We start from the raw sequence: 56179 nt of genomic DNA on the forward strand, positions 1-56179 counted from the left end.
CCAACCTCAACAGGCCGGCCAACTCCTCCGAAAACGACACGGTCCCCGCAACTCCTCAAATCGAGGTGTTGCGAGGACCGCATGAACCCGCCGATCCCGGGGGCTTCTGGTGTGACGGGGGTGGAGGCTCAGGCCTCGACCGAGTCCTCGGAGAGGTTGCGAGTCACGTTGGGGTCAACCTGGACGCCAGGGCCCATCGTGGTCGAGAAGACCGTCTTCTTGATGTAGCGGCCCTTGGAGCTGGCCGGCTTCAGCCGAAGGATCTCCTCGAGCGCGGCGCCGTAGTTCTCCACCAGCTGGGCCTCGTCGAACGACGCCTTGCCGATGATGAAGTGCAGGTTCGAGTGCCGGTCGACCCGGAACTCGATCTTGCCGCCCTTGATGTCGGACACGGCCTTGGTCACGTCCGGGGTGACCGTACCCGTCTTCGGGTTCGGCATCAGACCACGCGGGCCGAGGACGCGACCGAGGCGGCCGACCTTGCCCATCAGGTCAGGGGTGGCGACGACGGCGTCGAAGTCCAGCCAGCCGTCGGTGACCTTCTTGATCATGTCGTCGTCGCCGACGAAGTCGGCGCCGGCGGCCTTCGCGGCCTCGGCCTTCTCGCCGGTGGCGAAGACGAGGACCCGTGCCGTCTTGCCAGTGCCGTGCGGAAGGTTGACGGTGCCGCGCACCATCTGGTCGGCCTTGCGGGGGTCGACCCCGAGACGCATCGCGACGTCCACGGTGGAGTTGAACTTCTTGCTGCCGGCGGCCTCCTTGGCCAACCGGATCGCCTCGAGCGGCGTGTACAGGTGATCGAAGTCGATCTTGTCCGCGATCGCGCGGTACGCCTTACTGCGCTGTGCCATTACTACGGTTCCTCTCTGGGGTGTGGTCTCCGGGCGGCGCTTCGCCCTGCCACAACTACGTGAAGTGCTGAGTGGTACGTCGTACCGAGGGCTGTGATCAGCCGTCGACCGTGACGCCCATGGAGCGCGCGGTGCCCTCGATGATCTTCATCGCGGCGTCGATGTCGCGGGCGTTGAGGTCCGGCATCTTGGTGGTGGCGATCTCGCGGACCTGGTCCTTGGTGATCTTGCCGACCTTGTCGCGCTGCGGGACGGCCGAGCCCTTCTGCAGACCGGCGGCCTTCTTGATCATCTCCGGCGCCGGCGGCGTCTTGGTGATGAAGGTGAAGGAACGGTCTTCGTAGATCGTGATCTCGACCGGTACGACGTTGCCGCGCATGGACTCCGTCTGGGCGTTGTACGCCTTGCAGAACTCCATGATGTTGACGCCGTGCGGACCGAGCGCGGTACCGACCGGCGGTGCCGGCGTCGCGGCACCGGCCTGGAGCTGCACCTTGACCAGTGCAGCGATCTTCTTCTTGGGAGGCATTCGTCGGGTCCTTAGACTTTCTGGATCTGGTTGAAGCTGAGTTCCACCGGGGTCTCCCGGCCGAAGATCTCCACCAGGGCCTTGATCCGCTGGGCCTCGGCGTTGATCTCCGTGACTGTGGCGTGCAGGGTCGCGAACGGCCCGTCGACCACCATGACCGAGTCCCCGACACCGAAGTCGGCGACCTCGACCTTCTTCTTGGCCGCGGTCTTGGCGGGTGCGGCACCAGCTTCGGCTGCCGCCGCCTCGGCCGCCGCCACGACGGCCGGAGCGAGCATCTTCTCGACCTCTTCGAGGCTGAGCGGGACCGGCTTCTGGCTGTTCCCGACGAAGCCGGTCACCGACGGCGTGTGCCGCACGGTCGACCAGGACTCGTCGGTCAGATCCATCCGGACCAGGACGTAGCCGGGGAGCACCGTGCGCTTCACCATCCGGCGCTGCCCGTTCTTGATCTCGGCGACCTCTTCGGTCGGCACGATGATCTCGAAGATGTAGTCCTCCATGTTCAGGGAGTTGATCCGGTTCTCCAGGTTGCCCTTGACCCGGTTCTCCATCCCTGAGTACGTGTGCACCACGTACCAGTCACCGATCTGCGAACGTAGCCGGCTGCGCAGCTCCTCGAGCGGGTCACCCGGCTCCTCGGGCTCCGCCTCTTCGGCCTCGTCGTCGGCCTGCGCCGCGGCGGCGGCCGCAGCCAGCGCGTCCACGTCGGCATCGTCCTCGTCGTCGCTGTCCTCGTCGCCGTCGTCAGCGCTCGAGAAGACCACCTCGTCGGCCGCGGCCGGCGGCTCGGTGGTGGTCAGCGGCGCGGTCTCGGCGGTTTCCTCGGCCAGCTCCTCGGCGGCGTCCTCGACGTCGTCCTCGGTCACGACCTCGGTGACCTCGGACTCGTCGGCGGGTGCGACCACGACGACCGGCTCGTCGTCCGACGTGTCGGCGTCAGCGCTCGGCACCTCGGACTCGTCGTCGGCGGAGTACTCGTTCTCGTCCGCGTCGGCATCCTCGTCGTCGTCATCGTCATCGTCGTCGAGATCCGCGAACGGGTCGTCGTCATCGTCGTCGTCACCGAAGAGGTCGTCACCGGTGGCGTTCTCGTCGAAATCGAGGTCGTCGTCGGAGTCGGATACGTCGAACTCGCCCTCGTAGTCGAGGACCTCGTCGTCGCGCTCGGACACGTCGTACTCCGTCATCTGTGCATCGGGGTCTTGTCTGCTTCGGGTCGGGTCAGGAGCCCGGGACCTGCGTGCGGTCGTCGGCCGTGGCGAAACCTCAGCCGAAGATCTTGAACATCGCCCAGCCGAAGGCGAGGTCGAGGACCGAGACGATCGCGATCACGAACACCACGAACGTCAGGACCACCACGAAGTAGGTGGACAGCTGCTTGCGGGTCGGCCAGACGACCTTGCGGAGCTCCGCGACCACCTGGCGGTAGAAACGCAGCAGGCCCCTGCCCTGCTTGCCTTCCGCCGGCTTGCCGGCGCCGGACGGTGCCGGGGTGCGCGTCTCCGTCACGACCTACCTCTTTCGCTAGCGGCGGCCTGACCGGCCCTGCGCCGGTCAGGATTTGCAGGGCACGAGGGACTTGAACCCCCAACCTTCGGTTTTGGAGACCGATGCTCTGCCAGTTGAGCTAGTGCCCTCTGCAATCCATCCGGACGCCGCGTCGGACCTGATCTCGGGCATGCCGGATCAGGGCCATCAACGCCCGGACTAGATGAGTGTACGGGGTCCGAGCCACCTGGTCGAACTCAGCCTCTCGGCCTCCTTCGTCCTGACCCTGCCCGCACGACCCGTCACCAGGCGCCGCACCGCGGTCAGAACCATACAGCCTCCAGTGATCCCCAACGCACCACACCCCCGGCGCGTTCCCCGGACCACCCCGTGAAACCGCCGAACACCGCCGTACGGCGTGGTGCCAGGATGGTCGTCATGGGTTCCAGGATCTCGGCGCGGATCGGCGCCATCAGTGAATCGGCGACGCTGGCGGTGGACAGCAAGGCGAAGGCCCTCAAGGCGGCCGGGCGCCCGGTGATCGGGTTCGGCGCGGGTGAGCCGGACTTCCCGACGCCGGACTACATCGTCGAGGCCGCGGTCGCGGCAGCGCGGGATCCGAAGAACCACAGGTACACCCCGGCCGGCGGCCTGCCGGAGCTGAAGCAGGCGATCGCCGACAAGACCAAGCGCGACTCCGGGTACGAGATCGAGGCCGCGCAGGTCCTGGTCACGAACGGCGGGAAGCACGCGGTCTACAACGCGTTCGCGACCCTGCTCGACCCGGGCGACGAGGTGCTGCTTCCGGCGCCGTACTGGACGACGTACCCGGAGACGATCCGGCTGGCGGGCGGCGTACCGGTCGAGGTGCTCGCCGACGAGTCGCAGAACTACTGCGTCACCGTCGAGCAACTCGAGGCGGCGCGGACCGAGAAGACCAAGGCGCTGCTGTTCTGTTCGCCGAGCAACCCGACCGGCGCGGTCGACAGCCCGGAGGCGGTCGAGGCGATCGGCCGTTGGGCGCTCGAGCACGACCTCTGGGTGATCACCGACGAGATCTACGAGCACCTGACGTACGGCGACGCGACGCCGACGTCGATCCCGGTCGCGGTACCGGAGCTGGCGGACAAGACCGTCGTACTCAACGGGGTCGCCAAGACGTACGCGATGACCGGTTGGCGGGTCGGTTGGATGATCGGCCCGAAGGACGTGATCAAGGCCGCGACGAACCTGCAGTCGCACCAGACCTCGAACGTCTGCAACATCGCCCAGCGGGCCGCTCTGGCCGCGGTGTCCGGCGATCTGAGCGCAGTCGACGAGATGAAGCAGGCGTTCGATCGGCGCCGTCGGACCATGGTCCGGATACTCAACGAGATCCCCGGCGTCGAGTGCCCGGAGCCGACCGGCGCGTTCTACGCGTACCCGTCGGTCAAGGGCGTCCTCGGCAAGGAGGTTGCCGGGCGGACTCCGACCACGTCCGCCGAGCTGGCCGACCTGATCCTCGACGAGGTCGAGGTGGCGGTCGTGCCGGGCGAGGCGTTCGGCGCTCCTGGGTACCTGCGGCTGTCCTACGCGCTCGGCGACGACGACCTGGCCGAGGGCCTCGGGCGGATCGCGAAGCTGCTGGGGTGATCCCGGATTTCGCCGGTCGGGTACGGGCTCGGTAACCTTCGGTAATGACGCAGCGGGATCTGCGGGTGTTGCCGAAGACGCACCTGCATCTGCACTTCTCCGGGTCGATGCGGCACCTGACCCTGGTAGAGCTCGCGGACAAGCACGGCGTCCGGCTGCCCGATGCGCTGCGCACCGACTGGCCGCCGGAGCTGTCGGCGGCTGACGAGCGTGGCTGGTTCCGGTTCCAGCGGCTCTACGACATCGCGCGTTCGGTGCTGCGGACCGAGGACGACGTACGGCGTCTGGTGCGCGAGGCGGCCGAGGACGACCGGGCCGACGGTTCGCGCTGGCTGGAGATCCAGGTCGACCCGTCCGGGTACGCGAACCGGTTCCACGGGATCACCGAGTTCACCGATCTCGTACTGGACGCCGCGCGCGATGCGTCCGCGTCGACCGGGATCGACGTCCAGGTGATCATCGCCGCGAACCGGACCCGGCACCCGCTCGATGCCCGGACGTTGGCGCGGCTGGCCTCGCAGTACGTCGGACGCGGCGTGGTCGGTTTCGGACTGTCGAACGACGAGCGCCGGGGTACGACGTCTGAATTCGAGCCGGCGTTCCGGATCGCACGGCACGCCGGCCTGCTGGCGGCGCCGCACGGTGGTGAGCTCTGCGGGCCCGCCACCGTCCGCACCTGCCTGGACGAGCTCGGTGCCGGCCGCATCGGTCACGGCGTCCGCTCTGTCGAGGATCCAGACCTGTTGAAGCGGATCGTCGACGCGCAGATCGCTTTGGAGGTCTGCCCCGCGTCCAACGTCTCACTCGGCGTCTACCGCCGTCCCGAGGACGTCCCGCTCCGCGAGCTCTACGAAGCCGGCGCCCGCATCGCCCTCGGAGCCGACGACCCGTTGCTCTTCGGCTCCCGCCTCGCCGAACAGTACGAAACCGCCCGCACCGTCCACGGCTTCACGGACTCCGAGCTCGCCGACCTGGCCCGCTCGTCGGTCCTCGCCTCCACCGCCCCACCAGAAACCCAGAAATCCCTCCTCACCGAAATAGACCAATGGCTCGGCACCCCAGCCACCCTGCCGGTCTGACGATCTACCTGGCCCGCCACGGCCAGACCGAGTGGAACACCACCGGCCGCCACCAAGGCCGCCTCGACTCACCACTCACCCCCGTCGGCCTCCAACAAGCCACCCGAAACGCCGAACTGCTGTAGGCAGAGGAGCTCGACGATGGTGGGGCGGAGTGGTGCTTGGCGGCCGTTGCTGGTGTCGCACGAGATGATCGGGCGCGTGCTCCTGCGACGACTCGGTGTGGCCGATGCGCTGGGAACGCGGCAGCCTTCCGACGTGGTTTATCGCGTGAAGGCAGGAGGAACGGTCGACCGGCTGGCGTGGGCAGAATAAGTGCCGGTTGAGTTCCGGTTCGGGTCATTGTTCAGGGGTCGGAGCGCGCCTAGCTTTGCGGTATGACGCCAACGAAGATCCTGCTTCCCGAGGACGAACTGCCAACGCGTTGGTACAACGTGCTTCACGACCTGCCGACGCCTCCGCCACCGGTGCTGCACCCAGGCACGGGCCAACCGATCGGCCCGGACGATCTCGCACCGCTCTTCCCGATGGATCTGATCCTGCAGGAGGTCTCGCAGGAGCAGTACGTCGACATTCCGGGCGAAGTGCTCGACGTCTACCGGCTGTGGAGACCCAGCCCGCTCTACCGGGCGCATCGTCTCGAGAAGGCGCTCGATACACCGGCGCGGATCTATTACAAGTACGAAGGCGTCTCGCCGGCGGGCTCACACAAGCCCAACACCGCAGTCCCCCAGGCGTACTACAACGCGAAATCCGGCGTCCGAAAGCTCACCACCGAAACCGGCGCAGGACAGTGGGGTACGGCGCTGGCGTTCGCCTGCGCGCAGTTCGGGCTGGACTGTGAGGTCTGGCAGGTGCGGGCGTCGTACGACCAGAAGCCGTACCGGCGGACGATGATGCAGATCTTCGGCGCGACCGTGCACCCGAGCCCGTCGGAGCTCACCGAAGCCGGGCGGAAGATCCTCGCCGAGCACCCGGATTCCACCGGTTCACTGGGGATCGCGATCAGCGAGGCAGTCGAGGCCGCAGTACAGGATCCCGAGGTGCACTACGCCCTCGGATCGGTGCTCAACCACGTGCTGATGCACCAGACCATCATCGGCGAGGAAGCGCTGATGCAGTTGGCAATGGTCGGCGAGACCCCCGACCTTCTCGTCGGCTGCACCGGCGGCGGGTCGAACTTCGGCGGCCTCGCCTTCCCGTTCCTGCGCGAGAGGTGGGCCGGGCGGATGTCACCGGTCGTGCGCGCGGTGGAGCCGGCGGCGTGCCCCTCGCTAACTCAGGGCACGTACGCGTACGACTTCGGCGACACGATCGGCATGACCCCGCTGATGAAGATGCACACCCTCGGTCACGACTTCGTCCCGGATCCGATCCACGCCGGCGGCCTGCGGTACCACGGGATGAGCCCGTTGATCAGCCACCTCTACGAAACGGGTGAGCTCGAAGCGGTCGCGAAGCCGCAGTCCGAATGCTTCGCCGCCGGACTCCAGTTCGCCCGGACCGAAGGCATCGTCCCCGCCCCCGAGCCCACGCACGCCCTGGCCGCCGCCATCGAAGAAGCTCAACGCTGCAAGGAATCCGGCGAGGAGAAGGTCATCCTGACGGCCCTCTGCGGCCACGGTCATCTCGACCTGGCCGCCTACGACGCGTACCTGTCCAACACCATGACCGACCGCTCCTGGGAGGACGCCGAGATCCAGTCAGCCGTTGCCGAGGCCCTCTCACATCTCCCAGCCCTCACCTGACGACCGCTCAACCCATCCGTCCGCAGTAGGTCAGCGGCCCCCGCGCTTCCACCAAGGCTTGGGCCGCTTGGCCACCGCGACCAGCCAATCCTCCGGAATCGCCCACCCACGGGAGGTCAACGCCTCGAAGTACTCAGCCTTCAGACTGTCCGGCAGCCAGTACGTCGCCTTGGCCCCACTGGACGCCTCGAAGTACGTCGTCCGTTGCCGACGGCTCCAAACCGTCGCCTGACTCGAGCTGTACGCAAGCCGCACGTAGTCCCACCGCGCCTGCTCGTCGTCCATGTCGAACTCGCGCTCGACGACCCGACCCTTCCCTCGCTGCGCCTGATCGATGTCATCGATCAGGCCCTGCACCACCGCCCGATGCTCGGTCATCTCGTCCGGCAGCCGCATCTCCACCGGATCCAGCACGACCGCGCCCAGCCGGGGCCGGGCAACCTCCAGGAACACCTCGAGCAGAGCGAACCCTTCCTCCACCCGTCCGAAGCGCGGCAGATCGGCACGCAACGTCGTCACGGCTTCCTCAGGCACCCGACAACCTTAACCACCCACCCCGCACCCAGAGCCCAACTCGCGAGGGGCTGCCCCTATCTGCCCCTGAATGCCCCACGCCGCTCACGCTCAGCGAGCGGTGTCGAGCCCGCACGATCCCCCGAGACGGAGGTCCCACCACGCGATAACGCTGGTCACGACGGCCGAAACCTCCTTTTCCACAACGAATTCGGGGCATCCTGGGGCAGCCAGGGGCAGATCATCCACAGGGCCCGATTTCCTGGTCGCGGAGGGTGTTCGGCGTCTTATAGTTACCGCCATGCCAGAGCCCAACGACTTGTTGCGGGCGGCGCGAGAGCGCACTCCGTCACGCCGCGCGCCGGGCGAATCCCTGTCCCGCGGCGAGCTCGCCGACACCATCTGTTCCTGGCTGTGGGAAACCACCGAGATCAAGTACGAACTCGACGGCCACTACATCGCCAAGCTGGAACGCGGCGCGGTTCGCTGGCCCGGCGCGGCTTATCGCTCCGGTCTACGCCACGTCCTGCAAGTTGCCGCCGACAACGAACTCGGATTCTTCCCGCCGTCCGGAACCTCCGCGACCGACCAGGACCAGCCACCACCCTCGATGGTCGGCCACGACGACGACCTGATCAACGCCGGTGACGAGTCCGTCGCGCTGCTCTCCTTCGCCGAGGAGTCCAACGTCGGCGAGCTCACCGTGGAGCAGCTTCGGGCCGACATCGAGCGGATCGCCCAGTCCTACCTCCGCACTCCGACCAGGCAGCTGTTCACCAAGAGCCGGGCCATCCGGAATCGCGCCTTCAACCTGCTGGCCGGCAACCAAGCACCCCGCCAGTCCCGCGACCTGTACTCGGCCGCCGGCTGGGCGATCACGCTGCTCGCCTGGATGTCGGTCGACCTCGGCCGGCCGGACGTCGCCGAGGCGCACACCCGGACGGCCTGGGCCTGCGCGGAGGCCGCGGACCACGACGTCCTGCGGGGCTGGATCCGCGCGACCCAGCACACCGCCGCGTTCTGGCAGGACGACTTCGCCCGAGCCGCGACGTACGCCGAGGACGGCCTGCGGTACGCCGCCGGTACGGCGCGACTGTTCCTCGCCAGCGCGGCCTCGGTCGACCTAGCTCGCGCGGGCCGACCGGACAAGGCCCGCGAACTCCTCGACGTCGCCCGAACGCTCAACGTCCGCCCAGCCGAGTCCGAACCAGGCGGCGTCCTGCTCTGTACGCCGGAGCGCGCCGAAGGCTTCTGGGCGGACACCTACCTGGCGTTCGGCGAGGCCCAGCGCACCGCGGACCACGCCGATCACAGCGTCGCCCTGTTCGAGGCAGCGCCGTACCCCCTCCGGAACCTCGGATCCGAACGGATGGCGCGGCTTCAGCAGGCGAAGGCCCGTCTGCTCCTCGGCGAGCTCGACGGTGCGCTCGAGGCCGTCGAACCGGTCCTGGACATCCCGATGGAGTACCGCGTCCGCCCACTGATCCAGCGAGTCGCCGAGGTAGCGGCCCTGACCTCGCCGTACGCGCGGAGCTCGACGGGCCGGATGCTGCGGGACCGGATCGCCGAGTTCACCCAGCGCCCCGCTCTCCCCACTCGCCAGCCCCGGCCGACGCCCAACGGACTGGCCGATGCCCACCGAGCCCATCCGGCACGACGCGCGAGAGAGGACCGGAGATGATCAAGGACGTCCGCAATCACTGGTATTGGCGCCCGAACTGGCGTCCCGGGCGATCGTTCTACACCTGGCACATCGTCTTCCCCGAGAACACGGCACTCCTCGAGCTGCACACGGCGTACCAGCAGCTGGTCGACTCACTCCCCGGCATCACCCCGGTCCCAGCACGCTGGCTACACCTGACGTTGCAAGGCGTCGGGTTTGTCGACAAGGTGCCGTCGGCGGATCTGCGTCCGATCGTCGAGGCCGCTCGGCAGCGGCTCGAACACTTCAAGCCGTTCGAGATCCGGATCGGTCCCGCGGTCGTCGACGTCGAGAGTCTGCAGCTCCCGGTGGCCCCGGTTGACCGGATGCGCCGGCTCCGCGCCCAACTGCGCGCCGCGATCACCGATGTCTGGGGCCCCGACTCCGTCCCCGCACTGCCCGAGTTGGACCCCCACATCTCTCTGGGCTACTGGAACCAGATCGCCCCGGCCGAGCCGCTCATCCAACGCACGCGGGCACTCGGCGGCGGGTACGGCACCACGCAGCTGACCGACGTCAGCCTGATCGTGCTCAACAGCGACCAAGAGCAGTACGAGTGGTCGACGTACGCCACCGTCCCGCTCGGGCTTCCGTTCCGCCGATCCGACGACACCGGAGCGGGCTGATGAGTGCGACCGCAGCCGACCTGCTGTCCGACGACGCGGCAGCGCTGGTCATCCGCGCGCTGCTGGACTTCCGCAGTCTCTGGACCACGCACGACCTGGTCACGACCACCGGCGTCCCGGCGCCGACGATCCGCCGCGTGGTCGAGCAGCTCGACCGGGAAGACCTGGTCGAGCGCACAGCGCCCGGCGTCGTCGCTGTACCGAGCTGGCTGGCCCTTCTACGTCGCTGGAACCGGGCGGCGCGCTTCGGCCGTAACGCTCGGCTGACGTACTGGCGCAGCAAACAACCCACTGGGAAGCTCCTGGACGACCTACCGGGCAGCTCGCTCCGGCACGCGGTCAGCGGGACCCAGGCTGCCCAGCACTGGGCTCCTGGTACGCCTAACGGCCCGACGGTGATCTACACACCCGATGCGGTGGCGGCAGCCACTGTCTGGGAGCTGATCCCCGCAACGAGCAGGTCGATCGTGTTGGCCGAGACAACCGAGGACATCGTCTACACCCGCACCCGAAAGACCGACACCGGCCTCCGCCTGGCTGCACCCGCCCAGGTCCTCTCGGACCTCCTGACAGGTGCAGCCACGTCAGCTCGCGTCGCAGACCCGCTGACCCGCTGGATGCAGGATCACGAGCTCGAGTGGCGCTACTAGTAGGCGCGGATCGACACCACGTGAGCCCTCGGAGCGCCGTTCGTCTTGTGCGCGGTCAGCCGGAGCTGGGTGACCGGCGTGGCAGTCTCCAGACGGTGGCGTTGGGTGCGGTGGTGGTTGGACGTGACCTCTGCGATCACCTGCCAGCCAGAGCCCTCGGTGCGGGCTTCGAGGGTGTAGTCGGCCAGGAGGGTCGGCAGGGTCTCGAACGGCGTGCGGTGGTGGTGCAGGTTGATGAGGTCCTCCTGGACATCCGCGTCCAGGACGACCACAACCTCGGACAGCTCGACCGGCTCCGGCCAGGTGAGCTGTAGCCACGGGGCCGCGTCCCACGCGAGGTCCTCGGAGGACCAGAGGTTCGGGCCGCCGTACGGGCGCGCGTACCCGCCGATGACCTTCGAGGCGTCGTACGCCGTGGTCTCGCCGAGGCGGAGGCAGAGACCCTCGCGGGGCAGGATGTGCTTCCAAGCACGGAACTGCTCGGTCCACTGCTCGTCGGCCGCCGGTTCGCGATGCGCGAAGTGCACGGTGCTGGGGAGCGGCGTGGTCGTGGTGTGAACTGAGATGCCGGGCGTCTTCTTCAGTACGACGAACGCGTTGGCAGGACCGGACGGGTTCCAGGTCAGCGGGACGTGGACCCAGCGCTTCTCGCCGGCCGGGATCTCAAGGGTGCAGGAGTCGATGAGTGCCGCGGGGAGATAGTTCTGCGGCTTGACCGGGTCATGGAGTTCGACGGTCAAGGAACCGCCGGTGGAGTCGACGAGGAGCTCGAAGCCGTCGAGGGCCGGATCGACGGGGAGGACCATGCCGACGTCGGTCGTCAGGGGCAGCGTTCCGGACGACACCTCCGCCGCGGGCCGGGTGAGCGTGGACGATGCGGTGGCGGTCGCGGACAGCGCGAGGTTCGCCGGGTCGTCGTCCAGGACGCCGAAGACCGAGGAGTCGGCGCGGGTCATGGCGTGCTTCACCAGGTCGAAGTGGTCCTGCGCCAGTTCCCGCGGCGTCAGTCCGTTGCGTAGGGCAACAGACGCGCCGATACCGGCAGCCTCACCGAGCAGCGCGCACGTCGCCATCACCCGCGTCGTACCGAACGCGACGTGACTGGCGCTGATGTTCCGGCCGGCCAGCCACAGATTCCGCACGTTCTTCGAATACAAGGAACGCAGCGGAATGTGGTAGATCCCGTCCGGGTGCCAGTGCTTCGACCCGCGCTCCGACGCGTAGACGCCGCCGGGCGGGTGCAGATCGATCGACCAACCGCCGAAGGCGACAGGATCCTCGAATTCCGTCTGCTCGAGTACGTCGTGCTGGGTCAGCACGTGATCGCCGAGAAAACGCCGGTACTCGCGTTTCCCCGGCACCGACCCGATCCATTCAAGGGTCAGGTTCTCCGCATCGAACCGGCCGGAATTCTTGATGTAGTCCCAGATTCCGTAGACCACTGCCTGCAGCTCGTCGCGGATCGCCTCGTTGTCGTCGACGACGTCCAGCGAGCCACCCCACTCGATCCACCAGAACGCGCAGCCGTTCATGTCCGTCCGGATCACCCGGCGTTCCGGAATCGCGGTTTTCGTGACGTCCCGCGCGAACGACGGCGGCACGAACCGCACCGGCTCGCCGGCGTCCTTCGTGTAGAAGAGGATCGTGCTGCCGAGCGTGTTCGAGTCCGGCACCTCGGGCGCCCACGACTCGTCGTACAACGATTGCGGCTCCCGACCGGTCCGGTACTCCGCTCCCGCGAGCACTGCGACCAGCCCGTCACCGGAACAGTCCACGAACACCGGACTGACGAATCGGATTTCCTTTTCCGACCCCATCTGCCAGCCGGTGACGGACCGGATCTCGGAATCGGCCGCCTCCACGGACCGGACGTCGGTGTTCAGGTACAGCGTGATCAGCGGCTCGGCGCGTACTGCCTCGAGCAGCACGAGGTCCCAGTAGTACGGGTTCCCCAATGGGTTCTGGTACTGGTTCTCGACGAACAGCTCGCCCATGATGCCGGTCTCGCGGGCGAAGCTCTGGGTGCCGTGGGCGGTCGCCCCGCACACCCACACCCGCACCTCGCTGGACGAGTTTCCGCCGAGCATCGGCCGGTTCTGCACCAGGGCCACGGTGTTCCCCTGCCGCGCGGCGCCGATCGCCGCGCAGATTCCGGCGAGCCCGCCACCGACGACGGTCAGATCGGACTGGACCTCGAGCTGCTGCATGCACGAACCTCTCAGGTGTCGGGTTGGCCGAAGATCTCCGGCCGGAAAACGGAGTCCGGATGGACGACGGGTTGCCCCGTCCCGTCCGGATGGTTGGCAGTGAGGTGATCCGGCACGCGCTGTGCCACCATCACGAACAGCAGCCCGGCGGTCAGGACGTCGCTCGCCCGGCCGGCGAAAAACTCGGTCCACACCGGGCCGTTCGGCGTCCCGGTGTCGAGCACGACATCCGCGACCCGGCCGATCGGTGAGTCGGCAACGCCGGTGATCGCGACGGTCAGCGCGCCCTCCGACTGCGAGCGCTGGACGAAGGCCAGCGTGGTCGGGTCCAGCCCGGACCGGGTCACGGTCAGCGCGACATCGCCCTCGCCGAGCAGGCCGGCGCCGATCTGCGAGGAGCTCGGACCATCGAAGAACCACACCGGAATCCCGATCCGCAACAGCCGGATGTACAGCTCCCGGGCCGGGATCGCGTCCCCCCACTCGCCGTAGATGTGGGTACGCCGGGCGCCCGCGATCGCGTCCGCGACCTGGGTGGCCGCGGTCAGGTCGATCGCGGACAACGCGTTCCGCAACGCGTTCGCCTGCGTGGACGCGAGCACGTTCAGCACCTGCTCGGGCGGATCCGCCGGGCCGATCGCCAGCCCGATGTCACTCGCCCAGCCCGCCTCGAGACCGCGCCCGACCTCCATCGCCAGCGCGGCCCGCAGCGCGGGATAGCCCTCGAACCCGAGGTGCGTGGACAGCCGCGTCACTGTCGCCGCCGAGGTCTGTGCGGCCCCGGCGAGCTTGGTGATCGACCCACGCGCGACCTCGTCCGGGCTCGCCAGGATCTGTTCGGCGACCCGCTGCATCGCGCCGTTCAGCTCGGGCAGGGCCTGCTTGACCAGCTGTAACGGACTCGGACTGCCGGCTCGTTCCATCGATGAATCCATTCCGTGATCATCACGTATAGACGAACTGGGCACTCGCCACACCGTCGGTGTCACTGACCACGCGCACCCAGTGCGCGCTGAACCCGTCGGGGAAAACGTGTGTCCGTACTTGTCCCGGTTCGACCGTCAGCGTCTCGACCGCGCCGAACCGGCCGTGCCCGTGGAAGTCGATCTCGAGCGTGATCGTGAGTGCGGTGTCGGAGAAGTTCTCCAGGTGCACGCACTTTCCGCGGAAACCCGTCATCAGGTACGGATCGGACGGAACGCCCGCGGAAACCGGTGTCTCCCACCACGGTCCGCCCCATCCGGCCGGCGGCCCGAAACTCCACAGGTCGTCGGTCTTGCCGAACCACAGTCCGGACTGCGGCTCGGCCGTCGTCGGGTTCATCCCGTGGCTCGGCGACGCGTTGTCCGCCCCGGCGACGAGCATTCCGCGCCAGGAGCAGAAGTCGCCGAGCACCCACAGGTGCGTGGAGATCGGCCGCACGCCCCAGATCCGCCCGCCGTACGCCCACGGCGACAGCTCGTAGAACATGCCGTGGTGGTCCATCAGCAGCCGCTCGTGCTCGACCTCGCGGATCCGCGGCCACTCGGTCTGCCACTTGTGGTCGAAGCAGTGCGACGCCTTCGGCAGCCGGTACCGCGTCCACTTCTGGTCGGACTCGGTGAACACCTCGAGGATCGCCGACGCGCGGTCCCAGCCGGTCGCGAAGATCGTGCCGCCGAACTCGTGCCGGCCGCCGATCGCGGTGAACGGGTCCTCGCGGAGGATCGTCCAGGACGTGCCGTCGTACTCCGCCAGGCGCCCGCGCGACCGTTCGCCGGCCCACTCCGGCTCGGCGTACTCGTTCGAGCACACCACCAGCCGGCCGAAGCTCGTGTAGCAGTCCTTGTAGTGGACCTTCATCTCGCCGTCAGTCCCGAGCTCGTCGTTCAGGTCGAACAGCTGCGTGCACTCGTACGTCGTGAGGTCGAGCTCGAACAGCTCGCCTTCCATCGCGAGCACATACACATGCGTGTCGGGCTTGGTCAGGTGCCGCGACGTACCGCAGACCCGGAGCGGCTGCAGCTCGGGGATCGTGACGATCTTGTGGTCGGTACCGATCACGTGCGGTCCGAGGACCAGTTGCGAGGTCGGAAAATGCACGAACCGGTTCGTGTACGTTCCGTCCACGCCGAGTGTTTCCGGAACGATTTCCATCGACAGATCGGCGTCGACCCGGCGGAGGCTCACCCCGCCACCGGACGCAGCCTTGTGGGAGTTGTAGTTCTGGACGTAGAGCTTTCCGTTCCACGGCATCAGCGACCCGACGCCGATCTCGCTGCGCGGCGGACCGAAGTCGCCGATCTGGGCGAGATGCGGAAAAACACCGGAAACGTTCGTGGTCATTTGATTCCCGTATGAGTCATGGCGGCGATGAACCGTCGTTGCAGGACGACGAAGACGATCAGTACCGGCACGATCGAGATCACCGAGGCGGCCATCGTCAGGCCCGGTGCGATCTGCCCCTGTTCGTCGACGAAGTTCGTGAGGCTGAGCGGCAGCGTGTAGCGGTCGGGGTTGCTGATCAGCACCAGCGGGGTCTCGTAGTCGTTCCACGACCAGACGAACGCGAGAATGCCGAGCGCGCTCATCACCGGTGTTGCCAGCGGCAAGTAGATCCGGGTGAAGACCCGCCACTCGTTGGCGCCGTCCATCCGGGCCGCTTCGGCGAACTCGGCCGGCTGGCTGATGAAGAACTGCCGCATCAGGAACGTTCCGAGCACGGTGAACATCCCGGGCAGGATCAGCGCCCACAAGGTGTCGTAGAGCCCGAGTTTCTGGAAGTAGATGAACCGCGGAACGAGGAGCAACTGCGCCGGAATGATCGCCGTCGCCAGGTACAGCAGGAACAACTTGTCCCGCCCCTTGAACGACATCCGCGCGAATGCGTACCCGGCCATCGTCGCGGTGATCAGCTCACCCGCGACCCGCAGTACGGCGACGAACACCGAGCGACCGAACGCGGGCAGGACCGAGGTCGCCCCGCTCAGTACCGTGGTGAAGTTGTCCCACTGGAACGGGTTGGGGATCCACTGCATCGGGATCTTGTAGGCGTCCACGTCCGGCTTCAGCGCGGTCGAGATCATCCACGCGAACGGTGCGAGGAACGCGATCGCGAGGATCCACAACGGGATCCCCCAGATCCACTTGCTGTATTTACTGGTCATTGAGGGCCTTCCCTCGCTGCGCCCGCCAGGTGAGCAGGGTCAGGACGAGTACGCCGGCGAAGGTCACCAGGCCGATCGCCGAGGCGTATCCGAAGCGGTAGAACTGGAAGCCGGTCTGGTACATGTAGTACGAGATCGTCGTGGTCGCGTCGCCCGGACCACCCGCGGTGATCAGTGCGATCAGACCGAAGCCCTGGGACGCGCCGATGATCAGCGTGACCAGCAGGAAGATCGTTGTTGGGAGCAACGACGGCCAGGTGATCACGCGGAACTTCGCCCACGCGGACGCGCCGTCGATGTCGGCCGCTTCGTACAGCTGCCGAGGCGCGTCCTGCAGCGCGGACAGGTAGATCAGCGAGCAGTACCCGACACCGCCCCAGACCGCCATCACGATCAGCGCGGGCAGCGCCCAGTGCGACGAGGCGAACCAGGCCGGCTGGATCCCGAACACGTCCAGCACCTGGTTGACCAGGCCGGCCTTCGGGTTCATCAGCATCAGCCAGGTCATGCCGATCGCGACCACGTTGACGATGTACGGCAGGAAGAAGATCGCCCGCAGGACGGCCCGTCCCGGGAGCGGCCGGTTCAGCGCGATGCCGAGAGCGAGCCCAAGTACGACGGTCAGCGGGACCGACACCACGACGTACACCAGGGTGAGGCCGATCGCGTGCCAGAACCCCGGGTCGCGGGCGATCGCGACGAAGTTGTCGAGGCCGTTGAACGTGATTCCGCCGATGCCGGAAACCAGGTTCCAGTCGGTGAAGGCGAGCACGACGACGCTGATCAGCGGGATCAGGGTGAAGGCGATCACGCCGAGCAGGTTCGGGGCGATGAACAGGAAACCGATCCAGCCGGACGGGCGGATTCCGGAACCTCGCTCCGTGCTGGCCGCCGTACGCGCGGTGGCGACCGTGGCGGTGGCCATCAGGGCCTCCTCTCGTTACGGGCGATCGCGGCGTCGGCCAGCCGACGTACCTCACGGATCGCGACGCCCGGGTCCTTCTCACCGAGCCAGCACAGGTCCCGCTGCTGTTTCACCGCCTGCGTGATTTCCGGAAACCCGGTCAGCCGGGTGTCGGTGGCGAGCTTCGGATCCGCGTCCAGCACGACGCGGTGGAACGAGTCGAGATCGAAGTACTTCTCCGGCTCTTTCCCGAGCATTCCGGAAACGATCTGGTCGTCGGTGACGCTGCCGAGCGACGGCATCTTGCCGCCCTTGAGCATCGGCGTCGCACCCTCGGTCAGCCAGAACTTCACGAACGCCCAGGCCGCCTCGAACTTCGGCGACTTCGGGTTGATCATGATGAAGTTGCTGAACGAGCCGAGGTTCCAGTCCTTGCCGTCGACCGTCGGCGTCGGCGCGAACGCGACCTTGAAGTCGTGCGGGTACTTCTTCGCGTCATACAGGTAGCGCAAGTTGAACGGAGCCGTCGACCAGAGGTGGAACTCCTCGCCGAGGAACGAGTTCTGCTGGTACGCGTCCAGGTGCCGGGACAGTACTTCGGTCCACGGAAACGCCGTTCCGTCGGCGATCATCTCGCGACCGAGGCGGAAACCCTGCTCGAAGTGCGGATCACCGAAGTTCGAGCGGTCGCCGTCGTACCAGTAGTTGGGACCGAGGGCGATCCGGGCGACGTCGGGGAGCGTGTACGTTCCGACCGTCTTGTCCGTCGTCAGTTTCCGGGCCGTCGCGCGGAACTCGTCGATCGTCCACGCGTGCGGGAGGTCGACGCCGGCCTGCTGCCGGAGTTTCTCGTTGAACAGCACGAAGTACGGCTCACGAGCGGTGGCGAGCGCCTTGACCCTGCCTTTGTCGATGTACGACCGCGGCTGCTCGGTGTCCAGGAACACCTTCAGATCCGGGTCCGCGGTCACGCGCTCGGTCAGGTCCGCCGCCAGTCCGGACCCGGCCCGCAACGCCATCGCACCCTGGGAGTAGGTGAAGTACACGTCGATGTCGACGCCACCCTGGAGGGCGGTGTCGAGCTTGAGGTTGCCGCGGTCGTCGTTCACGAACCGCGTGTAGTTCACCTTGTACTGCGGAAACTTCTGCTGGAACGCCTTCACCACATCGGCCGGCCCGGATGCTGCCGGGACCCCACCCCACACCTGCAGAGCACTCGACCGCCCGCTGTCGCCGCCGGAACACCCCGGCACCACAGCCGCAGCCAACCCTGCCCCGGCCCCGGCCAGAACCTCCCGCCGAGAAAATCTTTTGCGCCTCACTACCCACCTCCCACCAGATTGCGTAAAAGATTAGCAATCCGAGGCGCCCCTGCCTACCCTCCACGTAAATCTTTTTCACGCACCGAAGAACGGGTAGTGGTCCCCTGATCGGCCCCATCTGGCCCACCCCACGCTCGCGAGCGCACCGCCGAGGCCAGCACTACCCGTTCTTCGGTACGCCGTTCCGGCACGCGAGCGCACTCCCCACGCTGCCCACCACCCACCGCGGATCGCCGATCACCTGCTGATACGCGAACCGCAAGACGAGCCACCCGGCCGCCACCAGATCGTCGTACCGGCGACAGTCCGCGGCGAACTTGGCAGGCGAGCCGTGGAACTCGTACCCCTCGGCCTCCAGAGCGACCCGGGCTGCACGGTTCCCGAGGTCGACCCGCATCCGGGACTCCCCGGTGTCCACCACCAACTGCGGTTCGAACCCCTCGATCCCCGCGGTCACGAGCAGGCTTCTGAGCATCGACTCGAGAAAGCTCTCCGAGAGACTCGTCGCCTCGGCCCCGACCCGCAAGGCGTTCGGCCGACCGGGGCCGGCCATGGCCACCGTCGCCGCGATCAGCTCCTCGTGCGTCACCCGTCCGGTGGCCAGCGCCGCGTCAGCCACCGCCAGTGCTTCGCCGAACGGAAGAGTGCGGGCACAGTCCAGGACCGATCGCAGCAGCGACGTCCGGCGCGCCAGCCGATCCGCCGACGGCAGGTCCGCCCAGTGCAGGACCGCCGGCGGCGCCGCCTTCGCGTTCCGGTCCATCGGCAGCGTCACATGGGGCTTGGCCGGGGAGGACAGGAGCGGCAACCGCCACACTGCGGCAGCGCTCACATGCGACAGCACGCCGTCATGTGCGATCGCGGTGGCCAGGTCGGTCGCAAGCCCTGGCAGTCCGTAGATCCCGCGGGTCAGCCGCTCGACGTCACCACGCCGGACAGCTGCCGCCAGGGTGCGCCGCGACGTCGCCCGCACCAGGTCGGCGGACGTCGCCCAGCCACCCAACCGGGCGAGCACCTCCACGACGGAAACCACCGACGCATAGTGCCTGCTGAAGCCAGTTCTGTGCCGAGCTTTGTCCACAGGTAGCGAAGGACGGGTAGTGGTCCGGCTCCGTCGGTGGGAGCAGGCGTAACCGAACCGACCAGTCAGCCGGAGCGTGTACCACTACCCGTTCTTCGGTACCGGGTCAGAAGTCGCAGTTCACCAGGACGGGTTCGTTGACCAGGGTGATGTTGAAGGACTGCTGGACCTGCGCGCGAACGTGGGCCGCCAGGGCGAGAAGTTCCTTCGCGGAGGCCTGGCCCCGGTTGGTGAGGGCGAGGGTGTGCTTGGTGGAGACGGAGGCGCCGCCGATGGCGAAGCCCTTCGAGACGCCGGCGTGCTCGATCAGCCAGGCCGCGCTGGTCTTGACGCGCCCGTCCGGCTGCGGCCATTGCGGCGCACCGGCCGGTACTTCGGCGGGCGTGTCGAGGATCGGGTTGGTGAAGAACGAGCCGGCGCTCCACGTGTCGTGGTCGTCGGCGTCGAGAACCATCCCCTTGCTCCGGCGCAGACCGAGCACGGCCTCGCGGACCTCGGTCATCGGCGCCCGGGAACCCGGCTCGACGTCGAGGACACGCGCGAGTTCGGCGTACCCGACAGGTGCCGACAGGTCGCCGAGCTTCAGCTGGAACGTGACCTCGAGGACGACGTACCGCGCCGGGTCGGCCTTGAAGCGGGAGTTCCGGTAGGAGAATCCGCAGTCCGCCGCGAAGATCGTCCGGACCGCGTTCTCGACCCGGTCCCAGACCCGGACGGAGGCAACGGTTTCCGCGACCTCGTGCCCGTAGGCCCCAACGTTCTGGACTGGGGTCGAGCCGGCGAGCCCGGGAATCCCGGACATCGACTCGAGGCCGCTCCATTCCTCCGCGATCGCGCGCTGGACGACGCCATCCCAGTCCTCACCTGCGGCGATCCGCACCATCGCGCCGGAACACATGTCCGCGTCGACCCGGATTCCGGAGGTCGCGACCTTCACGACGGTGCCGCGGAAACCGTCGTCACCGATCACGACATTGCTACCGCCGGAAAGCAGCAGAACCGGTTCCCCGGCCGCATCCGCATCCCGGACCGCCGTGATCAGGTCGTCCTCGGTAGTGACTTCGATGAACTTGTCGGCCGACCCGCCGATCCGCAGCGTGGTGTAGTCGGCCAGCGACACGTGCGTTCTCACCGGACGCGCACGACCGCCCTGGCCCGGCCGAGGACCTTCTCCTCGCCGGCAACTGCCGTGATGTCGATCTCGGCCTGCCCGTCGGCGACCTTGTCGACCTTCGCGGAAAACGTCACACTCGCACCCTTGTCGTCATCCGGTACGACGACCGGCTTGGTGAACCGTACGCCGTACTCGACCAGGTCGGCCGGGTCGTCGATCCAGTCCGTGACGACCCGCACCGCGGTCGCCATCGTCAGCATTCCGTGCACGATCACGCCGGGCAGCCCGAGCGCGCCGGCCATCCGGTCGCTCCAGTGGATCGGGTTGAAGTCGCCGCTCGCGCCGGCGTACCGGACCAGGTCCTCGCGCCGGAAGGTGACGGTCAGCGGCGGGAGCTCCGTGCCTACCTCGGCTCTACTGTTTGTTCGCTCGCTGCGCTCGCTCATGCGTCCGCCCGGTTGTGCGAGAGGGTCGACGTGGAGGTGGCGATCGGCTCGCCGTCGACGGTGGCCAGGGTGGTCTCGTACATGATCACCTCGACTGGACCGGCCTTGCGCACGGTGGTGATGGTGGCGGTCGCGGCGATCTCGTCGCCGGCCTTGATCGAGCGGGTGTAGCTGAACTTCTGCGCGCCGTGCACGATCCGGTCCAGCCGAAGACCGAGTTCGTCGTCGTTCAGCAGCTGCTCGAGCGCGCGGCTGCCGATCACGAAAGCGAACGTGGGCGGCGCGATCGCGTCATCGCCCCGGTACGCCGGGTTACCGTCACCGATCGCGTCGGCGAACTCCCGGATCTTCTCCCGGCCGACCTGGTAGGACTCGGCGGCCGTGTAGCTCCGGCCGACCATCGTGGCGTCGATCGTCATATCCGCTAACCCTACTGGCAGACTGTGGCCCGGGTTTCCGCCACCCACGATCCGACGGAAAGGTCGAACGTGACGGCAGTGGCGGCGCTGGCCAGGTACGCGCCTCGGTACAAGGTGGAGATCGGCGAGCCGGAAGGCTCCGAGTGGCTGCGGGTGGACCGCATTCTCGAGCCGGGCAGTCCCGAGCTCACCGAGCTGCTCAAACGCGACGACGAGGCCAGTTCGCACCGCTCGGCCCACGCCAACGCGCTCAGTCTGATGTCGTTCTACGCCGGTCGTGCGCCGGCGACCGCGCTGTTGCTGTGGGCGTTGGAAGGCCGAGTACTCGACATCCGCCCGGAAAACCTCTGGGTCCGCCCGCACGACGGACACGGAATCGCGGCCGTCGCGATCCGTTCCGCGGGTTTCCTCCCCGGCGGCCTGAAAACGTTGTACGACGTCGTCCTGCGGAAACACCTGCTGCCACTTTCCGAGGAGTTGCACCGTCGGACCCGGGCCGGGCTCCGGCAGGTGTACGGCGGCGTCGCGGCGGGCTGTGCGATGGGATTCTGCGCTGCCACGCGGGAGGAGGTCACCGTGGAGCCGGCGTTCCTGCTGGAGCGGTGGCGGACCTTCGCGGCGAACGCGCCAGGTGGACTGGCCCGACTCGGGGACGTCGAGATCGCGGCAGAGAAACTCGTCTACCTGCGGAAAACCTGCTGTCTCTATTACACGAGCGAGGTCGGCGACGGCACTCTGTGCGGGTCCTGCTGCCTCACTCCTCGTGACGAGCGTCTCACCGCCTACGAGGGTGGGCGCCCGATCCTCACGGTGTGAGGGCGCTCGTGGGAACAGCAAAAGGCCGCTTCGGATGATCCGAAGCGGCCCTTGCGAAGACGACCTGAGGTCAGCGGGTCTCGCGGTGGTCGGTGTGGTCGTTGCACCGGTGGCAGTACTTCTTCAGCTCAAGACGATCCGGGTCGTTGCGCCGGTTCTTCTTGGTGATGTAGTTCCGCTCCTTGCACACCGTGCACGCCAGCGTGATCTTCGGGCGAATGTCGGTCGACTTGGCCACAGCTACCTCTTCATGTCATGAGTACGCAACTTGGGTGATCGCACTCTCGAAATACTGATTCGGTAGCGGGGGCGGGAGTCGAACCCGCGACACCACGATTATGAGCCGTGTGCTCTAACCACCTGAGCTACCCCGCCGGGTGAGTCAGGCATCCCACCCGAAGATGGGATGCCACACTCTGAGCCCCTTTACGGAATCGAACCGTAGACCTTCTCCTTACCATGGAGACGCTCTGCCGACTGAGCTAAAGGGGCGGGCCGAGGAGAGAGATTACACGGTCTCCCGGCCCGATGTGAAATCGGGTCAGGAGCGCCTTGCAGGCCCCTCAGTCCGTCCCGGAAAGCATACCGGCTCCACGGAGTGCTCCTGACCAATTTTCCGAACCGGTGTCGAGAACGGTCCGGCGGCTTCGTCATCAGGACAAGACCTACGAGAGGAGAGCCGATGTCCGAGACAGCGATGCCCCCGGTGGTGCCGCCCGCAGAGTGGGCGCAGGCCCGCGCCGAGCTGCTGGCCGCCGAGAAAGAGGCCACCCGCGCCCTCGACCGGATCGCGGCCCAGCGCCGGCGGCTGCCGATGGTGCGGTTCGACGAGTACACGTTCACTTCGACCGCCGGCCCGGTGACGCTGCGGGAGCTGTTCGGCGACCACCGCCAGCTCGCGCTGTACCAGTTCATGAACGCCGGCCCGGACGCGTTCTGCCCCGGCTGCACGTACTTCACCAAGAACGTCGCCAACCTCCCCGGCCTGGCGCGCAACGACATCGCCTGGGCCACCGTGTCCGACATGCCGATCGACCAGATGGCCGGCTACTGGAAGGAAATGAGCTGGGAACACATCCCGTTCGCCTCCTCCGCGGGTACGACGTTTTCCGCGGACTGCGGCGCGGGCGGCGGATTCCTGCTCAACCTGTTCCTCCGCGACGGCGACACCGTCTACCGCACCTACTCCACCGGGCAGCGCGGGGTCGACCGGCTGCTGTTCAGCACCAGCGTCTCCGACCTCGCGCCGTACGGCCGCCAGGAGGACTGGGAGGACTCCCCCGAAGGCTGGCCGCAGGAGCCGACGTACGGCTAGGCCCAGACACGACTCGGGTACGAAGACCGCAGTACCGGCATCACCTCTGTGACGAAGGTCTCAACGGACTCCCGGTTCTCATCCACCGGGAGTCCAGCGACCGCTAGGGAAATCCCGGACAGCTCGTGCCGGAACGTTTCCCTTTGCCGATGATGTGTCCAGCCGCCCACCGGACAGCTGGTCCAGCGTCGCCTAGCCTTCCGCCCACTGCGCCTGCCTGACGACGTCCTGGAACCGCTCCGCCGGCGTGAGCTGCACCCCGCTGATCGGGTCCGGGGAGTTGTCGATCAGCGTGAAGGTGCAGAACTTCATCGGAGTTTCTTCTCGCCCGCGGTGACCGGCAGGGCCAGGCGGTTTCCGGAAACTGGTGCCGGACACGTTCCGTACGCCGTGAACGCGAACGGCAGGTTGATCGTCCGGTTGAAGTCGATCAGCACCGAGCCGTCCCGCTGCACCGGTCCGGTCGTCAGCGTCCGCCACGGCGCTGTCTCCTCGCCGTTCGTCCTGTCGTGGAACGACACGTTCAGCCGGTTGTCCCCCGCAGCGGTCGCAACCAGCTCGTACGCCGTACCGCCCAGCGCCACGTGCACGGTCCCGACAGCGGTCACATGCTGCCGCAGGTCATCCCGCGCCGTCGAAACCTCCAACCGCTGCGCCTTCGGAAACGGGCTGAAGTACCCCGTCACCACCCAACCGTCATCGAGCGGGTACGCCGGTACGCCGCGGAACTGCTGCCTCGTGACAGCGCGCGGATCCCGCTGCCTGACGGCGTACCGTCCACCGCGCAACACCAGCTCCGCCAAACGGTCGCCGTACAGCAGCCAGCTCAGTGAACCGGCTTCCGGAACGCTGGCCGAAATCGTTCCCCGGACTGGCTCCCCGCCGAGCGTCAGGTCGCCGGCTGCCGTCACATGGGCCTGCTGGTCGGCCCACCAGGTGCCTGGCAGGCCGTCGATCGTGCCCGGTTCCACCGGGAGCCAGTCGAACGCCACGATGGACAGCCAGCCGTAGTCGGTGTCCAGGTCGCGTTCGCGCGCCGCGTGCCAGGTGTGCCAGTCCTGCTCGAGGTCGGAGATGACGGTCATGACGCTTTCCTCTGTTCGCGGTGCGCCACCTCGGAGCGCACCAGCGGGATGACGTACCGGCCGAAGTCGATCGCGTCGTCGTAGATGTCGTACCCGCGGGCGGAGAAGATCCGGACGCCGAGGTCGTAGTAGTCGAGCAACGCGGCGGCCACGGTTTCCGGCGTTCCGACCAGTGCCGTGGAGTTTCCGCCACCACCGGTCAGGCCGGTCGGCGCCGTCCAGAGCGCGCGATCATGCCGCTCACCGGCCGCGACCGCCTTCAGCAACCGCTGCGATCCGGCGTTTTCCGGCGTCTTCGACCGGAGCCGGGTGCTCAACGGAACGCCGCCGGCCTGCGCGTTCTTGATCCGGCCGAGAACGTTTTCCGCCTTCTCCCAGGCCAACTCCGCGGTCGGCGCGATGATCGGCCGGAAAGCGATCTGGATCGCCGGCCGGTCGGCGCGTCCGGCACGGGCGGCCTCCGCGTCGATGGTGGCCAGCTGGTCCCGGGTCCCGGACAGCGGTTCGCCCCAGAGCGCGAAGATGTCCGCCTCGGCCGCGCCAACGGCGTACGCCGCCGCGGACGAGCCACCGAACGAGATCCGCGGTCGCGGTTGCTGCAACGGCTTGATGTCCGCGAGGAACTGCTCGAAGCGGTAGTGCTCACCCGCGAAGTCGAACCGCTCGTCCGAGGTCCAGGCCTGCTTGAGGATCTGGATGAACTCGCGGGTCCGCCCGTATCGGTCGTCCTTGGCCAGGAAGTCGCCCTCTGCGGCCTGGTCCGCGGTCGACCCGCCGGTGATCACGTGCACCTCGAACCGGCCGCCGCTGATGTGGTCCAGGGTCGCGAAGGTCTTCGCGGTCAGCGTCGGGTAGGCGACGTTCGGCCGGTGCGCGACCACCAGGTTGATCCGGTCGGTCCGGCCGGCGACGTACGCCGCGACCTGGGCCGGGTCGGGCGAGCCGGAATGGTAGGCGAACAGGATCCGGTCCCACCCGTTGTCCTCGTGGGCGCGGGCGAGCTTGGCCGTGTACTCCAGGTCCAGCGGACCGCCGGTGCGCGGCCTGACCTCGCTGGCCGGATTCGTCCCGGCGATGCCGAGGAACTCAACTGGCATGGCGTTCTTCCTTCCGTACGGTGGGTGCGAGCAGCGTGAGCAGGTCGCGGGCGACGGCGTCGTTCTGCCGGAAGCCGGGACCGTTGAAGTGCGGCCGGGAGAAACCCGACGATCCGGCCGATCCGGAAACCGACGGACCGAGCAGAAACAACGCGGAATGGACCGTTCCGTCGGCGCGGATCGCGCGGGACCGGGAGTCTGCCTTGAGCTGACCGCCGCCGAGACTCGTGCCGTCAGCGGCGAACAACTCGTCGGCGGCCAGCGCGCCGGAGTCCAGCAGTCCGCGAAGCAGCGGATCCGTCGTCGCGAGTACGTCGGGCCTCGGCAACCGCGCCTCGACGAACGCCCGGGCCCGGACCTCGCCTGCCACGCCGGGACTCCGGGCCACGAACTGATCGTTGTCGATGGCAACTTCCAGGTCGGGCCCGGCGAACCGTACGATGCCGGCCCGGTGCAACGCGAGCAGTTCCTCGAGCCGTCGCGGCGGCGGCCCGCTGGCCACGAACGAGAAAAACCCGTGCCACTCGGACTCCACCCGCCGGACCCGGTCCTCGTCGGACAGCTGCCCGTCGGTGATCGCCCGCGACAGCACGCTGTAGATACTCAGCAGCGCGTTGAACACCGCCAGATCGGCCGAGTACGCCGGATCCGCGCGCCGCAGCAGGTCCTTCTCGATCAGCTCGGTCAGAAAACGTTCGAACTGATTCCGTTCCGGAAACAACTTTCCGGCCAGCGGCCGGTCCACCTCGTGCCGGACGAATCGGTCGTCGGGATCCGGAACGGCGGCGGAAACCGCGGAATCCCACTCCGCCGGCTCCCAACGGTCCAGCACCGCAGCGAAGTCGGCCCAGGACCACCGGGTGCGTTCCGGATGTGCGGTGAACAGTTGCCGGTAGTGGGCGTGCGCCAACTCCTTCTCGATCAACGGCAGCACATCGCGATCGAAGTCGAGCAGGCCGCCGCCCAACGCCTCCTTGGTGAGATAGCGCGTGGGCACCGGCTTGGTACCGGCCACGGTGTAGCCGAGTTTCGCGTGGTACGGGACGCCGCGGCGCGAACCGACGTACAGGATCGGTTCGTCGCCGGAAGGGTGGTACGTGAGCAGTCCGCCGCATTCGTCGTACCAGCCGCCACGGCCTTCGGTGAGCAGCACCATGAGGTCGACGAACGCCTGCCCGAATCCCCGGACGATGACCGGTGCGTTCGGCCACAACCCGTCCAGGTCGACGTCGGCGGTGTAGCCCGGCGGGATGTACGTCAGCCCCGCGTCCGCGGCCTGTGCGGCCCAGGCCGATTCCGATGCCGTCGGCAACCGATCCAGGTACCCGAGCGCGAGGACCACCGCGTCGGCCGCGATCTCCCGGCCGGACGCGAGGATCACCCGCTGATCCGGCGTCAGCGCGACCGCCCGTTCCCGATGGGTCGTGACGGTCGCGGGGAGATCGCGGACGACGCGCTCCCACACCCACGCCAGGTACTCCGCCTGCACCAGACGCGGTGGGAAGTCCATCGGCCCGGGCGGTTCGAGCCCGGCCCGCTCGAGGATCACCGCGCCCTCACCGGCGACCCAGGTCGCGAGATCCGGACCCGGCGTGATCGGCCCGGCGCACTCGACCGACTCGTCGGTGAAGATCGTGATGTCCGAGGTCATCGAGTTCATCCACAGCAGCCGCGACTGCTCCCGCCGCCAGATCCGCCCGCCACCCGCCGGAAACGGATCCACCACGTGGATGTGCACTTCTCGCCCGTCGAGAAGCTCCGGCGCACTCGCCGCGAACCGTTCGAGCAGCCCGACGGTCCGCGGACCCCCGCCGACGAACACGATGGACGCCGTCCCATCCCCGGTCACAGAGCGGGCGGACCCGTCGCGGTGCCGAGCGTGCGAACCGGCAGCCTCAGGGGATATCCGCTGCAGCGGCACGCACCGGATTTCGCTCGCCCGTGAGTCCGTCATCCGCGCAGCCCGAGGTGGTCGCGGAGCGTCGTACCGGAATACTCGGAACGGAAAACGCCGCGCTCGCGGAGCAAGGGGACGACCCGGTCGACGAAGTCGTCGAGTCCGCCGGGAGTCAGGTGCGGAACGAGGACGAAACCGTCGGCGGCGTCCTCCTGGACGTGCCGGCTGACCGCCTCGGAAACTGTTTCCGGCGAGCCGACGAAGGTCTGGCGGTTCTGCTGGTTGATGACGGTCTGCCGCAGCGACCAGCCGTGCAGCTCCGCCTGCGCCCGCCATTCCGCAACGATCGGAAACGGATCGTTGTAGCCGACCCGCCCCTGCGTCACCGACGAACCGACCACCGGGTCCTCGGCCGGCAGCGGCCCGTCCGGGTCATACGCCGACAGGTCGCGACCCCACAGCAACTCGGCCAGCACCAAGGCGGTCGGCCCCGACACCTGCTGCTCCCGGATGTACGCCGCTTTCTCGATCGCGTCCGCATCGGTGTCCGCGACGACGACCGTCACCGCGGGCATGATCTTCAGCGAGTCCTCGGCCCGCCCGTACTTCGCGAGTCGCGACTTCACGTCCTTGTAGAAGGTCTTCCCGGCCTCGAACGTCCCGTGCCGGCTGAAGATCACGTCCGCACTCGAGGCCGCGAACTCCCGGCCCTGATCGCTGTCACCGGCCTGGATGATCACCGGCCGGCCCTGCGGTGATGGCGGCAGCCCGAACCGTCCGCGGATCGTGAAGTGGTCGCCCTCGTCCGCGAAGGCCCCAGCGCCCTCGCGGGCGAAAACGCTCGCCGCCTGGTCGAGGACGAGGTCGTCGGCGGTCCAGGAATCCCAGAGTTTCCGGACGATCCGGAGCGATTCCTGCGCGCGGACGTAGCGGTCGGACTTGTCGAGGTATCCGCCGCGGCGGAAGTTCTCGCCGGTGAACGCGTCCCAGGAGGTGACGACGTTCCAGGCCGCGCGGCCGCCGGAGAGATGGTCGAGGGTGGACAGGCGCTTGGCCAGTTCGTACGGCTCGTTGAAGGTCGAGTTCACGGTGGCGGCCAGACCGAGGTGAGTGGTGACCGCCGCGAGGGCGCTGAGCACGGTCAACGACTCCGGGCGGCCGACGACGTCGAGGTCGTGGATCCTGCCTTTGACCTCCCGCAACCGCAGGCCTTCGGCGAGGAAGAAGAAATCGAACGTTCCGCGTTCCGCGGTTTCAGCGAGTTTCCGGAACGATCCGAAATCGATCTGCGACCCGGCGGCCGGGTCGGACCAGACGGTCGTGTTGTTCACGCCGGGGAAGTGCGCCGCGAGGTGGATCTGCTTCGTCATCGCGGACTCCCCGCGTACCGGTTCCGCATCCGCCGCAGTCCGAGCCGGCCGCGGAAACTTCCCGCCCGTTCCGGCGGCCCGACCAGTCCGCGTTTCCGCAACGCCGGCAACAACTCGTCCGCGATCAAGGGAACATCGAGCTCCAACGACCCCGGCCGAAGATGCACCCCGTCAACCCCCGCCGCGATCCACCCCTCGATCGCCCGCACCACCCGCTCCACCCCATCCCGATGCAACTCCACCCGCACAGAAGCCAGCACCACCGGCCCACCCGACCCCCGCCCAGCCGCATCACCGCGCGCGGCCGCATCACCCCGCTGAGCCTTGCCACCCCGCTCAGCCACCTCGTCCCGCCGAGCCGCGTCCGCCGACACCGTCACACTCCGGCCCCCATCCCCCGCCGTCAGCGCCACACTCCGCCGCCCACCCGCTAGACCCGCGACCGCTCCACCCTCGGTCGCTCCGGCCTCGCGACGCGGTCCCGTCCCCGATGCCCCGCCCGCGCCACGCGGCGCTTCGCGTGCGCCCCGGTGTTCGCCGCGCAACGCCCGTACCTGGGTTGGGAGGGCGTCCGATGCCGGCAGTAGCACCAGCTCGGCGTCCGCGGCGGCCTCCAGCGCCTCTGGCGTGCTCACGCGAATCGCAGTCACCGGATGCCCCTGCGGAGGCCGGGGCACGATCGACGGCCCCTTGACCGCGAACGTCGGGGACTCGAAGTCCACGTAATGCAGCTTGTCCCGATCGATGTACCGCCCCGTCAACGAGTCCCGAATGATCGCGTCGTCCTCCCACGAATCCCACAGCCGCCGGCTGACATCAACGACGTACCGCGCCTCGCGCCACGTTTCCGCCGCAGGTGCCGGCTCGCGACGACCAATCACCGCCGCAGCCTCAGCAGAAGAGGAAACATCAGCCACCCACCCGCCACGCCCGGCCGAGACGTGGTCGAGCGTCGCAACCGACGCCTGCACGTGGAACGGCTCCGTGTGCGTGACGGTGATCGTCGGCAGCAACCCGATCCGCCGCGTCACCGGCGCAACCCGAGCCGCCAGCCCAAGCGCATCCAGCCGAACACTCACCTGCCCAGGTACGTCGTCCGGCGCCTCCAACGCATCCACGAACGTCGCGAAGTCGACGCCGGCCGCCTCAGCCCGCTGCACCGCCCGTACGGCGAGTTCCCCGGTGAGCACCGCCCGCGGATCAACCTCGGACCCCCGCCACGCCGCGGAGTCACCACCGGCACCATCGATCTCGACTCCGATGATCATGACGCCACCCGGAAAGCCACCGGAATCTCTTTCCGGAACGGCAACGGACCAATCGTTTCCGGATCCACCTCGGTGTCGAACTGCGGCAGGAACCCGGCCGCCAGATACAACCCCGCCGCCTCCGGCTGCCGCGGACCCGTCGTCAGATACAACTGTCGATACCCAAGATCAGCAGCCGCCGCCTCGAGTTCCGCCAGTACCCGCCGCCCGAGCCCCTGCCGCCGATGCAGCTGCGACGTCCACATCCGCTTCACCTCCCCGGTCTCGTCGTTGTACCTCCGGATCGCGCCGCCGGCCACCGTGCGACCGCCGTACCGCAGCAGCACGAACGCCCCGCCCTGCTCGGCATGGAAATCCGACGGCGGTACTTCGGTGAGCTGCGTGTTCTCGTTGGTTCGCCCGTACCGCGTGCTGTACTCGACCACCAGATCCGCGAGCAGCGGCGCCGCCGCCGGATCCTCGGGACGCACACGGACCGCCTCCACCGCACCGATCGGCACCGGTACGCTCTCTTCCGCCGGCCCGCCCTCGACGGTCGCGAGGAACGCCTCGGTCACCTGATACAGCGGGACGGACGCCGCCGCATCGAGCAGGACCCCGCCCCCGTCGTACACCTGAATGTGCGACGACAGCACGAACCAGCCCTGTCCGATCGCTCCCGCCCCGAGACTGGTCAGCACCGGCCGCAGCGCGTAGTCGATCACCAGCACATGCGCCGGCGTCCCGCCTGTTGCCAACGGCAACACAGCCTTGCCCTTCAGCGCGTACTGCGGCAGCAGATCCAGGAACACCTTCAACAACCCGGAGTACGCCGCTTTGTAGACCGGTGTCGTGACGACAACGGCATCCGCGGTTTCCAGCACCGTGGCCGCGGCGGCGATCGCGGGATGATCGGCCTGCCCGTGCAGCAACGGCTCGGCCGGGAGGTCCCGCAGCACGATCGGGGCCACGGTGTGGCCGTGGCTGATCAGACGCTTGGTGACATATTCGAGGACCGCGTCCGTGCGGGACGGAACGGACGGACTGCTGGAGATCGTTGCGATGATCGCCATGGAGCTCTCCTATTTCTTGGGAAGGCCGGGCGGGTTGACCAACGACTTCGGGACGGCCTCGCCTTGCAGGCCCCACTTGGCGAGGACCTTCGCGTAACTGCCGTCGGCGATCGCGGCGTTCAGCGCGTCGGCGAGCGGCTTGGCCAGGCCGTTGCCCTTCTTCGTGGTGATCCCCACCAGCCCCTGCACCGGGTAACTGGACGAGACGGTGCCGACGATCTCGGTCTGGTGCTGGGTGGCGACGTGGTACGTCGCGTTCGGGTTCGGACCGAGATAGAGGTCGATCCGCCCGGACTGCAGCGTGAGATAGGTGTCCGCGGCCTGCTGGTAGTACTTCAGGTTCGCGGGTTTCCGGCCAGCTGCGACGTTCTGCTTGTTCCAGTCGACCAGGATCGCTTCCTGCAACGTTCCGGAACTGACCGCGACGGTCTTTCCGGAAATGTCCGCCGGTCCGCTGATCTTCAATCCCGAACCGAGCTTCGCCTCGAAGGCGTGCAGCCCGAGCCGGTACGTCGCGAAGTCGTACTTCTCCTTGCGCAGTTCGGAAACGCCGATGTTCGAGATTCCGACCTGGTACTTTCCGGAATCGAGTCCGAGGAACAAGTTTTCCCAGCTGGTCGTGTCGATCTCCGGCCGCAGCCCGAGCACACTCGCGACCAGGTAGGCGATGTCGATCTCGGTCCCGATCGGCGTCTTGTTGTCGTCGGCCGTGAACCCGAGCGGCGGCAGGCCACCGCCCGCGGACCCGTTCCCGATCACCAGCTTCCCGGATTCCCGCACCGCCGCCGGCAGTTCCGCCGCGATCGCGTCCACCTTCGCCGAGGTGATGTGCTGCTGCTTCGCCGAGGTGTCGAACGCGACCTGCGACGCGTCACCGCTCTTCGGGGGCGCACTGGTCTGCGGGTCGGCGCAGGCGGCCGCCGCCAGCAGAACCGCGCCGTACAGCAAGGTCCAACGTCTTCTCATCTGATGTCCTCAGCTCGTCAGCGGGAGGCCGGGTGGGTTGATCTCGGAGGTGGTGACGGCTTCGTTGCTCACGTTCCAGCGGGCCAGGACCTTGGCGTAGCTGCCGTCCGCGATCACGCCGTTGATCGCGGCCTGATACGCCTTGACCAGGCCGCTGTCCTTCTTCGTGGTGGCCGCGATCAGCCCCTGCAACGCCGGCCCGGCGCCGGAGAACTTGCCGATCGTCTCGGTCTCACCGGACGTCTTCACGTGGTAGGCGATCGACGGGTTCGGCCCGAGGTACGCGTCGATCCGGCCGGAGCTGAGCGCCAGGTACGTGTCGGTGTTCTTCTGGAAGTACTTGATGGTTGCTGCGGGCAACCCGGCCTTGATGTTCGCCTCGTTCCAGTCGACCAGAATCTTTTCCTGGTTCGTTCCGGAACCGACCGCGATCGTTTTCCCGGCGATGTCCTTGGCGCCGGCGACCCGCCAGCTGCCGCCCTTCTTCGCCTCGAACGCGATGTCGTCCTTGCGGTACGTCGCGAAGTCGTACTTCTGTTTCCGCTTCTCGGTGACCGTGATGTTCGAGAACCCGACGTCGTAGTTGGCCGAGTCGAGACCCACGAACAGGTTCTCCCAACTCGTCACCTCGATCTCCGGCCGCAGGCCGAGCGCCTGCGCGACCAGATAGGCGATGTCCACCTCGAGGCCGATCGGGGTCTTGTTGTCGTCGGCGTAGAAGCCGAGTGGCACGCTGCCGCTGCCGAAGCCGGCACCGACGACCAAGGTGCCGCGGTCGCGGACCTTGGCGGGCAGCAGCGCGGCGGCGGCCTCGTTCTTCGTCGTCGTCACGCGGTTCTGCTCCGCGGAGGTGTTCACGCCGGTGTCAGAGGCCGCAGTCGCCTGCGGTTCGGTGCCACAACCAGCCGTTCCGAGTACGAGCAGACCGGCCGCGGCGATGAGCAAGAGTCGTTTCATCAGTCAGAGAACCTTGGAGATGAAGGCGCGAGTGCGCTCGTGGACAGGGTTGTCGAGGACCGCGCGCGGTGGGCCGGACTCGACGATCCGGCCGCCGTCGATGAAGACCACGGTGTCGGCGATCTCCCGGGCGAAGCCGATCTCGTGGGTGACGACGACCATCGTGGCGCCGTCCCGCGCGAGTTCCTTGATCACGTCGAGGACCTCGCCGACGAGCTCCGGGTCGAGCGCGCTGGTCGGTTCGTCGAACAGCAGGACCTTCGGCTTCAGCGCCAGCGCGCGGGCGATGGCGACCCGCTGCTGCTGACCGCCGGAAAGTTTCCGCGGGTACACGTCGGCCTTGTCGCCGACCCCGACCCGCTCCAGCAACTCCCGCGCGTACGGCTCGACCTCGCTGCGTTTCCGGCGCTGTGCGGAAACCGGTGCCTCGACGACGTTCTGCAGCACAGTCAAGTGCCCGAACAGGTTGAACGTCTGGAACACGAACCCGACCTGCGACCGTTGCCGGAGGATCTCCGGTTCCCGCAGTTCGTGCAGCTTGTTCCCGCGCCGCTTGTACCCGATCAGCTCGCCGTCGATCCGGATCAGCCCGCGGTCCACCTTCTCCAGGTGGTTGATCGACCGCAGCAACGTCGACTTTCCCGATCCGGACGGTCCGAGGATCACGGTGACCGCGCCGGCCGGTACGTCGAGGTCGATCCCCTTCAGTACTTCGAGGTCGCCGAAGCTCTTGTGCACGCCCTGGATGTCGATCATCGCGTCGTCCCGCGGGCGAAGCGGCGTTCGACGTAGTACTGCACGATCGACAGCAGCGTGGTCAGCACGATGTACCAGACCGTCGCGACCATCAGCAGCGGAACGACGCGGCTGTTCCGGCCGTAGATCACCTGGACCTGGTAGAAGAGCTCAGGGATCGCCATCACCGAGACGATCGAGGTGCCCTTGAACAGGCTGATCACCTCGTTCGCGCCGTTCGGCAGGATCGACCGCATCGCCTGCGGCAGCACGATCCGGAAGAACTGGCGCGGTTTCGGAATCCCCAGTGCCGCGGCGGCCTCCAGCTGGCCGGCGTCGACGGAAATGATTCCGCCACGAATGATCTCCGCGGCGTACGCCGCCTGGTGCAGCGCGAGCCCCAGTACGGCGGCCCCCAGCGGACCGAACAGGTCGTTGGTACTGAAGTGCACGAACTCCGGACCGAACGGGATGCCGAGGCTGAGCTCCTGGTACAGGTACGCGATGTTGAACCAGAACAGCAACTGCAGGATCAACGGAATCGAGCGGAACGCCCAGATGTAGCCCCAGGCAACGACTTGGAGGAACGGGCTGCTGGACAATCGCATCGACGCCAGCACCGCACCGAGCACGAACCCGAGCACCGTGCCGTACGCCGTCAGCTGAATGGTCACCCAGAGTGCGGAAAACACTGTCCGGGTGGCGAAGAACTGGAAGAACGTCGGCCAGTCCCACCCCGGATTCGTGACGAGGCCGTGCACGAACATCGCGAGCAGGACCAGTACGACGCCGACGCCGACCCAGCGCCACGGATGCCGGCGGGCGACGACGGGGAGATCGGCTTCGAGAGGTATCGCGGTCGCCGGCGGACCGGTCGTACCGGACGCGGACGTGACTGACGTGGTGGACACGATGAGACTCCCTGGCGGTGGGCAGGCTTCGCGGGCCCTTCGGCGGAGGGCGGCAGGTGGCAGCGGACGTCCGGGAAGCGGACGCCGTCAGCAGGACGTGCGGTGGCTCAGCTCAGATACGGCTCAGACACCGGATCAGCGCAGACAGAGTGCGCTGGAGACGCGGAGCAGGTCGATGTGGAGGCGGTAGTACGGCGGCTTGCGCGTCATGTCCGTCCCCTCTCGTCGGCCGTGTCACTTCAGTATGGGACGCGCCTGAAAGATTAGTAAGTTGGTCGACAAAGCTCTCAATATGTGGACGGCTTATACCGGTCCGAAAGGGCCGTTCGGCCCTAATCTGGACGTGATCCGCGTCACCTCGACGCCGCCTTTCTTCCCCAGGCGGTTCACGCCTGAGCATGCACCGGGCGGCAGGGTGGCCTCACCGAGCGTGTTCGATTTCGTTGAACTTTCCGCAATCTGTGTTTGAGGCGTTCGTGACCCGGTCGTTATGGTCGTTCAGTCGTCGTACCCCCTCAGCGGCGGCAGCCCCTCCCTGGAAGGTTTTGTCGTGCCCCCTCATCAAGACGCGCCGGACGCAGACCGGCCGGCGTCGCGTCGTCCGGCTGCGCTGCGCCGGGTGGCCAAGCACCGCTTCATCCGTCGCCACGCGACCCGTCGTACCCAGATCATCGGTCTGACCGCCGCCCTGGCGGCCGCGGCCGGAACCGCCACCGTCGGCCTCAGTTCGGCCGCGTCCGGTCCGTCGTCACCGGCGCCGAGCACCGGCCTGAACCCCTTGCAGGCCGACGCTCTGAACGCCGCTCGTATCGACCGGCGCGACCTCGGATCGCGGGACACGTCCCGGATCGACCTGTCGCTGGCGACGGCGCAGAAGTCCGCCCAGCAGGCTGCCCAGAAGGCGGCTCAGCAGGCCGCGCAGAAGGCAGCTCAGCAGCGGGCCTCGAAGCTCGCCGCGAACGCGGCCCTGACGCAGCGCCGGGCGCTCGCCCTGGCCGCGGCCAAGGCGGCCGCGGCGAAGAAGGCCGCCGCCAACGCCAAGGCTCTCGCCGAGGCGAAGGCCGAGGTCGCCGCGAAGGCCGCGGCGCTCAAGGCGGCCGCCGAGAAGGCCAAGGCCAAGATCGTCCTGCCGACCACCGGCTACCACCTGACCGCCCGGTTCAACCAGGCCGGCGGCCGCTGGGCCCACAACCACACGGGTCTGGACTTCGCGGCCCCGATGGGTACGCCGGTGCGCTCGGTGATGGCCGGTACGGTCATCCAGGCCGACTTCGAAGGCGCGTACGGCCGCCAGGTGAAGGTGCGGCACTCCGACGGCACCGTCACGTCGTACAGCCACATGGAAGAGTTCGACGTCTCGGTCGGTGACTCGGTCGACGCCGGCTCCATGGTCGGCCGGATCGGCATGACCGGCAACACCACCGGCCCGCACGTCCACTTCGAGGTCCTCCCCGGCGGCGGCGACCCGATCGACCCCGAGCCCTGGCTCCACAAACACGGCCTCAACCCGTAACCCCCACCGCTAGCCAAAAGGCGCCGCGCCCATCCACCCCCGGATGAGCACGGCGCCTTCGCTACTGTTCCCCCGCAGTCGCTACAGAGTTTTCGCCATGTCGAGGGCGTCGATGTAGGTGCCTTCGATGAGGAACTCTTGGGGGTGGGTGCCTTCGAGGACGTAGCCGTGGCGTTCGTACAGGCGGCGGGCCGGCGTGTTGGTGCTATGGACGTGCAGGCTGATCTTGCGGGCGCCGCGGTTGCGGGCCTCGGCGGTGGTGGCCTCCATCAGGGCGTTGGCGACGCCGAGGCGACGGGCGTCGTGAGCGACCGCGAGACCGTTGATCGTCAGAACGCCGGAGCCCTCGGGAAACGGGTACTTGTCCTGAAGCCTGAGGTAGCCGACCACCTTCCCGCCGTACTCCGCCACCAGGTGTGCCTCCGGACCGCTGCGGCTGAAGAACGTGTCCTGGAGGTTGTCCTGGTACGACGGGAACCCGGACGACGCATCCCAGGAGCTCCGCTCGATCGCGAGCAGCGCGGCGTCGTCCTCCTCGCGGGCGAACCGCACGGTCACTTCGCGGTCGACTGACTGACTGGCGGCCGGCCGATTGGCTTCTGGCTGGCTGTCGTGTGGCTGGGCGGGTTGCGGCTGGCGGTCATCACTCACCTGACAATCCTCGCTCTCGGACCGGGCCAACCAACTGTCGGCTCAGCTATCCACGACAGCCTCGGGCAGTACGACGGTCGCGGTCAGCCCGCCGCCCGGATTCGCGACGAGCTCCAAGCGCCCGCGATGCACCTCGACGATCCGATCCACCAAGGCCAGCCCGAGCCCGTGACCGGCCCGGTACCGATCCTTCGTGAACGGTTCGACGAAGGTCCGAACCCGTTCCGGATCCAGCAGCTCACCATCGTTGCGTACGACGAGTGCGCCGCCGGAAACCGTGACCTCGACCGACCCGCCGCCGTGCCGGATCGCGTTCTGCACCAGGTTGGTCACCACTTGGTGCAACAGAACATCATTGCCCTCGACAACAGTTTCCGTCAGCTCGGACGACAGCGTGACGCCGGCTCCGGCAGCCTCCGCCGACAACGCCGGCCAGGCGGCCCGCAGTACCGCGGAGAGGTCGACCGGATCGAGCTCGCCGGCTTGTTCACTCAGTGCGTTCCGGTTGTTCAGGGCGGTCAGGCTCAGCAGTGCCTCGACGATGTCGATACCGCGCTGGTTTGTTTCCGCCAGTCGTTTCACGAGTTGCGGAACATCCTGATGGTCCGGATCCGCCTGCGCGACGTCCAGCATCGTCTTCATCACCGCGTGTGGGGTCCGCAGTTCGTGCGACGCGTTCGCCGCGAATCGCCGGTACTGCTCGAACGACAACTGCAGCCGGTCGAGCATCTGGTCGAACGTGTCCGAGAGCTCGGTGAACTCGTCCCGCATCCCGGTGAGCCCGATCCGGTGGTCCAGCGATCCGCTCCCCGCTTTCCGTGCTGCGGCGGTGATTTCCTGCAGCGGCCTCAGCATCCGGCCCGCCAGGAACCACCCGGCGACCAGCCCGACGATTGCCAGGAACCCGATTGCCGCCGCGGAGAGTTTCACCACGAGGTCGAGGATCTCGCCGCGTGACGGCGGCAGCCCGTCGCGCAGGTCACGCGGATTGGCAGCGGTCAGTGGGTAGTTCGGAACGATCCGGAAAACCAGCCAGATGATGCATGCGACCACGGCGCCCGAGAGCACCAGCAGGCCCGCGTAACTCAACGTCAGCCGCAGCCGCACCGTCAACCGCGGCCGCCAGGTCATCAACTGCTCGTCGCTCACGCCACCATCACCCCGCCGCTCACGCGTCACCGATCCGGTAGCCGACACCTGGGACGGTGTGGATCACCCACGGATCACCAAGTCGTTTCCGCAACGCCGAGATCGTCAACCGGACCGCATTGCTGAACGGATCCGCGTTCTCGTCCCACGCTTTCTCCAGCAGGGTTTCCGAGCTGATCACCCCACCGCGAGCGGCCATCAACACCTCGAGTACGGCGAACTGTTTCCGCTGCAGCTTCACGTAGCGTCCGGAGCGGTACACCTCGCGCCGGAACGGGTCCAACCGCACCCCGGCGTACTCGAGCACGGTCGGGGTCGTCGCGGCGGGCCGTCGTACCAGCGCACGGAGGCGTACGACGAGTTCGCGGAGCTCGAACGGTTTGGTCAGGTAGTCGTCGGCGCCGAGCTCGAACCCGGCCACCTTGTCGTCGAGATCACCGGCCGCGGTGAGCATGAGCACTCGGCACCCGATGCCTTGCGCAACGATCTGCCGGCACACCTCGTCGCCGCTGACCCCGGGGAGATCACGGTCCAGCACCACAACGTCGTACGCCGTGACTGTCACGGACTCCAGCGCGGAGTGCCCGTCGAAGGCCAGATCGGCCGCGATCGCCTCCAGCCGCAGACCGGCCTGGATCGCTTCCGCGAGATAGACCTCGTCCTCGACGACCAGCACCCGCATACCGTCCATTGAAGCAGGTGGGGTGTATGGAAAACGTATTCGAAATTGCAGACGCTCCGGCAACATCGTTCCGGATGGACTGTCGGCATGCTCATCGATCACCTCGCTGCCATCGACCGACGCGGACGCCGGTCGGCCACTCCGGCCGGCCTGGCGATCGTTGCCGCAGTCATCAGTTTCTCGCTGGCCGCCTGTACAGCGGTTTCCGCGCAGGACACGCCGCCCGGGTCGGCGTCCACCTCCGGTCCGACGCGGGGCGGATCCGATCGCGGTGGCTCCGGCTCGGGCGGTCCGGGCGCCGCGGACGGCGTACTGCCGGATCACACCTCCGCGTCGGACACCGACCTGCCCGGGATCGCCAAGCTGGACCCGGCACTGCGGAAAGCGGTGCAGCGGGCCGAGGCCGCGATGAAGGACGACGGGATCAGGATGCAGGTCACCACCGGCTGGCGGAGCCGGAAATACCAGGAAGAGTTGCTGGAGAAAGCGATCCGGAAGTACGGCAGCAAGAAGAAGGCGCTGAAGTGGGTCGCCGACCCGGACGAGTCGCACCACGTGACGGGCCACGCCGTCGACATCGGCCCCACCGACGCCGACGACTGGCTGATCCGCAAAGGCAACCGCTACGGCCTCTGCCAGACCCTCGCCAACGAAATGTGGCACTTCGAACTAGCCACCACTCCCGGCGGCACCTGCCCGCCGATGAGCTAGGCACCCGATGGCTAAGGTCTAGCGGGGTTCCGCCGGCGGGTCGGGAAGTTCGGCGAGGGGGCGTTGGGCCCAGGCGACGTCGTGCCAGGTGTCGAGTTTCCAGCCGATGTTCCGGTAGGTGCCGATGGGCTCGAAGCCGAGCGACTTGTGGAGACCCTCGCTGGCGGGGTTGGGAAGAGTCATACCGGCCACCGCAGTCCGGAAACCGCGGTCCGTCAGGCGGGCGAACAGCGCCTCGTACAGCGCCCGGCCGGCGCCGGAGCGGCGGCGGCCCGGTTCGACGTACACGCTGACTTCGCAGGACCAGCGGTACGCCGCGCGCGGTTTCATCGGACCGGCGTACGCGTACCCGACGACGCGGTGCTCGTCTTCGAGGACGAGCCACGCGTGGGTCGACTGCGCCTTGGCGATTCGCTCGGCCATCTCCACGGCGGTCGGCGGGTCGATCTCGAAGGTGATCGCGGTGCCGGTGACATAGGGCGCGTAGATCGCCGCGCAGGCCTCGGCATCAGCTTCCGAGGCGTCTCTGACCTGAACCATGGCACGATAGTAGCCATAACTGGCGCTATAGTGGCAAGCGTGATCGACGATCTGTCTCGTTCCTTGGCGGCCACCGTGCAGCAGGCGCGCACCGCGCAGGACCTGTCCGTGAACGCGCTGGCCGAGCGGTCGGGGGTGTCGCGGGCGATGATCGGCAAGATCGAGCGCGGCGAGGCGCAACCCACCGCCGTACTGCTCGGAAAGTTGTCCGGCGCGCTCGGAATGACGTTGTCCGAACTGGTCGCCCGCGCGGAAACCACGGGCGAACTGCTCCGCAGAGCGGACGACCAGCCGGTCTGGACGGATCCGGTCACCGGGTACCGCCGGCGGGCGGTGTCCCCGGCGACCGATGGGCCGCTGGAGTTGGTCGAGGTGGAACTGCCGGCCGGCGCCTCGGTCTCGTACCCGGCCGACGCCTACATCTTCAAGAACCAGCAGCTGTGGATCCTCGACGGACACCTCCGCTTCCACGAAGGCTCCCAGGTCCACGACCTGCACACCGGCGACTGCCTCCACCTCGGCCCACCGTCGGCGACCACCTTCCACAACCCCGGTACGACGCCCTGCCGCTACCTCGTCGCGCTGGTCAAGGGCCGCGCCTGAAACCACCGCCCCAAGGACTCGCGCAAACCACTCACATCCTGGGCCGCCGCATCGGCGGGTTCTGTGGCCCAGGCGACGTAGCCGTCGGGGCGGATGAGGAGGGCGATCTCGCGGTCGCCGCGACCGGTGATCACGTCCACCTGTTCCGGAACGGGCTCGGCAGCGAACGCGCCATCGGGTGTCAGGTCGACGAGCAGCGAACGGCCGGCGTGCATCAGCTCGGTCAGCCGCACCGTCCCGGAATCGCGTTCGATCGTGAGATCCGGTGCCCATCGCCCGACCATCGGGTGCGGACCGTCGTGGTACCGGATGTCCGCGCCGGAAATCAGGTCGGCCACTCGCTTCACGTTCCCCGGATCGTCGAGAAACTCCCCGAACAGTTCCCGCAACTCCGTCACGTCGTTGCCCGGGGCAATCAGCGCGGACTGGGCCTGGGTCTGCATCACCACCCGCTCCCCCACCGGCCGCCGCTCGGACTCGTACGTGTCGAGCAACCCCGGCGGAGCCCAACCCTGTACCTCAGCAGCCAGCTTCCACCCGAGGTTGACCGCATCCTGCAGCCCGAGATTCAGCCCAGGCCCGCCGATCGCGGAATGCACGTGCGCGGCATCACCGACCAGCAACACCCGCCCGGAACGGAACCGTGACGCCAGCCGGCTGTTTCCACCCACAACCCGCCGCAACTGCCGCACCCCGTCACCTGTCGGCTCAACCAGCGGCAGATGTACGCCGAGCACTCGATCCGCGCTCGCCTGCAGTTCCGAGAACGTCATCTCGCCATCCGATGGCGTGTCCCACTCCCCCGTACTCACGGCCGGCAACCGATTCGGAAACGGTGCCCACACGAACAGTCCATGTTCCGTCCGCTGATGCAGGAACGGCGGAATCACGCCGTACCCCGGAACCTTCAGCACCCCGTTCACGATGTACTCCGGCGGCACCGTGGCACTGCCCGTCCGGGACACCATCGAGTCGTTGGTGACGCCCGGAAAGTCGATCCCGGCGAGTTTCCGCGTCACGCTGCGACCACCGTCGGCGCCGACGAGGTACCCGGTGCGCAGTTGGTACTCCCCTTCGGGGCCGGACAGCGAGATCGTCACCCCGTCCGCGTCCTGGGTGAATCCGAGCAGCTCGTGACCGCGCCGGATCTCGGCCCCGAGCTCCAGCGCCCGCTCCTCGAGAACCTCCTCGATCCGCACCTGCGGCACCTGCAGCAGATAGACCGGGTTCTCCTCGAGCAGGTCGAGACGCAACGGCATCGCGCCGAACACGAAACCCGGAGCCGGCCGCGGCGCGCCCGTCGTTCCGCTCAGGCGTTCGTAGATTCCGCGCCGGTCGAGCATCCGGACGACCTGGCCGACGAGACCGTTGGCCCGCGGCGTCGTACTGCGTTCCGGCAGTTTCTCGAGCACGATCGGCCGGATTCCGGCGAGCAGCAGCTCACCGGCCAGCATGAGGCCGTTCGGTCCGGCCCCGGCAATGACGACTTCGGCGTCCATGACGTCCCTCCACTCAGGCGTGACTGACCGCCCCGGCGACTCACCGGGGTTCGCAAAGCTGTGAAGCTGGGTGTTACTCGGGGATCGGCAGGCCGGCGGCGACCAGGTCGAGCGCCTCCGACAGCAGGTCGGCGACGGAACGCGGCGGGTCGGCGCGCAGCCACTCCGCCGTCACAACGCCACGGGTCGCGTTGATCACCTCCGAGACCAGCCGGGGATACAGCCCCGACGTACCGGTCCGGTCCGCGATCGCGGCTGTCAGCTCATCCCCGGCGCGGGCATAGGCGCGCGCGACCGCACCTTGCAGAGCGGGCTCGGTCATCATCAGCCGGATGCCTGTCAGCCATTTCTCGTCCGGCGGGCGCCGGCCGCCGTGGCCCTCCTCGCCGAGCGCGAAATGAGCCTCGATCGCGACCCGGAGCGCGGTCCAGAGCGGCTCGTCCGCCGGCCGGGCCCGGAGCTCCTCGGCGATCCGCAGACTCCGGTCGACCTCGCGGGCCGCGATCGCGTCGGCCTTGCTGTCGAAGTAGTTGCGGAACGTGCGCAGCGAGACGCCCGCCTCGGCGGCGATGTCCTCGATCCGCACGTTGCCATACCCGCGTTCGACGGTGAGCCGGACCGCCGCCCAGCTCAGCGCGATCCGGGTCTCCTGTTTCTTGCGCTCGCGCAACCCGTCTGCCATGTCATGACCGTAACAGAAGTTGCCCAAAGAGCAAAGATGCCTTTCCGGCAATTTTCTCGAAGTCGGGCAGACGCGGAGGGCGAGCATGGTTGGGTTAGGGCATGACCGTGTCCCCTCTGGTCTGGGTGCTGACGCTGCTGGCGATCGCCGGGCTGCTGTTGTTCGACTACTTCTTCCACGTCCGGTCGGCGCACGTGCCGACGCTCCGCGAAGCCGCGGCGTGGTCCGCGGTCTACGTCGGGATCGCGATCCTGTTCGGGCTCGGAACGCTGCTGATCGGCGGCACCGGCATGGGCTCGGAGTACTTCGCCGGGTACATCACCGAGAAAGCGCTCTCGGTGGACAACCTGTTCGTGTTCCTGATCATCATGAGCGGTTTCCGGGTGCCACGGGAGAACCAGCAGAAGGTCCTGCTGGTCGGGATCGTGGTCAGCCTGATCGCGCGGTCCGCGTTCATCTTCGTCGGCTCGGCGCTGCTGCACACGTTTTCCTGGGTGTTCTACCTGTTCGGAATCGCGCTGCTGCTGACCGCCGGGAACATGCTCAAACCGGAAACCGAGGAATCCCACCAGGCCCAGAACATCGTCGTCCGGATGGCCCGGCGGCTGTTCCGGACCACCGACGAGTACGACGGGGACCGGATGACGACGCGGGTCGACGGCCGCCGGATGCTGACGCCGATGCTGCTGGTGATGGTCGCGATCGGCTTCACCGACCTGATGTTCGCGCTGGACTCGATCCCGGCAATCTTCGGCCTCACCCAGAACGTGTACGTCGTGTTCACCGCGACCGCGTTCAGTCTGCTCGGACTGCGGCAACTGTTCTTCCTGCTCGACGGCCTGCTGGACCGGTTGATCTACCTGTCCTTCGGCCTGGCCGCGATCCTGGTGTTCATCGGCGCCAAGCTGATCCTGCACGCGCTGAACGAGAACAACCTGCCGTTCATCAACGGTGGTGACCACGTCGAGGTGGCCGAGATCAGCACCGGGCTCTCGCTGGCCGTGATCCTGGTGGTCCTGCTGATCACGATCTTCGCCTCACTGTTCAGCACCCGCGGACGCACGCAGACCGCGATGGCCCACATCCGCCGCGACGCGGTCGCCTACCTCGACCCGGAGTACACCGACGACCCGGCCGAGCGGGAGCGAGTCTTCCAGCGGCTGCTGCGGGCCCGCGACCACATCACGGACCTCGGCCCGAAGGCGAAGCAGCAGGTCCGGAACGAGGAAGACCTGATGGCGCTGTGCCGGCAGGTCGGCGAGGCCCACGCCACGGCGCACGCCGACCACGAGATCCGGCCCAGCTTGTAGCTCCGGTCTAGCCCTTGACCGCTCCGGAGGCGAGACCGGACACGTAGAACCGCTGCAGGCCGACGTACAGCACGACGCACGGAATCATCGCGATCACCGATCCGGCCACCAACGAGCCGAAGTTGATCTCGCCGTACGCGCCGGCCTGGACGTTCACCAGCGCGACGGGCAGCGTGTACAGCTCGTCCTTGGTCAGGAACGTGAGCGCTCCGAGGAACTCGGTCCAGGCGGCGAGGAACGCGTACAGCGCCACCGTCGCGGCGCCGGGAGTGATCAGCGGGCGCAGTACGGAACCGATCATCCGGAACGTTCCGCACCCGTCGACATGGGCGGAGTCCTCGAGTTCGACCGGCACCGAGGAGAACGAGTTCCGCATCACGAACACCCCGAACGGCAGGTTGACCGTGGTGTAGAACAGCACCAGCCCGAGCAGGCTGTCGGTGAGCCGCAGGACGTTCATCTCCAGGTAGAGCGGCGTCAGGATCGCCTGGAACGGGATCATCATCGACACCACCACGAGCGCGAACAACACCGGCCCGCTGCGGAACCGGAAACGCGCGAACCCGTACCCCGCCAGCGTCGCGAGCAGCGCAGTCAGGACCGACGTACTGATCGCCACGAGCAGACTGTTTCCGACCGCCCGGATCAGGTTTCCGGGTCCCTCGATCAGGGTCCGGAAGTTGTCCCAGGTGAGCTGGAAGAACGTCCTTCCGTCCGGTGCCGCGACGATCACGTCGTTCGGCTGCACCGACCGGAAGAGTGCCCAGAGCAACGGTACGGCGAAGACCAGGAACGCCCCGCCGCCACCGATGACGTAAAACGTGTTCTTGAGTCGCATCGTCAGTCCTTCTCCCGGAGCAGCCGGAACTGGGCCGCGGTGACGAGCCCGACCACGATCACCAGCACGATCGACAGCGCGGTCGCGGCACCGAGCTGCAGCTGGACGAAGGCGCGGTTGTAGATGTACTGCACCACCGTCGTGGTGTCCGTCCCGGGACCTCCGCGGGTCAGGATGTAGAACTGCGAGAACGCCAGCAACGACCCGATCACCGAGATGATCACCGCCATCGCGATGGTCCGGCGCAGGATCGGAATCGTGATTTCCTGTTCCTGTTTCCACCAGCCGGCGCCGTCCAGTTCGGCGGACTCGTAGTACTCCCGCGGGATCGCCTGCATGCCGGCCATCAGCAACATCATCGTCAGCCCACTGACCGCCCAGATCACCAGCACGCAGATCAGTCCGGTCGCGAGTGGCCCATCCACCAGCCAGGCCGTCGTACCGTCGGTGATCCCGAGTTCGCGGAGCACGATGTTGATCACTCCGCTCTCCGGCTGGGCCTCCAGGACCGTGACGAAGCTGAGCGTCGACAAGCCGACGACGAACGGGAGGAAGAAGACCGTGCGCAGCAGCGTCGAGCCGCGGCGCTTCCGGCGTACCAGGACCGCGAGGGCGTACCCGAGCACGAGGATCGGTCCGGTCACGATGACCGTGTAGAGCAGCGTGTAGAGGACGGACTTGGCGAACGCGGCGTCGGAGACGATCGCCGTGTAGTTCTTCAGCCCGCTGAACTTGACGGAGCCGATCAGCGGCCAGTTGGTCAGCGAGATCACGAGGGCGAAGACGAGCGGGACAAGGACGAAGACGCCGACGAACAGTACGGCGGGACTCACCAGGAGCAGGCCGGTTCGCGACGGATGGGTCAGCGAGCCGCGACCCACTCGGCCGCGTGCCGAAGCGGCCCGGCGCAGACCCGGATCCAGGCGACGATTGCCGCGCACCGCGGTACTCATGCCTGCCCCTGACGGAGAATGCGGTCATAGTTCTGCTGGGCTTCTTTCATGGCGGCCTCCAGCTCGCCGTCGAACACGGCGCGGCGGAACATCTGCAGCCACGGCCCGTCCGGCTGGTTGTAGAGGAGGTTGTAGGAAAGCGTTGTCGGCGCGTACCCCTCCTTGATGCGTTCCAGCGGCAGCGTCGCCAACGGGTACTTCTTCGCGAACTCCGGCGTCCGCGCGTCCGACCGCACCGGCGTGTATCCGCCGGCCGGCAGGTCGATCTGCTGCGGCAGGTCCAGCGCGAACCGGACGAACTCCCACGCGCCGGACGCGTTCCGGGCGCCGCGCGGAATGCACATGTTGTCGCCGCCGTCGAAGAACGCCGCGCCGCCGTCCGGTCCGGACAACAGCCGCGGCGTGACCTTCTTCTGGAAAGCCGGGTCCGATCCGGACACCACCACGCTGTAGTTCGACGGAAAGATTCCGACCTTTCCGGCCCGGAAATCACTGCCCCATCGGGAAGCGTCGTCCGAGAAGTTCGCCCGCGGCACCAGACCGTCGACCCAGAGCTGGCGGTGCAGCTCGAGCATTTGCCGGACGGTGTCGTTCCCGATGATGTGCCCGGACTGACTTCCGATGGTGCCCTGGATGAGATCCGTGTCCGCGGCCCAGACCATCGGCTGGACGACGAACCCGAGCGCACCCGGGCTGTTCGCCGGGAAACTCCAGGCGTAGATGTCGTCGCCGAGTTTCCGCAACCGGCGGGCGGCGTCCAGCAGGTTTCCGAACGACTTCACGGCCTCGTCCGGATCGACGTCCGCCTTGTCGCAGAGCTCGGTGTTGAACCAGAACATCGAGTTGTCGGCGAGGTACGGAACGCCGTACACGCGCTCGTTCCTGGTCGCCAGCCGCAGGTGGCCCGGGCTCAGCTGGTCCCGAAAATCCAGCGCGGCGAGCGGTTCCGTGAGGTCCGTGAACGCGTCGCGGTAGATGAACAGCATTGAGTTGATGTCGTCGATGTCGACCAGGTCCGGCACCGTCCGGCCGCGGATCGCGGTCGCCAGCTTGGTCACGTACTGGGCGTCCAGAACCGGCGTCAGCTCGACGGTGAGCCGGTTCTGGGACGCGTTGAACTTCTTCACCAGGTCGGTCAGACCGCTCTGCGTCGCCGCCCGGCACCACACCTGCACGGTGCCGGTGGAGTCCTGCCCGAAACCCGTCGCCTGGACGTCGGGTTCGGGCAGGACCGAGCTGCAGCTGGACGCGAAGCCGGCCGTGGTCGCAGCGGCCGCCAGGCCGATGAACTTCCGCCGGGTGAGCATCGTCAGGCCCTGGGCAGCCAGACGCGCATCGCGCCGATGTCCCGGTTGGCCCATGCGTAGTACGGCACCGCGACCACCTCGACCTCGTCGCCGGTCGAGTCACCGGACTCCGGAGTGAACGGCCAGCCCTCCCGGTGCCCGGTTCCGGACTTTCCGCGGGCCTTGACCACGGTCACGCCGTCGAGCAGTTCCGCGGCCGCGGAAACCGGTGCCTCGGGCAACAGATGCAGGTCGTCGACGTTCGCCGTGTTGTCCACCTGCTCGACCGCGTACACCAACGGGCCGCGCTCCATCGCGACGCACCCACGCACGGCGTCGATCCGCGGATCAGCCCCGACGAACCGGGTGTCGAGCGGCAGTTGCAGGTCGAACTCCTGCCCCTCCGCGCGAGCGTATTCGCCGGCTGCGACCGGCTGCCCGTTGAGCGTGGCACCGTCGGCCCACGCCGGAATCCGCAGCTCGACGGCAGCCGGCGCGTCAGCGGTGATCCGGACGGCGCCTTCCCACGGATAGTTGGTCTCGACGCGCAGTTCGACGTCGCCGGCCTTGATCACGCCGGCGGCGTACTGGTGGATCTGCACCGCGTCGTCGGTGGTCGTCGCGAGGTAGCCGTCCAGGCTCGCCAGCGTGCGCATGATGTTCGGCGGGCAGCACGCGCAGTCGAACCACCCGCGCCGCCCGTGCGCCGGACTCCGCCCGGTGTCCGGGTACGCCGCCCCGCGCAGCTGCAGCGGATTGACGTAGAAGTATTCCGTTCCGGAAAGCGAGACACCGGCCAGGAAACCGTTGTAGAGCATCCGCTCGATCGCGTCGGCGTACGACGCCGTGCCCGTCGCGAGGAGCATCCGCCAGGCCCACTGGATTCCGCCGATCGCTGCACACGTTTCCGCGTACGCACGGTCCGGCGGCAACTCGTACTCGTCGCCGAACGCCTCGCCCTCCCAGCGCGCGCCGAGACCGCCGGTGACATAGGTCTTGGTCGACCACATGTGGTCGAACTGGACCTTCAAGGCGTCGAGCAGCTCCGTGTCGCCGGTCTCCAGCGCGACATCGGCCGCACCGGCAGCCAGGTACACCGCGCGGACCGAGTGCCCCTCGACCGACGTCGCCTCGCGGACCGGGACCCGGTCGGAGAAGTACGCCGGCGAGTGCCCGTGCCGCTCGATGATCCCGTGTCCGCGCGCTTCCACGAACCACCGCGCGAGCTCGAGGTACGCCGCCGTACCGGTTTCTCGATACAGCTCGACGAGCGCCATCTCGATCACCGGGTGGCCGTCGACGTCGACGGTCTTGTCGTCGCCGAAGGTCGCCCTCAGGTGGTCGGCGAGCTTGATCGCGACGTCGAGCAGGGCCCGGTCGCCGGTGCAGCGGACCTGCGCGACCGCGGCCTGGATCAGGTGGCCGGCGCAGTAGTGCTCGTGACTCCAGACGAGTTGCTGGTAGCGGCCCTTGTCGCCGTACCGGAGTTGGACCACCGAGTCGAGGTACCCGTCGTCGCGCTGCGCGGCCGCGACGACCGTGGTCAGGTCGCGGATGCGCTGCAGCAGTTCGTCGTCGGGATTCCGGCCGTACTCCCAGGCGGCTGCCTCGAGCCACTTGTAGACGTCGGAGTCGGCGAAGATCGGGCCGATCGCCTCGCCCTCGCCGATGCCCGCGGCGAGCCGTAGGTTGTGCAGGTTTCCGGCTTTCTCGAGCTGGTCCTGGCCGCTGGGGATCGCTTCGGCGCCGTTGCGGGCCTGCCGCGGCGCCCAGAACCCGCCGGTGATGGTGACCTCGCCGAGTCCGAGGGGACGCCGGCGGCCCCTCGTCGTGGCGGCGGGGGCGACAGAGGTTTCGGAGGATGCACTCATAGCGCGTGACTCCTGAGTTAGGAAAATCCGGAACACGTTTTCCTGCACGAAGGTAGAGAGCCGGGATCGCCAGGTCAACCCCTGGCTGTGGATAACTTCGGGAGCACCCGGGCGCGTTGGGGTACTGTGCCGGAAACTTCAGGAAAGGAGTTGCCATGGCCCCACGGACGGCCCGAACGGTCGGCATCAAGGACGTCGCGGCCTTGGCCGGCGTCGCGGCGAGCACGGCGTCGAAGGCGCTGAACAACACCGGCCAGCTCAAGGAGGCGACCCGGCTGCGGGTGCTGGAAGCGGCCGAGACGCTCGGCTTCACACCGGACAGCCGCGGTCGTGCGCTGGCGTCCGGGCGCAGCTTCACGGTGGGTCTGATCACCACCGACAGCTCGGGCCGGTTCAGTATCCCGATCATGCTCGGCGCCGAGGACGCGCTGAGCGCGGGTGAGATGGCGCTCGTGCTGTGCGACACCCGCGACGACCCGCTCCGCGAGCAGCATTACGTGAAGTCGCTGCTGGCCCGGCGGGTGGACGGCATCATCGTCACCGGCCGGCGGACCGAGCCACGGGCGCCGATCGACGTACCGATCCCCGTCATCTACGCGTTCAGTCCCTCGACCGATCCGGACGACACGTCGCTGATCGTCGACGACCACGGCGGTGCGGGCTCGACCGTGCGACACCTGTTGTCGCTCGGGCGCGAGCGGATCGCGCATGTCACCGGGCCGGACTCGCACCACAGCGCCCGGGTCCGCGCCGAGGCGACCGTGAGGGCGGCCGGCGACGCGCTCATCGGCGAGCCGCTGCACGGTGAGTGGAGCGAGCGATGGGGCCGGCACGCGGTCGACCTCCTGCTCCGCACGCAGCCCGACGTCGAAGCGATCACCTGCGGCAGCGATCAGATCGCCCGCGGCGTGTGTGATCGGCTCCGCGAGCTCGGCCGCTCGGTGCCGTACGACATCGCGGTCACCGGGTACGACAACTGGCCGGTGATGGCGCTGGCGAGCCGGCCGCCGCTCACCACGATCGACATGCGGCTCGAGGAGCTCGGCCGGCACACCGCCAACCTGCTGCTCGACGCCATCGGCGGCCGCACACACCCCGGACCGCAGGAGCTGCCCACTCGCCTGATCACCCGGGAGTCGACGCTCGGGACCTGAACTCCCCCGCCCACGCGATGTCCAGTCTCCGGATAGTCACCCGTTCGTCCGCCGCTGGTTGCCGAAGACCCTCTAGATTGATGCAGGTGCTGCGCAAGTTCGTGATCGGCGTGGCGGTGATCGCCACGATGGTGGCGGGGGTGGGCACCGCTCGTCTGGTTCTCCCGTGGACCGATCCCACCCGCGGCGTGGTGAAGCAGTTGACGTTCCTGCGTGCCGAGATCGAGAACGGGGCCGATCGGTCCGCGCAGAAACAGTTTCCGGAAGGCTACTTCTTCCTGAACGTGCTGTACGGACTCAGCTGGGTCCAGGTCGGCGTCGATGACCCGACCCGGTCGGCCGACGCGACTGCCGAGGTCCGCTGGGCACTCGACCGGATCACCGGCGCGGAAGGTACAGCGCCGTTCGACGAGTCCTTGCAGCCGGCGTACGGCGTCTTCTACGCCGGCTGGACGAACTGGCTGCGCGGCGGCCTGATCGCCCTCGGTCAGTCAACCGCCGCCGAGCGCGACGCGTTCACCAGTAAGTCGGTCGCGATCGCCACCGCTTTCCGGACCGCGAACACGCCGTTCCTCGCGGCGTACCCGGGGCAGGCCTGGCCGGTCGACTCGGTCGTCGCGATCGCGTCGCTCCGCCTGTACGACGCGTTGGTCGCGCCACGCTTCGGGCAGATCGCCAGGAACTGGGTGACCAACGCGAAGGCGAAACTGGATCCGGACACCGGGCTGCTGCCGCATCAGGTCGTTCCGCAGGTTTCCGGCGCGCGGGGTTCGTCGCAGGCGATGATCCAGCGGTTCCTGGTGGACATCGACCCGACGTTCGCGCAGGCGCAGTACGAGATCTTCAAGGACAAGTTCGTCACGGGCCTCGGGGTCCGGGAGTATCCGAAGGGCCACAGCGGTCCGGGCGACGTCGACTCCGGGCCGCTGGTGTTCGGGATGAGTCTGTCCGCGACCGTGGTCGCGATGGGCGCGGCGCGGGTGCACCAGGATCCGCTGGCGGATCGGCTGTCGCGGACGGGTGAGCTGGTCGGGTTGCCGTTCACCGGGCTGACGACGAAGCGGTACCTGTTCGGTGCACTGCCGATCGGCGACGCTTTCCTGGCGTGGTCGACCTCGGCGCGGCCGTTGGTCGCCACCGACCAGCCGGAGCTCGGCGGCTCCGGCTGGTGGCGGATTCCCTGGCTACTCGTGCTCTGGTTGCCGGTACTGATCCTGTGGAGCGTGCTCCGGTTCAGGCACCGGGGCCGAAGACGGAAGCGAGCGCACTGAGCTTGCGCGGCAGGTCGTACTCCGCGCCGCCTTCGTGCCCGTTGTAGGTGAACACCTCGAGCTGCGCCTCTCCGGCGTACCGGTGGTAGGCCGCGAAGACCGTGGACGGCGGGCAGATGTTGTCCATCAGCGCGACCGAGAACCACGCCGGACAGGTCGCGCGGGCGGCGAAGTTCACCGCGTCGAAGTAGGACAACGTTCCGATCGCGGTTTCCGTCTCGAACCGGTGACCCTTCAGCCAGCGCGCGATCTCGGCGTACGGGCCGTTGTCGGTGATCTGCGACGCGCGCCGGAAATGACACAGGAACGGTACGTCGGAAATCGCCGCGGACAGGTCGTCACGCAATCCGGCGACCGCGAGCGCGAGCCCGCCGCCCTGGCTGCCACCGATCACCGCAACCCGATCGCTGTCCACGTCCGGGCTGCTCTTCGCCGCGTCCACCGCGCGGACCGCGTCCGTGATCAGCCGGCGGTAGTAGTGCTTCGCCGGGTCTTCGATTCCGTGCGTCAGGAAACCCGGTGCCGACGATCCGTGTCCGTCCGGCGCAATGTCCGGAGTGTCCGCGACAGTCTTTCCGCCGCCACCCTGACCGCGGTTGTCCATGATCAGGTGCGCGTACCCCGCGGCGCTCCAGGTGAGCCACTCGTACGGGATTCCCCGGCCGCCGTTGTACCCGATGTATTGGACGACCGCGGGCAGCGGGCCACTGCGATGGCGTGGCAGGAGCAGCCACGCCTTCACCGGCTGACCTGCCCACCCGCTGAACGTGACGTCCTGGACCTCGACGGTCGCCAGACGCGCGTCGTACGGCGTGAACCGGGCGTCGATCGGATGACCGGCCGCGTCGTCGAGCGTCTGTTTCCAGAACGCGTCGAAGTCCGCGGGCTCCTCCGGCTCCGGCCGGTACTCCCGCAACCGGTCCAAGGGCATGTCGACCAGCATTCGGATTCCTCTCAGTAATTCCGGAAACTCCGGTGATTCAGCATTTCTCGGTCATTCCGCCGGGCCGCGGTGAGCCCAATGGCGCTCGGCGTCTCAGCGGAAGGTCGCGGTGGCGGTGGCCCCGCGGCGGATCGTGGTGTCGACGACGACGCGCCAACCGCTGCCTCGCCGGCTGACCGTGACGCCGTCGTCAGCGCTCACCAGGCGCAGACCGGGCTTGTCGAGATCGACGGTGACCGACGGACGCGTGTGCGTCGGATCCGAAATCGCGACCGTCCCACCTGCCACGACGACCGAGGCCGCGCCGTCGGCCGTCAGTTCGGCAACGGTGCCCGCCGACCAGAAGTTGGCTGCCAGGACGCTGTGCAGCCGAACCGCGTGCGCCGTGTTGTCGCTCCGCAGCTTGGACACGGGTAGCTTGCCGGCAAACGTCTTCGTCTGTTCGAGCGACGCGGTCGGCAGCTGCACGTAGTAATAGCCCTGCCCGGCCGGCGCCGTCCCGTGGGCGTACCACATGGTTTGGTAGGTCCGGGTGATCGAGTCGTCGGTCCCGTACTTCAGGTTGATCTCGCGCCACGTCGCGGTCCGGTCCTCGCGCAGCGTCTGGATCGGTGTGCGATCCGGGAAAACGTAGCCACCGGTTCCGTCGAGATGGCACCAGCCCGGCGCCGCGGTGAAGGTCTCGTCGCCGGTGCGCAGCTTGCGGTTCTCGATGATCGTCTCGACCGTTCCGGCACCGGTGATGTCCGAACCGAGGCAGACCATCACATCGTCGATCAGGAACCAGCTCTTCAAGGCGCGCAGGTCGGTTCCGTACCCGCGAAGGTCCATGCCGTAGGCACCGATCGTCCGTCCCGGAATCGCCGTTCCGCCGACCCAGTCGGCCTCGCTGGTACTGCGGAAACCGTAGGAATCCGCCAGCCGCCGGGTGTCGATCGTTGTCCCTGGCAACCGGTACGGGTCGACCGTCGGCCAGTAGTCGCCCGAGTAGTGACCGAGGTCGTCGTCGTACAGCAGGACCATGCCGTCGGACAGGTGCCAGCCGTGCAGGTTCTCGGTCTGGATCGATTCGTAGTTGTAGATCCGCGACGAGTACGCGCTCAACCCGATCGTGAAGGCCGGCCGGTGGTGCGCGACCTTGTCCATCAGCGGGTACTGCTTGTGCAGGACGAGCGGACCGCGAGCCGGCGCGGACGAGGTGAGGATCGTGCGTGCCGCGACCAGCGAGGCCGGATCTGTCACGGTCAGGAAATTCCGGAACGTGTCCTCGGAAATCCACTGTTTGACCAGTGCGGTGAGTTGCGTGGCATGTGCGGCGGGCGCCGCCGGAATCAGCCGCAGGGTGCCCTCGATGATGGTCTGCGTCGCCGCGTGGTTCTGCTTGCTCGGCCGGGCGATCTCGCGACCGCAGACCGAACCCATCATGTCGCCCCGCGCGATCAGCGGGTCGAACGCGTCGTTGACCCAGCCGTAGATGTTCTCGAGATCCGTATCGGTGACGGCCCAGTCGGTGCCGCCGAGCAGGTAGAGCAGCGACGACAGCGTGCCGAGCAGTTCCTTGCCGTACCCACCGTTGTAGGGGTGCTTGTAGTGCTGAAGGAACGAGCCGTCGCTGTAGAACCCCTCGCCGGTTCCGTCGACGCGGCCGGGGGCGTCGTTGAAGGCGAGCACGCTGTTCGCGCCGCCGCCCTCGACGTCGCTGATCGCGTCGCGGACGCGGACCAGCGCGGCGGTATCGCCGTCGAGGACCGCCCGGGTCGCCACTACGGTCGCGATCCAGACCCGGTTCGCGCCGGTCGCGATCTGCCGGTCGGCGCGCCAGAGGTTCGGGTCGGGCGTGTAGTAGTCGATCGCCTGCGTGTACGTCGTCCGCAGGTCGGCCGGAATCACGTCGTACAGCAGGACCAAGGTGTCGGCGAAGGCAGAAGCGCCACCGATCTCCCAGTCGTAGTCGTTGTCGTACCGCGGCAGCGTCGGGCTGTAGCGGTTGGTGTGCATCCAATCGAGCGCACCACGGATGTCGTCGGCAACGGAGCTGTTTCCTTGGTACGCCGACCCGTTCGTCGCCCACGCGACGGCGATCTGCTTGATGCGACGGAAATTCGAGGCAACGTGGTTGGAAAGCGTTGTACTCGCGAGGTCCGGCCAGAGGGTGGTGCGGTTCGCGGAGCGGTCGAGGGTGGCGAGGGCGGATGTGGCGAGGCGGTCGACGCGGGCGATCGCCACGGCCAGGTCCGGGTCGGTCGGGTCGACGGTGGGGCCGCCGGTGAGCAGGGTTTGCCAGCGCAAGCGGAGCTCGTCGATCGAGGTGACGGTGGTCGTATCGGTGGACCCGGTAGCCGCAGTGTCGGTGGATGCGTTGGCCCACGTCGGCGTCGGGAGGGCGAGCAGGGCGGTTCCGCCGATCACGCCGCCGAGGACGGTGCGCCTCTGGACGGGGCGCCGGTGGACGGGGAGGTCTGACATGGAGGTCCTCTCAGAGAGCGAGGGCGATGGCCTGCGCGCCGGCCGGATTCGGGTGCAGGCCGTCGCCGCTGTTGAACGCGGGCCGGAGCTGAGCCGGGTCGGCCGGGTCGCGGACCGCCGCGTCGACGTCGAGGAGACGGTCGAACGGGCGGCCTTGCCGGAGTACGGCGTTGACGTCGTTGCGCACGTGGTCGAGGGCTTCGGTGTAGCGGATCCAGCCCTTGAACGGGCCGATCGTCGCGCCGATCACGTCGAGTTCATGGTCGTGGGCGCGGCGGACGAGTTGCTCGAACCCCTGCAGAATCCGTGCCGGATCGAGCTGACTCGGTGGCTGCTGGATGTCGTTGATGCCAAGGAAAACGATCAGTGTCTGCAGGTTCGGCAGGCCGAGTACGTCGCGGTCGAAGCGTGACTGACCGCCCGGGCCGAAGCGGGCATCGTCCAGCAGCAGGCGGTTTCCGCTGATTCCGAGGTTCGCCACGGCCGGTCGCCGGGGGAAACGCGCGGCGTACTGATCGGGCCAGCGCAGGTTGGCATCATCGGGGGTCCCGACGCCTTCGGTGATCGAGTCGCCGAGGATCGCGAGCGTCGAGCGCCCGTTCGCCGGAACGTCGATTCCGTTGAGCAGGAACACCGACTTCGTCGGCCGGTCCCCGATCGCTCCGGTCGCATGCACGTTCCGGTGAAAGCTGACGGGGCCGGTGGGTCCTGGCAAGTACATGCTCACCGTGAGATCCCCGCCGTCGGGTACGACGACCGTGACCGGATCGCTCACGACAGTCGCCCCGGAGGCCAGTACGACCTGTTCTTCGCCGCCGAACAGCACCCGGCGCTCACCACCGGCCTGAGCCGAGGCCGCACTCACCGGACCGACAACGACGGGGGCCGTTCCGAAGGGATTCGCGAATCGCAGCCGGATCGGACCGCCACCCCCGGAAAGCCGTAAAGTGTTCCGGATCGTGGTGTCGGTGAATCCGTTGGTGGCGTCCGGGTCAGTGGGGGTCGGAGCGGTCTGTGCGGTCGCCCAGGTCGTGACCCACCGGCGCGGCGTCGCAGCTACGTTGCCGACTGCACCGTCGTCGGCGGCAAACGCCGGCGTTCCGGGGACAGCGCCGATGACGCTGCCGA

At 67.8% G+C, this 56179-nt stretch carries 56 protein-coding genes and 3 tRNA genes (1 of these 59 cut by a window edge); 16 read left to right on the plus strand and 43 right to left on the minus strand.

Translation table 11 applies throughout. The annotated features are described in order from the left end of the window. Positions 1-128: 128 nt before the first annotated feature. The 5 genes from rplA to AC0662_RS30695 form a co-directional block, all read right to left on the minus strand. Positions 129-851 (minus strand): 50S ribosomal protein L1, encoded by a 723-nt coding sequence (gene rplA, locus AC0662_RS30675; RefSeq protein WP_478305000.1) that lies wholly within the window; start codon positions 849-851, stop codon positions 129-131. A 97-nt stretch (positions 852-948) separates the two neighbouring features. Further along, positions 949-1380 (minus strand): 50S ribosomal protein L11, encoded by a 432-nt coding sequence (gene rplK / locus AC0662_RS30680; RefSeq protein ID WP_132319511.1) that lies wholly within the window; start codon positions 1378-1380, stop codon positions 949-951. A gap of 11 nt (positions 1381-1391) precedes the next feature. Further along, entirely contained in the window at positions 1392-2333 is a 942-nt protein-coding gene (gene nusG / locus AC0662_RS30685) for a transcription termination/antitermination protein NusG (RefSeq protein ID WP_452193807.1), read from the minus strand. A gap of 316 nt (positions 2334-2649) precedes the next feature. Further along, on the minus strand, positions 2650-2892 hold the full coding sequence (gene secE / locus AC0662_RS30690) for a preprotein translocase subunit SecE (RefSeq protein WP_130384685.1): 243 nt from the start codon (positions 2890-2892) through the stop codon (positions 2650-2652). Between the two features lie 55 nt (positions 2893-2947). Further along, a tRNA-Trp gene (locus AC0662_RS30695) sits at positions 2948-3020 on the minus strand. 289 nt (positions 3021-3309) lie between these two features. On the opposite strand from AC0662_RS30695, the gene AC0662_RS30700 reads away from it, so the two are divergent. From AC0662_RS30700 to AC0662_RS30720, 5 genes are all read left to right on the plus strand, one after another. Beyond that, complete coding sequence (locus tag AC0662_RS30700; RefSeq protein WP_478305002.1) at positions 3310-4503, plus strand: pyridoxal phosphate-dependent aminotransferase; 1194 nt, start codon at positions 3310-3312, stop codon at positions 4501-4503. Positions 4504-4547: 44 nt separating this feature from the next. Continuing rightward, positions 4548-5582: an adenosine deaminase gene (locus AC0662_RS30705; RefSeq protein ID WP_452193779.1), complete on the plus strand. Its 1035-nt coding sequence runs from the start codon at positions 4548-4550 to the stop codon at positions 5580-5582. After that, the gene (locus AC0662_RS30710) at positions 5549-5707 is read left to right on the plus strand and encodes a histidine phosphatase family protein (RefSeq protein WP_478305004.1); all 159 of its coding nucleotides are present in this window, start codon (positions 5549-5551) and stop codon (positions 5705-5707) included. The genes AC0662_RS30705 and AC0662_RS30710 overlap by 34 nt, the downstream gene beginning before the upstream one ends. A gap of 16 nt (positions 5708-5723) precedes the next feature. Continuing rightward, positions 5724-5897, plus strand: coding sequence for a hypothetical protein (locus AC0662_RS30715; RefSeq protein WP_478305006.1), 174 nt, complete (start codon positions 5724-5726; stop codon positions 5895-5897). Between the two features lie 62 nt (positions 5898-5959). Further along, positions 5960-7330, plus strand: coding sequence for a TrpB-like pyridoxal phosphate-dependent enzyme (locus AC0662_RS30720; RefSeq protein ID WP_478305008.1), 1371 nt, complete (start codon positions 5960-5962; stop codon positions 7328-7330). 30 nt (positions 7331-7360) lie between these two features. Here AC0662_RS30720 and AC0662_RS30725 read toward each other — a convergent pair whose 3' ends face one another. Beyond that, entirely contained in the window at positions 7361-7864 is a 504-nt protein-coding gene (locus tag AC0662_RS30725) for a hypothetical protein (RefSeq protein ID WP_452193775.1), read from the minus strand. 280 nt (positions 7865-8144) lie between these two features. On the opposite strand from AC0662_RS30725, the gene AC0662_RS30730 reads away from it, so the two are divergent. Genes AC0662_RS30730 through AC0662_RS30740 form a run of 3 tightly spaced genes read left to right on the plus strand, consistent with a single transcriptional unit; the run spans position 8145 to position 10821 of the window. Next, positions 8145-9524, plus strand: coding sequence for a hypothetical protein (locus tag AC0662_RS30730; protein WP_478305010.1), 1380 nt, complete (start codon positions 8145-8147; stop codon positions 9522-9524). Continuing rightward, positions 9521-10171, plus strand: coding sequence for a 2'-5' RNA ligase family protein (locus tag AC0662_RS30735; RefSeq protein WP_452193772.1), 651 nt, complete (start codon positions 9521-9523; stop codon positions 10169-10171). Before AC0662_RS30730 ends, AC0662_RS30735 begins: the two co-directional genes overlap by 4 nt. Continuing rightward, positions 10171-10821: a hypothetical protein gene (locus AC0662_RS30740; RefSeq protein WP_478305012.1), complete on the plus strand. Its 651-nt coding sequence runs from the start codon at positions 10171-10173 to the stop codon at positions 10819-10821. The genes AC0662_RS30735 and AC0662_RS30740 overlap by 1 nt, the downstream gene beginning before the upstream one ends. On the opposite strand, the gene AC0662_RS30745 is transcribed toward AC0662_RS30740, so the two are convergent. The 10 genes from AC0662_RS30745 to AC0662_RS30790 form a co-directional block, all read right to left on the minus strand. Continuing rightward, positions 10818-13028 (minus strand): FAD-dependent oxidoreductase, encoded by a 2211-nt coding sequence (locus AC0662_RS30745; protein WP_478305014.1) that lies wholly within the window; start codon positions 13026-13028, stop codon positions 10818-10820. The genes AC0662_RS30740 and AC0662_RS30745 overlap by 4 nt on opposite strands. A gap of 11 nt (positions 13029-13039) precedes the next feature. Beyond that, positions 13040-13963, minus strand: a complete 924-nt coding sequence (locus AC0662_RS30750; protein WP_478305016.1) for a MurR/RpiR family transcriptional regulator — start codon at positions 13961-13963, stop codon at positions 13040-13042. Between the two features lie 10 nt (positions 13964-13973). Beyond that, the gene (locus AC0662_RS30755) at positions 13974-15353 is read right to left on the minus strand and encodes a hypothetical protein (RefSeq protein WP_478305018.1); all 1380 of its coding nucleotides are present in this window, start codon (positions 15351-15353) and stop codon (positions 13974-13976) included. Then, entirely contained in the window at positions 15350-16174 is an 825-nt protein-coding gene (locus AC0662_RS30760) for a carbohydrate ABC transporter permease (protein ID WP_452193763.1), read from the minus strand. The genes AC0662_RS30755 and AC0662_RS30760 overlap by 4 nt, the downstream gene beginning before the upstream one ends. Continuing rightward, a complete protein-coding gene (locus AC0662_RS30765; protein ID WP_452193762.1) occupies positions 16164-17099 on the minus strand; it encodes a carbohydrate ABC transporter permease in 936 nt (311 codons plus the stop codon). The genes AC0662_RS30760 and AC0662_RS30765 overlap by 11 nt, the downstream gene beginning before the upstream one ends. Further along, on the minus strand, positions 17099-18334 hold the full coding sequence (locus AC0662_RS30770) for an ABC transporter substrate-binding protein (RefSeq protein ID WP_478305021.1): 1236 nt from the start codon (positions 18332-18334) through the stop codon (positions 17099-17101). Before AC0662_RS30770 ends, AC0662_RS30765 begins: the two co-directional genes overlap by 1 nt. Before the next feature lie 226 nt (positions 18335-18560). Continuing rightward, positions 18561-19433 (minus strand): type IV toxin-antitoxin system AbiEi family antitoxin domain-containing protein, encoded by an 873-nt coding sequence (locus AC0662_RS30775; protein WP_478305023.1) that lies wholly within the window; start codon positions 19431-19433, stop codon positions 18561-18563. 154 nt (positions 19434-19587) lie between these two features. Beyond that, the gene (locus AC0662_RS30780; protein WP_452193757.1) at positions 19588-20613 is read right to left on the minus strand and encodes a UDP-N-acetylmuramate dehydrogenase; all 1026 of its coding nucleotides are present in this window, start codon (positions 20611-20613) and stop codon (positions 19588-19590) included. After that, a complete protein-coding gene (locus tag AC0662_RS30785) occupies positions 20610-21041 on the minus strand; it encodes a MaoC/PaaZ C-terminal domain-containing protein (protein ID WP_452193756.1) in 432 nt (143 codons plus the stop codon). The genes AC0662_RS30780 and AC0662_RS30785 overlap by 4 nt, the downstream gene beginning before the upstream one ends. After that, positions 21038-21460, minus strand: a complete 423-nt coding sequence (locus AC0662_RS30790; protein ID WP_452193755.1) for an FAS1-like dehydratase domain-containing protein — start codon at positions 21458-21460, stop codon at positions 21038-21040. Before AC0662_RS30790 ends, AC0662_RS30785 begins: the two co-directional genes overlap by 4 nt. 69 nt (positions 21461-21529) lie before the next feature. Between AC0662_RS30790 and AC0662_RS30795 the strand changes: the two genes are divergently transcribed. After that, positions 21530-22276: a hypothetical protein gene (locus AC0662_RS30795; protein ID WP_452193753.1), complete on the plus strand. Its 747-nt coding sequence runs from the start codon at positions 21530-21532 to the stop codon at positions 22274-22276. Positions 22277-22346: 70 nt separating this feature from the next. Here AC0662_RS30795 and rpmG read toward each other — a convergent pair whose 3' ends face one another. The 3 genes from rpmG to AC0662_RS30810 form a co-directional block, all read right to left on the minus strand. Then, entirely contained in the window at positions 22347-22514 is a 168-nt protein-coding gene (gene rpmG / locus AC0662_RS30800) for a 50S ribosomal protein L33 (protein WP_130384703.1), read from the minus strand. Between the two features lie 63 nt (positions 22515-22577). Then, positions 22578-22651: transfer RNA gene (locus AC0662_RS30805), tRNA-Met, on the minus strand. A 44-nt stretch (positions 22652-22695) separates the two neighbouring features. After that, a tRNA-Thr gene (locus AC0662_RS30810) sits at positions 22696-22768 on the minus strand. Between the two features lie 190 nt (positions 22769-22958). Between AC0662_RS30810 and AC0662_RS30815 the strand changes: the two genes are divergently transcribed. Beyond that, on the plus strand, positions 22959-23591 hold the full coding sequence (locus AC0662_RS30815) for a DUF899 family protein (RefSeq protein WP_452193751.1): 633 nt from the start codon (positions 22959-22961) through the stop codon (positions 23589-23591). A 308-nt stretch (positions 23592-23899) separates the two neighbouring features. On the opposite strand, the gene AC0662_RS30820 is transcribed toward AC0662_RS30815, so the two are convergent. From AC0662_RS30820 to AC0662_RS30870, 11 genes are all read right to left on the minus strand, one after another. After that, positions 23900-24676: a DUF1684 domain-containing protein gene (locus AC0662_RS30820; RefSeq protein WP_478305027.1), complete on the minus strand. Its 777-nt coding sequence runs from the start codon at positions 24674-24676 to the stop codon at positions 23900-23902. Next, positions 24673-25773: an LLM class flavin-dependent oxidoreductase gene (locus AC0662_RS30825; RefSeq protein WP_478305029.1), complete on the minus strand. Its 1101-nt coding sequence runs from the start codon at positions 25771-25773 to the stop codon at positions 24673-24675. Before AC0662_RS30825 ends, AC0662_RS30820 begins: the two co-directional genes overlap by 4 nt. Beyond that, positions 25763-27622 carry an FAD/NAD(P)-binding protein gene (locus AC0662_RS30830; protein ID WP_478305031.1) on the minus strand — a complete coding sequence of 620 codons (1860 nt, stop codon included), beginning with the start codon at positions 27620-27622 and terminating at the stop codon, positions 25763-25765. Before AC0662_RS30830 ends, AC0662_RS30825 begins: the two co-directional genes overlap by 11 nt. A gap of 101 nt (positions 27623-27723) precedes the next feature. Next, positions 27724-29040 carry an NtaA/DmoA family FMN-dependent monooxygenase gene (locus tag AC0662_RS30835; RefSeq protein ID WP_478305033.1) on the minus strand — a complete coding sequence of 439 codons (1317 nt, stop codon included), beginning with the start codon at positions 29038-29040 and terminating at the stop codon, positions 27724-27726. Further along, complete coding sequence (locus AC0662_RS30840; RefSeq protein WP_478305034.1) at positions 29037-30308, minus strand: LLM class flavin-dependent oxidoreductase; 1272 nt, start codon at positions 30306-30308, stop codon at positions 29037-29039. Before AC0662_RS30840 ends, AC0662_RS30835 begins: the two co-directional genes overlap by 4 nt. Continuing rightward, positions 30305-31360 carry an NADPH-dependent FMN reductase gene (gene ssuE / locus AC0662_RS30845; protein WP_478305036.1) on the minus strand — a complete coding sequence of 352 codons (1056 nt, stop codon included), beginning with the start codon at positions 31358-31360 and terminating at the stop codon, positions 30305-30307. The genes AC0662_RS30840 and ssuE overlap by 4 nt, the downstream gene beginning before the upstream one ends. 9 nt (positions 31361-31369) lie before the next feature. Further along, on the minus strand, positions 31370-32326 hold the full coding sequence (locus AC0662_RS30850) for an ABC transporter substrate-binding protein (protein WP_478305038.1): 957 nt from the start codon (positions 32324-32326) through the stop codon (positions 31370-31372). Positions 32327-32335: 9 nt separating this feature from the next. After that, a complete protein-coding gene (locus tag AC0662_RS30855; protein WP_478305040.1) occupies positions 32336-33283 on the minus strand; it encodes an ABC transporter substrate-binding protein in 948 nt (315 codons plus the stop codon). A 3-nt stretch (positions 33284-33286) separates the two neighbouring features. Continuing rightward, a complete protein-coding gene (locus AC0662_RS30860) occupies positions 33287-34039 on the minus strand; it encodes an amino acid ABC transporter ATP-binding protein (protein WP_478305042.1) in 753 nt (250 codons plus the stop codon). Next, positions 34036-34929, minus strand: coding sequence for an amino acid ABC transporter permease (locus AC0662_RS30865; protein WP_478305044.1), 894 nt, complete (start codon positions 34927-34929; stop codon positions 34036-34038). The genes AC0662_RS30860 and AC0662_RS30865 overlap by 4 nt, the downstream gene beginning before the upstream one ends. A gap of 135 nt (positions 34930-35064) precedes the next feature. Beyond that, entirely contained in the window at positions 35065-35139 is a 75-nt protein-coding gene (locus AC0662_RS30870) for a putative leader peptide (RefSeq protein ID WP_355483003.1), read from the minus strand. 340 nt (positions 35140-35479) lie between these two features. On the opposite strand from AC0662_RS30870, the gene AC0662_RS30875 reads away from it, so the two are divergent. Next, positions 35480-36442, plus strand: a complete 963-nt coding sequence (locus tag AC0662_RS30875; protein ID WP_478305046.1) for a M23 family metallopeptidase — start codon at positions 35480-35482, stop codon at positions 36440-36442. A gap of 81 nt (positions 36443-36523) precedes the next feature. On the opposite strand, the gene AC0662_RS30880 is transcribed toward AC0662_RS30875, so the two are convergent. Genes AC0662_RS30880 through AC0662_RS30890 form a run of 3 tightly spaced genes read right to left on the minus strand, consistent with a single transcriptional unit; the run spans position 36524 to position 38924 of the window. After that, the gene (locus AC0662_RS30880; protein ID WP_478305048.1) at positions 36524-37093 is read right to left on the minus strand and encodes an N-acetyltransferase family protein; all 570 of its coding nucleotides are present in this window, start codon (positions 37091-37093) and stop codon (positions 36524-36526) included. Between the two features lie 42 nt (positions 37094-37135). Further along, positions 37136-38242: a sensor histidine kinase gene (locus AC0662_RS30885; RefSeq protein WP_452193729.1), complete on the minus strand. Its 1107-nt coding sequence runs from the start codon at positions 38240-38242 to the stop codon at positions 37136-37138. A 19-nt stretch (positions 38243-38261) separates the two neighbouring features. Then, positions 38262-38924: a response regulator transcription factor gene (locus AC0662_RS30890; RefSeq protein WP_478305050.1), complete on the minus strand. Its 663-nt coding sequence runs from the start codon at positions 38922-38924 to the stop codon at positions 38262-38264. An 87-nt stretch (positions 38925-39011) separates the two neighbouring features. On the opposite strand from AC0662_RS30890, the gene AC0662_RS30895 reads away from it, so the two are divergent. Next, on the plus strand, positions 39012-39635 hold the full coding sequence (locus AC0662_RS30895) for a M15 family metallopeptidase (protein ID WP_478305052.1): 624 nt from the start codon (positions 39012-39014) through the stop codon (positions 39633-39635). Between the two features lie 18 nt (positions 39636-39653). Here the strand turns inward: AC0662_RS30895 and AC0662_RS30900 are convergent, their stop codons facing one another. Then, entirely contained in the window at positions 39654-40175 is a 522-nt protein-coding gene (locus AC0662_RS30900) for an N-acetyltransferase family protein (protein ID WP_478305054.1), read from the minus strand. Between the two features lie 39 nt (positions 40176-40214). Between AC0662_RS30900 and AC0662_RS30905 the strand changes: the two genes are divergently transcribed. Then, on the plus strand, positions 40215-40778 hold the full coding sequence (locus AC0662_RS30905; protein ID WP_452193722.1) for a helix-turn-helix domain-containing protein: 564 nt from the start codon (positions 40215-40217) through the stop codon (positions 40776-40778). Here the strand turns inward: AC0662_RS30905 and AC0662_RS30910 are convergent. Together AC0662_RS30910 and AC0662_RS30915 are read right to left on the minus strand one after the other, a co-directional pair. Next, a complete protein-coding gene (locus AC0662_RS30910; RefSeq protein WP_478305057.1) occupies positions 40745-42277 on the minus strand; it encodes an FAD-dependent monooxygenase in 1533 nt (510 codons plus the stop codon). The two genes, AC0662_RS30905 and AC0662_RS30910, sit on opposite strands and share 34 nt — an antisense overlap. 73 nt (positions 42278-42350) lie before the next feature. Next, positions 42351-42959, minus strand: a complete 609-nt coding sequence (locus tag AC0662_RS30915; RefSeq protein WP_452193719.1) for a TetR/AcrR family transcriptional regulator — start codon at positions 42957-42959, stop codon at positions 42351-42353. 101 nt (positions 42960-43060) lie between these two features. On the opposite strand from AC0662_RS30915, the gene AC0662_RS30920 reads away from it, so the two are divergent. Further along, positions 43061-44269: a TerC family protein gene (locus AC0662_RS30920; protein ID WP_452193717.1), complete on the plus strand. Its 1209-nt coding sequence runs from the start codon at positions 43061-43063 to the stop codon at positions 44267-44269. 7 nt (positions 44270-44276) lie between these two features. Here the strand turns inward: AC0662_RS30920 and AC0662_RS30925 are convergent, their stop codons facing one another. From AC0662_RS30925 to AC0662_RS30940, 4 genes are read right to left on the minus strand one after another with little or no spacing between them, the layout of a single operon-like run. Next, a complete protein-coding gene (locus tag AC0662_RS30925; protein WP_452193715.1) occupies positions 44277-45107 on the minus strand; it encodes a carbohydrate ABC transporter permease in 831 nt (276 codons plus the stop codon). A 2-nt stretch (positions 45108-45109) separates the two neighbouring features. Further along, the gene (locus AC0662_RS30930; RefSeq protein WP_452193713.1) at positions 45110-46060 is read right to left on the minus strand and encodes a carbohydrate ABC transporter permease; all 951 of its coding nucleotides are present in this window, start codon (positions 46058-46060) and stop codon (positions 45110-45112) included. Next, positions 46057-47421, minus strand: a complete 1365-nt coding sequence (locus AC0662_RS30935; protein ID WP_478305060.1) for an extracellular solute-binding protein — start codon at positions 47419-47421, stop codon at positions 46057-46059. The genes AC0662_RS30930 and AC0662_RS30935 overlap by 4 nt, the downstream gene beginning before the upstream one ends. Continuing rightward, complete coding sequence (locus AC0662_RS30940) at positions 47370-49217, minus strand: glycoside hydrolase family 127 protein (protein WP_452193711.1); 1848 nt, start codon at positions 49215-49217, stop codon at positions 47370-47372. Before AC0662_RS30940 ends, AC0662_RS30935 begins: the two co-directional genes overlap by 52 nt. A gap of 155 nt (positions 49218-49372) precedes the next feature. Here AC0662_RS30940 and AC0662_RS30945 point away from each other — a divergent pair, with 155 nt between their 5' ends. Then, a complete protein-coding gene (locus AC0662_RS30945; RefSeq protein WP_478305063.1) occupies positions 49373-50371 on the plus strand; it encodes a LacI family DNA-binding transcriptional regulator in 999 nt (332 codons plus the stop codon). Positions 50372-50457: 86 nt separating this feature from the next. Continuing rightward, positions 50458-51642 (plus strand): hypothetical protein, encoded by a 1185-nt coding sequence (locus tag AC0662_RS30950; RefSeq protein ID WP_478305065.1) that lies wholly within the window; start codon positions 50458-50460, stop codon positions 51640-51642. Here the strand turns inward: AC0662_RS30950 and AC0662_RS30955 are convergent. The 3 genes from AC0662_RS30955 to AC0662_RS30965 all read right to left on the minus strand — a co-directional run. Further along, positions 51605-52585 (minus strand): acetylxylan esterase, encoded by a 981-nt coding sequence (locus tag AC0662_RS30955; protein WP_478305067.1) that lies wholly within the window; start codon positions 52583-52585, stop codon positions 51605-51607. The two genes, AC0662_RS30950 and AC0662_RS30955, sit on opposite strands and share 38 nt — an antisense overlap. Positions 52586-52678: 93 nt before the next feature. Beyond that, entirely contained in the window at positions 52679-55051 is a 2373-nt protein-coding gene (locus tag AC0662_RS30960) for a polysaccharide lyase 8 family protein (RefSeq protein WP_478305069.1), read from the minus strand. Between the two features lie 10 nt (positions 55052-55061). Beyond that, positions 55062-56179: the 3' portion of a GDSL-type esterase/lipase family protein gene (locus AC0662_RS30965; protein WP_478305071.1), read on the minus strand. 52 nt of this gene lie beyond the right edge of the window; 1118 of the gene's 1170 nt are visible here — the last part of the coding sequence; the start codon falls outside the window, past its right edge; it ends in the stop codon at positions 55062-55064.

The sequence above is a fragment of the Kribbella sp. NPDC043289 genome (assembly GCF_056436705.1).

Coding starts and splice junctions, on each gene's coding strand:
- rplA (WP_478305000.1), bottom strand. CDS start 851: ATGGCACAGCGCAGTAAGGCGTACCGCGCGATCGCGGACAAGATCGAC.
- rplK (WP_132319511.1), bottom strand. CDS start 1,380: ATGCCTCCCAAGAAGAAGATCGCTGCACTGGTCAAGGTGCAGCTCCAG.
- AC0662_RS30700 (WP_478305002.1), top strand. CDS start 3,310: ATGGGTTCCAGGATCTCGGCGCGGATCGGCGCCATCAGTGAATCGGCG.
- AC0662_RS30705 (WP_452193779.1), top strand. CDS start 4,548: ATGACGCAGCGGGATCTGCGGGTGTTGCCGAAGACGCACCTGCATCTG.
- AC0662_RS30710 (WP_478305004.1), top strand. CDS start 5,549: ATGGCTCGGCACCCCAGCCACCCTGCCGGTCTGACGATCTACCTGGCC.
- AC0662_RS30715 (WP_478305006.1), top strand. CDS start 5,724: ATGGTGGGGCGGAGTGGTGCTTGGCGGCCGTTGCTGGTGTCGCACGAG.
- AC0662_RS30720 (WP_478305008.1), top strand. CDS start 5,960: ATGACGCCAACGAAGATCCTGCTTCCCGAGGACGAACTGCCAACGCGT.
- AC0662_RS30730 (WP_478305010.1), top strand. CDS start 8,145: ATGCCAGAGCCCAACGACTTGTTGCGGGCGGCGCGAGAGCGCACTCCG.
- AC0662_RS30735 (WP_452193772.1), top strand. CDS start 9,521: ATGATCAAGGACGTCCGCAATCACTGGTATTGGCGCCCGAACTGGCGT.
- AC0662_RS30740 (WP_478305012.1), top strand. CDS start 10,171: ATGAGTGCGACCGCAGCCGACCTGCTGTCCGACGACGCGGCAGCGCTG.
- AC0662_RS30745 (WP_478305014.1), bottom strand. CDS start 13,028: ATGCAGCAGCTCGAGGTCCAGTCCGATCTGACCGTCGTCGGTGGCGGG.
- AC0662_RS30750 (WP_478305016.1), bottom strand. CDS start 13,963: ATGGATTCATCGATGGAACGAGCCGGCAGTCCGAGTCCGTTACAGCTG.
- AC0662_RS30755 (WP_478305018.1), bottom strand. CDS start 15,353: ATGACCACGAACGTTTCCGGTGTTTTTCCGCATCTCGCCCAGATCGGC.
- AC0662_RS30760 (WP_452193763.1), bottom strand. CDS start 16,174: ATGACCAGTAAATACAGCAAGTGGATCTGGGGGATCCCGTTGTGGATC.
- AC0662_RS30765 (WP_452193762.1), bottom strand. CDS start 17,099: ATGGCCACCGCCACGGTCGCCACCGCGCGTACGGCGGCCAGCACGGAG.
- AC0662_RS30785 (WP_452193756.1), bottom strand. CDS start 21,041: ATGAGCGAGCGCAGCGAGCGAACAAACAGTAGAGCCGAGGTAGGCACG.
- AC0662_RS30790 (WP_452193755.1), bottom strand. CDS start 21,460: ATGACGATCGACGCCACGATGGTCGGCCGGAGCTACACGGCCGCCGAG.
- AC0662_RS30815 (WP_452193751.1), top strand. CDS start 22,959: ATGTCCGAGACAGCGATGCCCCCGGTGGTGCCGCCCGCAGAGTGGGCG.
- AC0662_RS30820 (WP_478305027.1), bottom strand. CDS start 24,676: ATGACCGTCATCTCCGACCTCGAGCAGGACTGGCACACCTGGCACGCG.
- AC0662_RS30825 (WP_478305029.1), bottom strand. CDS start 25,773: ATGCCAGTTGAGTTCCTCGGCATCGCCGGGACGAATCCGGCCAGCGAG.
- AC0662_RS30835 (WP_478305033.1), bottom strand. CDS start 29,040: ATGACGAAGCAGATCCACCTCGCGGCGCACTTCCCCGGCGTGAACAAC.
- AC0662_RS30840 (WP_478305034.1), bottom strand. CDS start 30,308: ATGATCATCGGAGTCGAGATCGATGGTGCCGGTGGTGACTCCGCGGCG.
- ssuE (WP_478305036.1), bottom strand. CDS start 31,360: ATGGCGATCATCGCAACGATCTCCAGCAGTCCGTCCGTTCCGTCCCGC.
- AC0662_RS30850 (WP_478305038.1), bottom strand. CDS start 32,326: ATGAGAAGACGTTGGACCTTGCTGTACGGCGCGGTTCTGCTGGCGGCG.
- AC0662_RS30855 (WP_478305040.1), bottom strand. CDS start 33,283: ATGAAACGACTCTTGCTCATCGCCGCGGCCGGTCTGCTCGTACTCGGA.
- AC0662_RS30860 (WP_478305042.1), bottom strand. CDS start 34,039: ATGATCGACATCCAGGGCGTGCACAAGAGCTTCGGCGACCTCGAAGTA.
- AC0662_RS30890 (WP_478305050.1), bottom strand. CDS start 38,924: ATGCGGGTGCTGGTCGTCGAGGACGAGGTCTATCTCGCGGAAGCGATC.
- AC0662_RS30895 (WP_478305052.1), top strand. CDS start 39,012: ATGCTCATCGATCACCTCGCTGCCATCGACCGACGCGGACGCCGGTCG.
- AC0662_RS30900 (WP_478305054.1), bottom strand. CDS start 40,175: ATGGTTCAGGTCAGAGACGCCTCGGAAGCTGATGCCGAGGCCTGCGCG.
- AC0662_RS30910 (WP_478305057.1), bottom strand. CDS start 42,277: ATGGACGCCGAAGTCGTCATTGCCGGGGCCGGACCGAACGGCCTCATG.
- AC0662_RS30915 (WP_452193719.1), bottom strand. CDS start 42,959: ATGGCAGACGGGTTGCGCGAGCGCAAGAAACAGGAGACCCGGATCGCG.
- AC0662_RS30920 (WP_452193717.1), top strand. CDS start 43,061: ATGACCGTGTCCCCTCTGGTCTGGGTGCTGACGCTGCTGGCGATCGCC.
- AC0662_RS30925 (WP_452193715.1), bottom strand. CDS start 45,107: ATGCGACTCAAGAACACGTTTTACGTCATCGGTGGCGGCGGGGCGTTC.
- AC0662_RS30930 (WP_452193713.1), bottom strand. CDS start 46,060: ATGAGTACCGCGGTGCGCGGCAATCGTCGCCTGGATCCGGGTCTGCGC.
- AC0662_RS30935 (WP_478305060.1), bottom strand. CDS start 47,421: ATGGGCCAACCGGGACATCGGCGCGATGCGCGTCTGGCTGCCCAGGGC.
- AC0662_RS30940 (WP_452193711.1), bottom strand. CDS start 49,217: ATGAGTGCATCCTCCGAAACCTCTGTCGCCCCCGCCGCCACGACGAGG.
- AC0662_RS30945 (WP_478305063.1), top strand. CDS start 49,373: ATGGCCCCACGGACGGCCCGAACGGTCGGCATCAAGGACGTCGCGGCC.
- AC0662_RS30955 (WP_478305067.1), bottom strand. CDS start 52,585: ATGCTGGTCGACATGCCCTTGGACCGGTTGCGGGAGTACCGGCCGGAG.
- AC0662_RS30960 (WP_478305069.1), bottom strand. CDS start 55,051: ATGTCAGACCTCCCCGTCCACCGGCGCCCCGTCCAGAGGCGCACCGTC.